This is a genomic window from Citrobacter youngae (genome assembly GCF_003818115.1).
GTDB classification, from domain to species: domain Bacteria; phylum Pseudomonadota; class Gammaproteobacteria; order Enterobacterales; family Enterobacteriaceae; genus Citrobacter; species Citrobacter youngae.
In genome coordinates this window covers 1-56,265 of record NZ_RPOI01000025.1, presented here as the reverse complement: position 1 = coordinate 56,265, position 56,265 = coordinate 1, and the positions used below count along the sequence as shown (strand labels likewise).

At 53.3% G+C, this 56,265-nt stretch carries 59 protein-coding genes and 1 pseudogene (1 of these 60 only partly in view); 34 read left to right on the top strand and 26 right to left on the bottom strand.

All coding sequences use genetic code 11. The annotated features are described in order from the left end of the window. Positions 1-148, bottom strand: the 5' portion of a protein-coding gene (rpmE, locus tag EHN13_RS20615) for a 50S ribosomal protein L31 (protein WP_003028810.1). The gene continues 65 nt to the left of window position 1, outside the view; 148 of the gene's 213 nt are visible here — the first part of the coding sequence; it begins with the start codon at positions 146-148; its stop codon lies beyond the left edge, outside the window. Between the two features lie 204 nt (positions 149-352). Between rpmE and priA the strand changes: the two genes are divergently transcribed. The 8 genes from priA to EHN13_RS20570 all read left to right on the top strand — a co-directional run bounded on the left by priA (position 353) and on the right by EHN13_RS20570 (position 9,272). Next, the gene (gene priA, locus EHN13_RS20610; protein ID WP_061066974.1) at positions 353-2,551 is read left to right on the top strand and encodes a primosomal protein N'; all 2,199 of its coding nucleotides are present in this window, start codon (positions 353-355) and stop codon (positions 2,549-2,551) included. A gap of 156 nt (positions 2,552-2,707) precedes the next feature. Next, a complete protein-coding gene (cytR, locus tag EHN13_RS20605; protein ID WP_003825179.1) occupies positions 2,708-3,733 on the top strand; it encodes a DNA-binding transcriptional regulator CytR in 1,026 nt (341 codons plus the stop codon). 93 nt (positions 3,734-3,826) lie between these two features. Next, positions 3,827-4,801, top strand: a complete 975-nt coding sequence (gene ftsN, locus EHN13_RS20595; protein ID WP_101741957.1) for a cell division protein FtsN — start codon at positions 3,827-3,829, stop codon at positions 4,799-4,801. A gap of 92 nt (positions 4,802-4,893) precedes the next feature. Beyond that, positions 4,894-5,424 carry an ATP-dependent protease subunit HslV gene (hslV, locus tag EHN13_RS20590; RefSeq protein ID WP_003028805.1) on the top strand — a complete coding sequence of 177 codons (531 nt, stop codon included), beginning with the start codon at positions 4,894-4,896 and terminating at the stop codon, positions 5,422-5,424. Positions 5,425-5,433: 9 nt separating this feature from the next. Continuing rightward, positions 5,434-6,765 carry an HslU--HslV peptidase ATPase subunit gene (gene hslU / locus EHN13_RS20585; RefSeq protein ID WP_003028803.1) on the top strand — a complete coding sequence of 444 codons (1,332 nt, stop codon included), beginning with the start codon at positions 5,434-5,436 and terminating at the stop codon, positions 6,763-6,765. A gap of 67 nt (positions 6,766-6,832) precedes the next feature. Next, the gene (menA, locus tag EHN13_RS20580) at positions 6,833-7,762 is read left to right on the top strand and encodes a 1,4-dihydroxy-2-naphthoate polyprenyltransferase (RefSeq protein WP_048213993.1); all 930 of its coding nucleotides are present in this window, start codon (positions 6,833-6,835) and stop codon (positions 7,760-7,762) included. 92 nt (positions 7,763-7,854) lie between these two features. Next, complete coding sequence (rraA, locus tag EHN13_RS20575) at positions 7,855-8,340, top strand: ribonuclease E activity regulator RraA (RefSeq protein WP_008787034.1); 486 nt, start codon at positions 7,855-7,857, stop codon at positions 8,338-8,340. Between the two features lie 188 nt (positions 8,341-8,528). Next, positions 8,529-9,272, top strand: a complete 744-nt coding sequence (locus EHN13_RS20570) for an SDR family NAD(P)-dependent oxidoreductase (protein WP_061066971.1) — start codon at positions 8,529-8,531, stop codon at positions 9,270-9,272. 202 nt (positions 9,273-9,474) lie between these two features. On the opposite strand, the gene zapB is transcribed toward EHN13_RS20570, so the two are convergent. Beyond that, positions 9,475-9,720: a septal ring assembly protein ZapB gene (gene zapB, locus EHN13_RS20565; RefSeq protein WP_019077914.1), complete on the bottom strand. Its 246-nt coding sequence runs from the start codon at positions 9,718-9,720 to the stop codon at positions 9,475-9,477. A 426-nt stretch (positions 9,721-10,146) separates the two neighbouring features. Between zapB and EHN13_RS20560 the strand changes: the two genes are divergently transcribed. From EHN13_RS20560 to fpr, 4 genes are all read left to right on the top strand, one after another. Further along, positions 10,147-10,992 carry an MIP/aquaporin family protein gene (locus tag EHN13_RS20560; RefSeq protein ID WP_048213998.1) on the top strand — a complete coding sequence of 282 codons (846 nt, stop codon included), beginning with the start codon at positions 10,147-10,149 and terminating at the stop codon, positions 10,990-10,992. A gap of 21 nt (positions 10,993-11,013) precedes the next feature. After that, entirely contained in the window at positions 11,014-12,522 is a 1,509-nt protein-coding gene (gene glpK, locus EHN13_RS20555; RefSeq protein WP_048213999.1) for a glycerol kinase GlpK, read from the top strand. Positions 12,523-12,657: 135 nt separating this feature from the next. Continuing rightward, the gene (gene glpX / locus EHN13_RS20550; protein WP_124021989.1) at positions 12,658-13,668 is read left to right on the top strand and encodes a class II fructose-bisphosphatase; all 1,011 of its coding nucleotides are present in this window, start codon (positions 12,658-12,660) and stop codon (positions 13,666-13,668) included. 95 nt (positions 13,669-13,763) lie between these two features. Next, positions 13,764-14,510: a ferredoxin--NADP(+) reductase gene (fpr, locus tag EHN13_RS20545; protein WP_101741961.1), complete on the top strand. Its 747-nt coding sequence runs from the start codon at positions 13,764-13,766 to the stop codon at positions 14,508-14,510. A gap of 51 nt (positions 14,511-14,561) precedes the next feature. Here fpr and EHN13_RS20540 read toward each other — a convergent pair whose 3' ends face one another. Further along, complete coding sequence (locus EHN13_RS20540; RefSeq protein WP_003840502.1) at positions 14,562-14,990, bottom strand: DUF805 domain-containing protein; 429 nt, start codon at positions 14,988-14,990, stop codon at positions 14,562-14,564. A gap of 100 nt (positions 14,991-15,090) precedes the next feature. Here EHN13_RS20540 and EHN13_RS20535 point away from each other — a divergent pair, with 100 nt between their 5' ends. Beyond that, entirely contained in the window at positions 15,091-15,687 is a 597-nt protein-coding gene (locus EHN13_RS20535) for a YiiQ family protein (protein ID WP_061066968.1), read from the top strand. Positions 15,688-15,798: 111 nt separating this feature from the next. Beyond that, positions 15,799-16,566, top strand: coding sequence for a triose-phosphate isomerase (tpiA, locus tag EHN13_RS20530; RefSeq protein ID WP_003028783.1), 768 nt, complete (start codon positions 15,799-15,801; stop codon positions 16,564-16,566). 41 nt (positions 16,567-16,607) lie between these two features. On the opposite strand, the gene EHN13_RS20525 is transcribed toward tpiA, so the two are convergent. The 6 genes from EHN13_RS20525 to fieF form a co-directional block, all read right to left on the bottom strand. Beyond that, a complete protein-coding gene (locus EHN13_RS20525; RefSeq protein WP_124021988.1) occupies positions 16,608-18,080 on the bottom strand; it encodes a DASS family sodium-coupled anion symporter in 1,473 nt (490 codons plus the stop codon). A gap of 113 nt (positions 18,081-18,193) precedes the next feature. Further along, positions 18,194-19,498, bottom strand: a complete 1,305-nt coding sequence (locus EHN13_RS20520) for an SLC13 family permease (RefSeq protein WP_124021987.1) — start codon at positions 19,496-19,498, stop codon at positions 18,194-18,196. Between the two features lie 73 nt (positions 19,499-19,571). Beyond that, entirely contained in the window at positions 19,572-20,321 is a 750-nt protein-coding gene (locus tag EHN13_RS20515; protein WP_115644154.1) for a CDP-diacylglycerol diphosphatase, read from the bottom strand. Positions 20,322-20,425: 104 nt separating this feature from the next. Next, positions 20,426-21,415, bottom strand: a complete 990-nt coding sequence (gene sbp, locus EHN13_RS20510) for a sulfate/thiosulfate ABC transporter substrate-binding protein Sbp (RefSeq protein ID WP_048214006.1) — start codon at positions 21,413-21,415, stop codon at positions 20,426-20,428. 203 nt (positions 21,416-21,618) lie between these two features. Next, on the bottom strand, positions 21,619-22,581 hold the full coding sequence (pfkA, locus tag EHN13_RS20505; RefSeq protein WP_003028778.1) for a 6-phosphofructokinase: 963 nt from the start codon (positions 22,579-22,581) through the stop codon (positions 21,619-21,621). A 184-nt stretch (positions 22,582-22,765) separates the two neighbouring features. Continuing rightward, on the bottom strand, positions 22,766-23,668 hold the full coding sequence (gene fieF, locus EHN13_RS20500; protein ID WP_048214007.1) for a CDF family cation-efflux transporter FieF: 903 nt from the start codon (positions 23,666-23,668) through the stop codon (positions 22,766-22,768). A 326-nt stretch (positions 23,669-23,994) separates the two neighbouring features. On the opposite strand from fieF, the pseudogene EHN13_RS24605 reads away from it, so the two are divergent. After that, positions 23,995-24,557 (top strand): annotated as a pseudogene (locus EHN13_RS24605) (type IV secretion protein Rhs). After that, a complete protein-coding gene (locus tag EHN13_RS20490) occupies positions 24,554-24,913 on the top strand; it encodes a putative T6SS immunity periplasmic lipoprotein (RefSeq protein ID WP_048214009.1) in 360 nt (119 codons plus the stop codon). Before EHN13_RS24605 ends, EHN13_RS20490 begins: the two are co-directional and overlap by 4 nt. A 192-nt stretch (positions 24,914-25,105) precedes the next feature. On the opposite strand, the gene cpxP is transcribed toward EHN13_RS20490, so the two are convergent. Continuing rightward, on the bottom strand, positions 25,106-25,606 hold the full coding sequence (gene cpxP / locus EHN13_RS20485; protein WP_005121753.1) for a cell-envelope stress modulator CpxP: 501 nt from the start codon (positions 25,604-25,606) through the stop codon (positions 25,106-25,108). A 150-nt stretch (positions 25,607-25,756) separates the two neighbouring features. Here cpxP and cpxR point away from each other — a divergent pair, with 150 nt between their 5' ends. Together cpxR and cpxA are read left to right on the top strand one after the other, a co-directional pair. Then, positions 25,757-26,455 carry an envelope stress response regulator transcription factor CpxR gene (gene cpxR, locus EHN13_RS20480; RefSeq protein WP_048214010.1) on the top strand — a complete coding sequence of 233 codons (699 nt, stop codon included), beginning with the start codon at positions 25,757-25,759 and terminating at the stop codon, positions 26,453-26,455. Further along, the gene (cpxA, locus tag EHN13_RS20475; protein WP_003840485.1) at positions 26,452-27,825 is read left to right on the top strand and encodes an envelope stress sensor histidine kinase CpxA; all 1,374 of its coding nucleotides are present in this window, start codon (positions 26,452-26,454) and stop codon (positions 27,823-27,825) included. The genes cpxR and cpxA overlap by 4 nt, the downstream gene beginning before the upstream one ends. A gap of 61 nt (positions 27,826-27,886) precedes the next feature. Here the strand turns inward: cpxA and yiiM are convergent, their stop codons facing one another. Continuing rightward, entirely contained in the window at positions 27,887-28,561 is a 675-nt protein-coding gene (yiiM, locus tag EHN13_RS20470; protein ID WP_048214011.1) for a 6-hydroxyaminopurine reductase, read from the bottom strand. Between the two features lie 152 nt (positions 28,562-28,713). On the opposite strand from yiiM, the gene EHN13_RS20465 reads away from it, so the two are divergent. Continuing rightward, a complete protein-coding gene (locus EHN13_RS20465; protein ID WP_048214012.1) occupies positions 28,714-29,610 on the top strand; it encodes a dihydrodipicolinate synthase family protein in 897 nt (298 codons plus the stop codon). Between the two features lie 42 nt (positions 29,611-29,652). On the opposite strand, the gene kdgT is transcribed toward EHN13_RS20465, so the two are convergent. Beyond that, positions 29,653-30,636 (bottom strand): 2-keto-3-deoxygluconate transporter, encoded by a 984-nt coding sequence (gene kdgT / locus EHN13_RS20460; RefSeq protein WP_048214013.1) that lies wholly within the window; start codon positions 30,634-30,636, stop codon positions 29,653-29,655. 236 nt (positions 30,637-30,872) lie between these two features. Beyond that, positions 30,873-31,493 carry a superoxide dismutase [Mn] gene (gene sodA / locus EHN13_RS20455; protein WP_005121766.1) on the bottom strand — a complete coding sequence of 207 codons (621 nt, stop codon included), beginning with the start codon at positions 31,491-31,493 and terminating at the stop codon, positions 30,873-30,875. A gap of 289 nt (positions 31,494-31,782) precedes the next feature. Here sodA and rhaT point away from each other — a divergent pair, with 289 nt between their 5' ends. After that, positions 31,783-32,817, top strand: coding sequence for an L-rhamnose/proton symporter RhaT (rhaT, locus tag EHN13_RS20450; RefSeq protein WP_101741963.1), 1,035 nt, complete (start codon positions 31,783-31,785; stop codon positions 32,815-32,817). Here the strand turns inward: rhaT and rhaR are convergent. Continuing rightward, positions 32,814-33,662 (bottom strand): HTH-type transcriptional activator RhaR, encoded by an 849-nt coding sequence (gene rhaR / locus EHN13_RS20445; protein ID WP_048214015.1) that lies wholly within the window; start codon positions 33,660-33,662, stop codon positions 32,814-32,816. The genes rhaT and rhaR overlap by 4 nt on opposite strands. 152 nt (positions 33,663-33,814) lie before the next feature. Further along, positions 33,815-34,663, bottom strand: a complete 849-nt coding sequence (rhaS, locus tag EHN13_RS20440; RefSeq protein WP_124021986.1) for an HTH-type transcriptional activator RhaS — start codon at positions 34,661-34,663, stop codon at positions 33,815-33,817. Between the two features lie 303 nt (positions 34,664-34,966). On the opposite strand from rhaS, the gene rhaB reads away from it, so the two are divergent. From rhaB to rhaM, 5 genes are all read left to right on the top strand, one after another. Then, positions 34,967-36,436 (top strand): rhamnulokinase, encoded by a 1,470-nt coding sequence (rhaB, locus tag EHN13_RS20435; protein WP_124021985.1) that lies wholly within the window; start codon positions 34,967-34,969, stop codon positions 36,434-36,436. Further along, positions 36,433-37,692, top strand: a complete 1,260-nt coding sequence (rhaA, locus tag EHN13_RS20430; RefSeq protein WP_061066962.1) for an L-rhamnose isomerase — start codon at positions 36,433-36,435, stop codon at positions 37,690-37,692. The genes rhaB and rhaA overlap by 4 nt, the downstream gene beginning before the upstream one ends. A 143-nt stretch (positions 37,693-37,835) precedes the next feature. Then, complete coding sequence (rhaD, locus tag EHN13_RS20425; protein ID WP_086523527.1) at positions 37,836-38,660, top strand: rhamnulose-1-phosphate aldolase; 825 nt, start codon at positions 37,836-37,838, stop codon at positions 38,658-38,660. An 11-nt stretch (positions 38,661-38,671) separates the two neighbouring features. After that, entirely contained in the window at positions 38,672-39,820 is a 1,149-nt protein-coding gene (gene fucO, locus EHN13_RS20420; RefSeq protein ID WP_057063170.1) for a lactaldehyde reductase, read from the top strand. Further along, a complete protein-coding gene (rhaM, locus tag EHN13_RS20415) occupies positions 39,817-40,131 on the top strand; it encodes an L-rhamnose mutarotase (RefSeq protein WP_061066959.1) in 315 nt (104 codons plus the stop codon). The genes fucO and rhaM overlap by 4 nt, the downstream gene beginning before the upstream one ends. An 84-nt stretch (positions 40,132-40,215) precedes the next feature. On the opposite strand, the gene EHN13_RS20410 is transcribed toward rhaM, so the two are convergent. Beyond that, positions 40,216-40,764, bottom strand: a complete 549-nt coding sequence (locus EHN13_RS20410) for a helix-turn-helix domain-containing protein (RefSeq protein WP_003028726.1) — start codon at positions 40,762-40,764, stop codon at positions 40,216-40,218. A gap of 101 nt (positions 40,765-40,865) precedes the next feature. On the opposite strand from EHN13_RS20410, the gene EHN13_RS20405 reads away from it, so the two are divergent. Both EHN13_RS20405 and EHN13_RS20400 read left to right on the top strand, forming a co-directional pair. Continuing rightward, on the top strand, positions 40,866-41,525 hold the full coding sequence (locus EHN13_RS20405; RefSeq protein WP_124021984.1) for an AzlC family ABC transporter permease: 660 nt from the start codon (positions 40,866-40,868) through the stop codon (positions 41,523-41,525). Then, on the top strand, positions 41,525-41,848 hold the full coding sequence (locus EHN13_RS20400) for an AzlD domain-containing protein (RefSeq protein ID WP_061066958.1): 324 nt from the start codon (positions 41,525-41,527) through the stop codon (positions 41,846-41,848). The genes EHN13_RS20405 and EHN13_RS20400 overlap by 1 nt, the downstream gene beginning before the upstream one ends. 42 nt (positions 41,849-41,890) lie before the next feature. On the opposite strand, the gene EHN13_RS20395 is transcribed toward EHN13_RS20400, so the two are convergent. Then, entirely contained in the window at positions 41,891-42,103 is a 213-nt protein-coding gene (locus EHN13_RS20395) for a YdgH/BhsA/McbA family protein (RefSeq protein WP_003825262.1), read from the bottom strand. A gap of 128 nt (positions 42,104-42,231) precedes the next feature. Further along, positions 42,232-43,032, bottom strand: a complete 801-nt coding sequence (gene fdhD, locus EHN13_RS20390) for a formate dehydrogenase accessory sulfurtransferase FdhD (protein WP_217438277.1) — start codon at positions 43,030-43,032, stop codon at positions 42,232-42,234. A gap of 230 nt (positions 43,033-43,262) precedes the next feature. On the opposite strand from fdhD, the gene fdnG reads away from it, so the two are divergent. From fdnG to fdhE, 4 genes are read left to right on the top strand one after another with little or no spacing between them, the layout of a single operon-like run. Continuing rightward, on the top strand, positions 43,263-46,313 hold the full coding sequence (fdnG, locus tag EHN13_RS20385) for a formate dehydrogenase-N subunit alpha (RefSeq protein WP_124021983.1): 3,051 nt from the start codon (positions 43,263-43,265) through the stop codon (positions 46,311-46,313). A gap of 12 nt (positions 46,314-46,325) precedes the next feature. Beyond that, positions 46,326-47,228 carry a formate dehydrogenase O subunit beta gene (gene fdoH / locus EHN13_RS20380; RefSeq protein WP_003028691.1) on the top strand — a complete coding sequence of 301 codons (903 nt, stop codon included), beginning with the start codon at positions 46,326-46,328 and terminating at the stop codon, positions 47,226-47,228. Continuing rightward, the gene (gene fdoI, locus EHN13_RS20375) at positions 47,225-47,860 is read left to right on the top strand and encodes a formate dehydrogenase cytochrome b556 subunit (RefSeq protein ID WP_005121818.1); all 636 of its coding nucleotides are present in this window, start codon (positions 47,225-47,227) and stop codon (positions 47,858-47,860) included. Before fdoH ends, fdoI begins: the two co-directional genes overlap by 4 nt. Continuing rightward, positions 47,857-48,786 carry a formate dehydrogenase accessory protein FdhE gene (fdhE, locus tag EHN13_RS20370; RefSeq protein WP_061066954.1) on the top strand — a complete coding sequence of 310 codons (930 nt, stop codon included), beginning with the start codon at positions 47,857-47,859 and terminating at the stop codon, positions 48,784-48,786. The genes fdoI and fdhE overlap by 4 nt, the downstream gene beginning before the upstream one ends. Before the next feature lie 36 nt (positions 48,787-48,822). Here the strand turns inward: fdhE and EHN13_RS20365 are convergent, their stop codons facing one another. Further along, positions 48,823-49,197 (bottom strand): type II toxin-antitoxin system VapC family toxin, encoded by a 375-nt coding sequence (locus EHN13_RS20365; protein ID WP_101741972.1) that lies wholly within the window; start codon positions 49,195-49,197, stop codon positions 48,823-48,825. Further along, positions 49,197-49,439 carry a ribbon-helix-helix domain-containing protein gene (locus tag EHN13_RS20360; protein WP_005121822.1) on the bottom strand — a complete coding sequence of 81 codons (243 nt, stop codon included), beginning with the start codon at positions 49,437-49,439 and terminating at the stop codon, positions 49,197-49,199. The genes EHN13_RS20365 and EHN13_RS20360 overlap by 1 nt, the downstream gene beginning before the upstream one ends. A 204-nt stretch (positions 49,440-49,643) precedes the next feature. Between EHN13_RS20360 and EHN13_RS20355 the strand changes: the two genes are divergently transcribed. From EHN13_RS20355 to EHN13_RS20345, 3 genes are all read left to right on the top strand, one after another. Further along, on the top strand, positions 49,644-50,573 hold the full coding sequence (locus tag EHN13_RS20355) for an alpha/beta hydrolase (protein WP_124021982.1): 930 nt from the start codon (positions 49,644-49,646) through the stop codon (positions 50,571-50,573). An 85-nt stretch (positions 50,574-50,658) separates the two neighbouring features. Next, entirely contained in the window at positions 50,659-50,970 is a 312-nt protein-coding gene (locus EHN13_RS20350) for a type II toxin-antitoxin system HigB family toxin (protein ID WP_048214029.1), read from the top strand. Next, positions 50,967-51,413, top strand: a complete 447-nt coding sequence (locus EHN13_RS20345) for a helix-turn-helix domain-containing protein (protein WP_124021981.1) — start codon at positions 50,967-50,969, stop codon at positions 51,411-51,413. The genes EHN13_RS20350 and EHN13_RS20345 overlap by 4 nt, the downstream gene beginning before the upstream one ends. An 11-nt stretch (positions 51,414-51,424) precedes the next feature. On the opposite strand, the gene fabY is transcribed toward EHN13_RS20345, so the two are convergent. From fabY to EHN13_RS20315, 6 genes are all read right to left on the bottom strand, one after another. Beyond that, on the bottom strand, positions 51,425-52,366 hold the full coding sequence (gene fabY, locus EHN13_RS20340) for a fatty acid biosynthesis protein FabY (protein ID WP_048214031.1): 942 nt from the start codon (positions 52,364-52,366) through the stop codon (positions 51,425-51,427). Between the two features lie 44 nt (positions 52,367-52,410). Beyond that, complete coding sequence (dtd, locus tag EHN13_RS20335; RefSeq protein ID WP_003028671.1) at positions 52,411-52,848, bottom strand: D-aminoacyl-tRNA deacylase; 438 nt, start codon at positions 52,846-52,848, stop codon at positions 52,411-52,413. Next, positions 52,845-53,717: a virulence factor BrkB family protein gene (locus EHN13_RS20330; RefSeq protein WP_124021980.1), complete on the bottom strand. Its 873-nt coding sequence runs from the start codon at positions 53,715-53,717 to the stop codon at positions 52,845-52,847. Before EHN13_RS20330 ends, dtd begins: the two co-directional genes overlap by 4 nt. Next, on the bottom strand, positions 53,711-54,310 hold the full coding sequence (yihX, locus tag EHN13_RS20325; RefSeq protein ID WP_101741977.1) for a glucose-1-phosphatase: 600 nt from the start codon (positions 54,308-54,310) through the stop codon (positions 53,711-53,713). The genes EHN13_RS20330 and yihX overlap by 7 nt, the downstream gene beginning before the upstream one ends. Before the next feature lie 105 nt (positions 54,311-54,415). After that, the gene (locus EHN13_RS20320) at positions 54,416-55,219 is read right to left on the bottom strand and encodes a DeoR/GlpR family DNA-binding transcription regulator (RefSeq protein ID WP_003847907.1); all 804 of its coding nucleotides are present in this window, start codon (positions 55,217-55,219) and stop codon (positions 54,416-54,418) included. A gap of 33 nt (positions 55,220-55,252) precedes the next feature. Then, positions 55,253-56,149 carry a sugar kinase gene (locus tag EHN13_RS20315; RefSeq protein WP_048214034.1) on the bottom strand — a complete coding sequence of 299 codons (897 nt, stop codon included), beginning with the start codon at positions 56,147-56,149 and terminating at the stop codon, positions 55,253-55,255. Positions 56,150-56,265 lie beyond the last annotated feature (116 nt).

Below are 56,265 nucleotides of genomic sequence, written 5' to 3'. Positions count from 1 at the left end.
CACGCTGCTTGCCAGTATAGAACGGGTGGCACTTGCTGCACACGTCGAGGTTCAGATCGTGACCGACAGTAGAGCGGATTTTAATGACGTTACCGCAAGAGCAGTTTGCAGTAATTTCTTCGTATTTCGGGTGAATATCTTTTTTCATGGGAAAACCTCGGTTTAAGGCCGCGTCGCTCTTCCAGCCCTAACGCCAGACACCACGCGATGTTAATAGTATAGGTCAGTGATACAAATTTGTATCAAAGGCGGCGAATCATACAGAAATTAACCTGCTCATGCAAACTGATCCGCATTCTACCCTCCACTAATGTGTATACTAACCCGCCAGATTTCAAGTCAGGATGATTCAATGCCCGTTGCGCACGTTGCCTTACCCGTTCCGCTACCTCGTACTTTTGACTACCTCCTGCCGGAAGGCATGAGCGCCAAAGCCGGGTGTCGTGTACGCGTGCCTTTTGGCAAGCAGCAAGAGCGCGTGGGTATCGTCCTTTCCGTCAGCGAGCACAGTGAACTACCGCGGAGCGAATTGAAAGCCGTTCTCGAAGTGCTGGACAGCGAACCGGTCTACTCGACCTCTGTCTGGCGTCTGCTGTTGTGGGCGGCGGATTATTATCATCATCCTATCGGTGACGTACTGTTTCACGCTCTGCCAATTTTACTGCGCCAGGGACGTCCGGCGACTAACGCGCCCATGTGGTACTGGTTTGCCACTGAAGAAGGCCAGGTTATTGATCTGAACAGCCTGAAGCGCTCTCCCAAACAGCAGCAGGCGCTGGCTGCGCTACGCCAGGGAAAAATATGGCGTGACCAGGTCGCTGAACTGGAATTTAATGACGCCGCATTACAGGCGTTGCGGAAAAAAGGTCTGTGCTCCCTGGCGAGTGAAACGCCAGGCTTTAGCGACTGGCGTACGCACTACGCCGTTTCCGGTGAGCGTCTGCGGCTGAATACCGAGCAAGCCACCGCTGTTGGCGCGATTCATAGCGCGTCGGACAGCTTTAGCGCCTGGCTATTAGCGGGCGTGACAGGGTCGGGCAAAACAGAGGTCTATCTAAGCGTACTGGAAAATGTCCTTGCCCAGGGCAAACAGGCGCTGGTAATGGTGCCGGAGATTGGCCTGACGCCGCAAACTATTGCCCGTTTTCGTGAACGCTTTAATGCGCCGGTCGAAGTCCTGCACTCCGGATTGAACGACAGCGAACGTCTTTCAGCCTGGCTGAAAGCAAAGAATGGCGAAGCGGCGATAGTTATCGGTACGCGCTCCTCGCTGTTTACGCCGTTTAAAAACCTCGGCGTGATTGTCATCGACGAAGAGCACGACAGCTCTTATAAACAGCAGGAAGGCTGGCGCTATCACGCGCGCGACCTCGCGGTTTATCGCGCCCATAGCGAACAAATTCCTATAATTCTCGGCTCAGCCACCCCGGCGCTGGAAACGCTGTGCAACGTGCGGCAGAAAAAATACCGCATGCTGCGCCTGACGCGACGCGCCGGGAATGCACGCCCAGCCACTCAGCACGTGCTGGATCTCAAAGGTCAGCAGGTACAGGCCGGGCTCGCCCCTGCGCTTATCGCCCGTATGCGTCAGCATCTGCAAGCAGATAACCAGGTAATTCTGTTTTTGAACCGCCGTGGTTTTGCGCCTGCGCTGCTGTGCCACGACTGCGGCTGGATTGCCGAATGTCCGCGCTGCGATCACTACTATACCCTGCATCAGGCACAGCACCATTTACGCTGCCACCACTGCGACAGCCAGCGCCCAATACCGCGTCAGTGTCCTTCCTGCGGCTCGACGCATATGGTTCCGGTTGGACTTGGCACCGAACAGCTTGAGCAGGCTCTGGCACCGTTTTTCCCCGGTGTGCCGATTTCACGCATCGATCGCGACACAACCAGCCGTAAAGGCTCGCTGGAGCAGCATCTGGCGGAAGTGCATCGCGGCGGCGCGCGAATCCTGATCGGCACACAAATGCTGGCCAAAGGCCACCACTTTCCGGATGTCACGCTGGTTGCACTGCTGGATGTTGACGGGGCGCTATTCTCTGCCGATTTCCGTTCGGCTGAACGTTTCGCCCAACTTTATACCCAGGTTTCCGGACGAGCTGGGCGCGCCGGGAAACAAGGCGAAGTGGTGCTGCAAACGCACCATCCTGAACATCCGTTGCTACAAACCTTGCTGTATAAAGGTTATGACGCATTTGCCGAACAGGCGCTGGCCGAGCGACAAACGCTCCAGCTTCCACCGTGGACCAGCCATGTGATCGTGCGGGCAGAAGATCATAATAACCAGCATGCGCCAATGTTCTTACAGCAGTTACGAAATCTGATTCAGGCCAGTCCGCTGTCTGATGACAAGCTGTGGGTGCTCGGCCCGGTTCCCGCCCTGGCGCCCAAACGCGGCGGTCGCTATCGCTGGCAAATTTTGTTGCAGCACCCGTCGAGAATTCGCCTGCAACATATCGTCAGCGGCACGCTGGCGCTGATCAATACGTTACCCGATGCACGTAAGGTTAAATGGGTGCTGGATGTCGATCCCATCGAGGGATAATGCCTCATGATGCGAGGCGGATCGTAAAATTAAACATCCATCACACTTTTTATGAAAATTCTGTAACCGCTTCCATTAACTATCTGATAAAAATGTTTCAGATGAAGGTTACCCAGGGACGAGTCTGTGCCAGCAGCCCTCTGGCGAGGAGAAAGAGTGAAACCGAATAAGCAGGTTGCCGCCGCTACGATGAAAGATGTTGCTCTGAAGGCGAAAGTCTCAACGGCAACCGTATCCCGCGCATTAATGAACCCGGACAAAGTCTCACAGTCAACCCGTAACAAGGTTGAGCAGGCCGCGCTGGAAGTGGGATATTTACCCCAATCAATGGGACGCAATGTTAAGCGTAATGAGTCACGTACCATTCTGGTGATTGTGCCGGATATCTGCGATCCCTTTTTTAGCGAAGTGATTCGCGGCATAGAAGTGACCGCCGCAGAACAGGGATATCTGGTGCTGATCGGCGATTGCGCGCACCAGAACCAGCAGGAAAAGACCTTCCTCAATCTCATAATCACCAAGCAGATCGATGGCATGGTCCTGCTCAGCTCGCGCCTGCCGTTTGATGCCAGCGTGGAAGAGCAACGCAACTTGCCGCCGATGGTCATGTCCAACGAGTTCGCGCCAGAGCTGGAACTGCCCACCGTGCACATTGATAACCTCACTGCCGCCTTTAACGCGATGAATTATCTGCTGGAACTGGGGCATAAGCGCATTGGTTGTATTGCCGGGCCAGAGGATATGCCGCTGTGCCACTACCGCCTGCAAGGCTATGTTCAGGCACTACGCCGCAGTGGAATTACCGTCGATCCACACTTCATCGCGCGTGGTGATTTCACCTATGAAGCGGGCGCCAACGCGTTAAAACAGCTGCTTGAGCTACCGCAACCTCCGACCGCGGTCTTTTGTCACAGCGATGTGATGGCGCTTGGCGCACTCTCTTACGCCAAACGTCAGGGCTTAAAAGTACCGGATGATTTATCTATCATTGGCTTCGATAATATTTCACTGACGGAATTTTGTGATCCACCCCTGACAACCGTCGCACAACCGCGTTTCGATATCGGACGTGAAGCTATGCTGTTACTGCTCGATCAATTACAAGGGCAGAGCGTCAGCAGTGGCTCACGTTTACTGGACTGCGAGCTAATTATTCGGGGTACTACCCGGGCACTGACGTAAAGTAAAGTGCTTTCGGACTCCCCTGTCTGGTCAAAGGCCCGTCGCTTAAGTAACATGGCGGGCTGACGAACGAATAAATACAGCGAAACGATAGTGGCACAACGAGATTATGTACGTCGCGGCCAACCGGCACCTTCGCGGCGCAAAAAGAGCACATCACGGAAAAAGCAACGCAGTACGCCAGCGGTATCCCCCGCGATGGTCGCTATTGCTGCAGCCGTACTCGTGACCTTTATCGGTGGTCTGTACTTCATTACGCATCACAAGAAAGAAGAGTCCGAGACGCTGCAAAGCCAGAAAGTCACCGGTAATGGCATCCCGCCTAAACCGGAAGAACGCTGGCGCTATATCAAAGAGCTGGAAAGCCGTCAGCCTGGCGTGCGTGCGCCTACCGAACCCTCTGCGGGTGGCGAAGTGCTTAACGCCGATCAGTTGACCAATGAGCAGCGCCAGTTGCTGGCGCAAATGCAGGCTGATATGCGTCAACAGCCTACACAGCTCAACGAAGTACCGTGGAACGAACAAACGCCTGAACAGCGCCAGCAAACGCTGCAGCGCCAACGCCAGGTGCAGCAACAGCAATGGGCCAACACGCAGCAGCAGGTTCAGCAGCCGCGCCCACGGGCGACGGAACAGCCTTACCAGCAGCCACAAACGCGTACGGCACAAGCCGCACCGGTACAACAGCCGAAAGCGCAGCCAAAACCAGTGGCCCAGCAGCCGTATCAGGATCTGTTGCAGACGCCTGCGCACACCACCGCCGCGCAGCCGAAAACGCAGCCGGCCGCGCCAATAACGAATGAAACGCAGCCGCCAAAACAGACGGCGGAGAAAAAAGACGAACGCCGCTGGATGGTGCAGTGCGGGTCATTTAAAGGCGCAGAGCAAGCAGAAACCGTGCGGGCGCAGCTGGCTTTTGAAGGCTTCAACTCCCGCATTACCACCAACAACGGCTGGAATCGCGTGGTGATTGGCCCGGTGAAAGGCAAGGAAAATGCCGACAATACCATCAGCCGCCTGAAAGTTGCCGGCCACACAAACTGCATTCGACTCGCCACTGGGGGTTGAAACCCCCAAAATCTCCCCCATCTATACTTGCATTACGCCCCGTACAACTGTGCGGGGCCTGTATTCTGCATTTGTAACCAAGGGGTCTGCTCGTGACAACAATAGTAAGCGTACGCCGTAACGGCCATGTGGTAATCGCCGGTGATGGTCAGGCCACACTGGGTAACACCGTAATGAAAGGCAACGTGAAAAAAGTCCGCCGTCTGTACAACGACAAAGTCATTGCGGGCTTTGCGGGCGGGACTGCGGATGCATTCACGCTGTTTGAACTGTTTGAACGTAAACTGGAAATGCACCAGGGTCACCTGGTTAAGGCCGCCGTTGAGCTGGCTAAAGACTGGCGTACCGACCGTATGCTGCGCAAACTCGAAGCGTTGCTGGCCGTTGCAGATGAAACAGCATCGCTCATCATCACCGGTAACGGTGACGTCATTCAGCCAGAAAACGATCTGATTGCCATCGGCTCCGGCGGTCCCTACGCCCAGGCTGCAGCACGCGCTCTGCTGGAAAACACCGAGCTTGGCGCACGCGAAATTGCTGAGAAAGCGTTGGATATTGCAGGGGATATCTGCATTTATACCAACCACTTCCATACCATCGAAGAATTGAACTCCAAAGCGTAAGGATCCCCCATGTCTGAAATGACCCCACGCGAAATTGTCAGCGAACTGAACAAACACATCATCGGCCAGGATAACGCTAAGCGTTCCGTGGCGATTGCCCTGCGTAACCGCTGGCGCCGCATGCAGCTCAACGAAGAACTGCGCCATGAAGTCACACCGAAAAACATTCTGATGATTGGCCCGACCGGCGTCGGTAAAACCGAAATCGCCCGTCGCCTGGCAAAACTGGCCAACGCGCCGTTCATCAAAGTTGAAGCAACGAAATTCACCGAAGTCGGCTATGTAGGTAAAGAAGTTGACTCGATCATCCGCGATCTGACCGATGCTGCCATTAAGATGGTTCGCGTTCAGGCAATCGAGAAAAACCGCTTCCGCGCAGAAGAAATGGCGGAAGAGCGCATTCTCGACGTGCTGATCCCACCGGCTAAAAATAACTGGGGACAGTCAGAGCAACCGCAGGAACCTTCTGCAGCGCGTCAGGCGTTCCGTAAAAAACTGCGTGAAGGCCAGCTGGATGATAAAGAGATCGAAATCGATCTCGCGGCCGCACCGATGGGCGTTGAAATTATGGCGCCTCCGGGAATGGAAGAGATGACCAGCCAGCTGCAGTCCATGTTCCAGAACCTGGGCGGTCAGAAGCAAAAACCGCGTAAGCTGAAAATCAAAGACGCAATGAAGCTGCTGATTGAAGAAGAAGCGGCCAAACTGGTCAATCCGGAAGAGCTGAAACAGGAAGCTATCGACGCCGTTGAACAGCACGGGATCGTGTTTATCGACGAAATCGACAAAATCTGTAAGCGCGGCGAATCCTCCGGTCCGGATGTTTCCCGTGAAGGCGTACAGCGCGACCTGCTGCCGCTGGTTGAAGGCTGCACCGTCTCTACCAAACACGGTATGGTGAAAACCGATCACATCCTGTTTATCGCCTCTGGCGCATTCCAGGTGGCGAAACCGTCCGACCTGATCCCGGAACTGCAGGGTCGTCTGCCGATTCGTGTTGAACTTCAGGCGCTGACCACCAGCGATTTTGAGCGTATCCTTACCGAACCGAATGCCTCCATCACCGTGCAGTACAAAGCGCTGATGGCGACTGAAGGTGTGGACATCAACTTCACCGAATCGGGTATTAAACGCATTGCCGAAGCGGCCTGGCAGGTTAACGAAACCACCGAAAACATCGGTGCGCGTCGCCTGCATACCGTTCTTGAACGTCTGATGGAAGATATTTCCTATGATGCGAGCGATTTGAACGGTCAAAGCATCACAATTGATGCCGAATATGTGAGCAAACATCTGGATGCGCTGGTCGCAGATGAAGATCTGAGCCGTTTTATCCTATAATCGCGTTCAATGCATTTTCATCACTGTTGATGGGGCTGATAAAGCCCCATTTTTATTGGCGCTAAATATGACTGAACAACAACAAATTAGCCGCTCACAAGCCTGGCTGGAAAGTTTACGACCTAAGACCTTACCGCTCGCCTTCGCGGCGATCATCGTCGGTACGGCATTAGCATGGTGGCAAGGGTTCTTTGATCCGCTGGTCGCTCTGCTGGCATTGATTACTGCAGGACTGCTGCAAATCCTGTCCAATCTCGCGAACGACTATGGCGATGCCGTCAAAGGCAGCGACAAGCCCGACCGCATCGGACCGCTGCGTGGCATGCAAAAAGGCGTTATTACCCAGCAGGAGATGAAGCGTGCGCTGATTGTCACCGTGGTCTTAATCTGCCTGTCCGGTCTGGCGCTGGTGGCGGTGGCCTGTCACACGCTGGCGGATTTTGTCGGCTTCCTGATTCTCGGCGGCCTGTCGATTATCGCCGCGATCACTTACACCGTAGGCAATCGCCCTTACGGCTACATCGGCCTCGGTGATATTTCCGTGCTGGTGTTCTTCGGCTGGCTGAGCGTGATGGGAAGCTGGTATCTGCAGGCGCATACGTTGATTCCGGCGCTCATTCTGCCTGCTACCGCCTGCGGCCTGCTGGCAACAGCCGTGCTCAACGTCAACAATCTGCGCGATATCAACAGCGACAGAGAGAACGGCAAGAATACGCTGGTGGTGCGTTTAGGCGCCGTCAATGCCCGCCGCTACCACGCCTGCCTGCTGATGGGGACACTAGTCTGCCTGGCGCTGTTTAACCTGTTTTCGCTGCAAAGCCTGTGGGGATGGCTGTTTATCCTCGCCGCTCCGCTGCTGATTAAACAGGCGCGGTACGTGATGCGTGAGATGGATCCTGCGGCAATGCGCCCGATGCTGGAACGCACCGTAAAAGCGGCATTGTTAACTAACCTGCTGTTTGTCGTTGGAATTTTCTTAAGTCAGTGGTCTCTTTAACTGACAAATATCAATTAACAATTGATGATTTTGCCAACAGTATACATAGCGCGATATACTAAAAATTCTCGCAGCAACTGAACGTTGAGCCTATGAAATACGATACATCCGAGCTTTGTGACATCTATCAGGAAGATGTCAACGTCGTGGAACCACTGTTCTCTAACTTTGGAGGACGGTCGTCGTTTGGCGGACAAATCATCACGGTAAAATGTTTCGAGGACAACGGGTTGCTGTACGATCTGCTCGAACAAAATGGCCGTGGTCGCATTCTGCTGGTCGATGGCGGCGGTTCTGTCCGTCGTGCGCTGGTCGATGCCGAACTGGCTCGACTGGCCGTACAGAATGAATGGGAAGGTCTGGTCATCTACGGCTCAGTCCGTCAGGTAGACGATCTGGAAGAACTGGATATCGGCATTCAGGCGATTGCCGCCATTCCGGTCGGTGCTTCAGGAGAAGGTATCGGGGAAAGCGATGTGCGCGTCAACTTTGGCGGCGTAACGTTCTTCTCTGGCGACCACCTGTACGCCGACAACACCGGGATAATCCTCTCCGAAGACCCGCTCGATATCGAGTAAAGAAAACACCGCAATTTGGTGTGATGCCAGTCGGTTAAACAACTGACTGGCTTTTTTTCGCTTCTGGAAATCTCCAGAGCCTCTTTTTGCCACTTTCCCCTTTCGATTCCCCTATCCTGCGCATTGACGAAGAAAAAACTCTCTCTATACCTAATGATGAATCTCATCACTCTCATCACGAGGTCATCATGCATATCGATCTGACAGGTAAAAAAGCGCTGGTCACCGGAGCCAGTCGTGGATTAGGGCGCGCCATTGCACTGTCGCTGGCGAAAGCCGGTGCTGATGTTGTTATAACCTATGAAAAATCTGCGGAGAAAGCCCAGGCCGTTGCCGATGAAATTACAGCGCTTGGCCGCCATGGTGAGGCCATTCAGGCAAACAGTGCAGACGCTCAGGCGATTCAGAACGCCGTACACCGCACGGTACAGTCACTCGGAGGACTGGATATTCTGGTCAACAACGCAGGGATCGCACGCGGCGGCCCGCTGGAGTCGCTGTCACTGGAGGACATCGACGCATTGATTAACGTGAATATCCGTGGCGTGGTAGTTGCCATACAGGCCGCGCTGCCGCATCTCCCTGAAGGTGGGCGAATCATCAATATTGGCAGTTGTCTTGCCAACCGCGTCGCCCAGCCGGGGATTGCCGTCTACGCGATGACTAAATCAGCGCTCAACTCGCTAACCCGTGGCCTGGCTCGCGATCTCGGCCCACGGGGTATTACCGTTAATCTTGTCCATCCCGGCCCAACGGACAGTGATATGAACCCGGCAGATGGCGAGCAGGCAGAATCCCAACGGCAGCTTATTGCTACAGGGCATTATGGAACACCGGAGGATGTTGCAGCGGCGGTGACGTTTCTGGCAAGCCCAGCGGCTGGGCAGATTTCCGGCACCGGTCTGGACGTAGATGGGGGTTTGAATGCCTGAAATTAACGTTGTGTTGCGGTAAAACGATTGTATTGCCGGATGACGGCTTACGCCTTATCCGGCCTACACAGGAACGATTACGCAATAGATTTCGTGTTGTAGCAAGGCGGCAAACGAAGGTATCCCCAGGAGCGTAGTAAACTACGTGACTGGGGTAACTGAGCGCAGCCAACGCAGCTACGGCACGAAAGATGAAGCGTAATTAGACTTCTTCCATACGACCTAAAAGGGCATGCAGACGATCCTGCCAGCCATTCTGCTGTTCTTTCAGGTTGTTGTTCTCACGCTCCAGCTCTTCACGCTGCTGCTGTGCAGACTGAACTTCCTGCGACAGTGAGTTGTTCTTTTCTTTCAGCTCTTCGATTTCCATCTGTAACAGCGTGATGGTATCAATCGCCTGCTGTACTTTTGCTTCCAGTTTCTCAAACACTTCTAATGACATCGTCATACCTCTCCTGAATTGCAAGGCGTTGATGGATAAAAATCCTCGTCCCGATAACCGGCGACGCCTTAATAAAAACGAGCGCACTCTACTTAACACCGATTGTATGAAGCCGCGTCATCGCTGTCCAGCGGCATCCCGCGCAGATTGCGGTTTGCAACACTTTTAATCTTTGTCCTGGTGACACAACTGTCATAACTCTTAAGTGTTAACAGGATGATCGGTGAAATGATTCAGCTCACACTATTTTTGTATAACAAATACCGCGCAATGGCGCGAAAACGCTCATTTTGTTGATGGAGCACACACATTTTAATTTCGATATTTCTCGTTTTTGAGCGTTAACGATAAATTAACAGTGTGCCTACCGGCTCCGGGGATGTCAGTGACCTTCTCGCATACAATAAACATTAAACTCTTCAGGATCCGATTATGAGTCAAACATCAACCTTGAAAGGCCAGTGCATTGCTGAATTCCTCGGTACCGGGTTGTTGATTTTCTTCGGTGTGGGTTGTGTCGCTGCACTCAAAGTGGCCGGGGCTACTTTTGGTCAGTGGGAAATCAGTATCATCTGGGGTCTGGGGGTAGCCATGGCTATCTATCTGACCGCAGGCGTTTCTGGCGCACACCTGAATCCAGCAGTCACAATCGCACTATGGCTGTTTGCGTGTTTTGACAAACGCAAAGTCGTTCCTTTTATTATTTCGCAAATTGCCGGCGCCTTTTGCGCAGCGGCACTGGTTTACGGGCTTTATTACAATCTTTTCATCGATTTCGAACAAACGAACCATATCGTGCGCGGTAGTGTAGAAAGCCTCAATCTGGCAGGTACTTTCTCCACCTATCCAAACCCGCATATCAATTTTGTGCAGGCCTTCGCGGTTGAAATGGTCATTACCGCTATTCTAATGGGGCTGATTCTGGCACTGACCGATGATGGTAATGGTGTACCGCGTGGTCCACTGGCACCGCTGCTGATCGGCTTACTGATTGCCGTTATTGGTGCATCCATGGGCCCACTGACCGGTTTTGCGATGAACCCGGCACGTGACTTCGGACCGAAACTCTTCGCCTGGATGGCCGGATGGGGTGAGATTGCCTTCACGGGTGGTCGTGATATCCCTTACTTCCTGGTTCCGGTGTTTGGCCCAATTACCGGCGCGATTTTGGGCGCATGGGCATATCGCAAACTGATTGGTCGCCATTTACCGTGCGATGTCTGCGCGATTGAAGAAAAAGACGCGGCGGCTAACACTCAACAAAAAGCTTCGCTGTAATGTGACTACGGGACAAAAATTATGACTGAAAAAAAATATATCGTTGCGCTCGACCAGGGCACCACCAGCTCCCGCGCGGTCGTAATGGACCACGATGCGAATATCGTTGCCGTTTCACAGCGCGAATTCGAGCAAATCTACCCGAAAGCAGGTTGGGTAGAACACGACCCAATGGAAATTTGGGCAACCCAAAGCTCTACGCTGGTTGAAGTTCTGGCGAAAGCCGATATCAGTTCCGATGAAATTGCAGCGATCGGTATTACCAACCAGCGTGAGACCACCATCGTCTGGGAGCGTGAGACCGGTAAACCAATCTATAACGCCATTGTGTGGCAGTGTCGTCGTACCGCAGATATCTGCGAAAAGCTCAAGCGCGATGGCATGGAAGAATACATCCGTAACAACACCGGCCTGGTGATTGACCCGTACTTCTCCGGTACCAAGGTGAAGTGGATCCTCGACCACGTAGAAGGCTCGCGTGAGCGCGCTCGTCGTGGCGAACTGCTGTTCGGTACCGTTGACACCTGGCTTATCTGGAAAATGACGCAGGGACGCGTACACGTCACGGATTACACCAACGCCTCGCGTACCATGCTGTTCAACATCCACTCCCTGGACTGGGATGACACGATGCTGGATGCGCTGGACATTCCGCGTGCCATGCTGCCAGAAGTGCGTCGTTCTTCTGAAGTCTATGGCCAGACCAACATCGGTGGTAAAGGCGGCACACGTATTCCTATCTCCGGTATCGCGGGTGACCAGCAGGCTGCACTATTCGGTCAGCTGTGCGTGAAAGAAGGGATGGCGAAGAACACCTACGGTACTGGCTGCTTCATGCTGATGAATACTGGCGAGAAAGCCGTTAAGTCAGAAAATGGACTTCTGACCACTATCGCCTGCGGACCGACCGGGGAAGTAAACTACGCGCTGGAAGGTGCCGTGTTCATGGCGGGTGCATCCATCCAGTGGCTGCGTGATGAAATGAAACTCATCAGCGATGCATTCGACTCTGAGTATTTCGCCACCAAAGTGAAAGATACCAACGGTGTGTACGTGGTTCCGGCCTTCACCGGTCTGGGTGCACCGTACTGGGACCCGTATGCACGTGGCGCCATCTTCGGCCTGACCCGTGGCGTAAACTCCAACCACATCATCCGTGCAACGCTTGAGTCTATCGCTTATCAGACGCGTGACGTGCTGGAAGCGATGCAGGCTGACTCCGGTATTCGTTTACACGCCCTGCGCGTCGATGGCGGTGCGGTCGCCAACAACTTCCTGATGCAGTTCCAGTCTGACATTCTGGGTACCCGCGTAGAGCGTCCGGAAGTCCGCGAAGTCACCGCATTAGGCGCAGCATATCTGGCCGGTCTGGCTGTCGGCTTCTGGCAGAATCTGGATGAGCTGCAGGAAAAAGCGGTCATTGAGCGTGAGTTCCGCCCAGGCATCGAAACCACCGAACGTAACTTCCGTTACAGCGGCTGGAAAAAAGCGGTCAAACGCGCTCTGGCGTGGGAAGATCACGACGAGTAATACGTCATTGCCGGATAGCAACTTTGGCTTATCCGGCAATCTCTTCGTGCGGGGGCAACCCCGCACACACATCAATAATCTCGTCCCCTCCCCTGTGCTACACTTCGCGCCATTCCTTTCAGCTACGAGTTTGCAATGAGACGAGAACTTGCCATTGAATTTTCACGCGTGACCGAAGCGGCCGCGCTGGCTGGCTATAAATGGCTGGGCCGCGGCGATAAAAATACCGCTGACGGCGCGGCGGTGAACGCCATGCGTATTATGCTCAACCAGGTCAACATCGACGGCACCATCGTGATTGGCGAGGGTGAGATTGATGAAGCGCCGATGCTGTTTATCGGTGAAAAAGTCGGGACCGGTCTTGGTGATGCGGTCGACATCGCCGTCGATCCTATCGAAGGCACACGCATGACGGCCATGGGTCAGGCCAACGCGCTGGCCGTACTGGCCGTTGGCGATAAAGGCTGCTTCCTGAACGCGCCGGATATGTACATGGAAAAGCTGATTGTCGGCCCAGGCGCAAAAGGGTCCATCGACCTGAACCTGTCGCTGGAAGCCAACCTGCATAACGTTGCCGCTGCACTCAATAAACCGCTCAGCGAACTGACCGTAACCATTCTGGCCAAACCACGCCATGATGAAACGATCGCCGAAATGCAAAAAATGGGCGTGCGCGTCTTCGCTATTCCAGACGGCGACGTGGCGGCCTCCATTCTGACCTGCATGCCAGACAGTGAAGTTGACGTGCTGTACGGCATTGGTGGCGCGCCGGAAGGTGTGGTTTCCGCAGCTGTGATCCGCGCGCTGGACGGCGACATGCAGGGTCGTTTGCTGGCGCGTCATGACGTCAAAGGCGACAGCGAAGAGAACCGTCGTATCGGCGAACAGGAGCTGGCTCGCTGCGCCGCGATGGGTATTGAGGCAGGTAAAGCGCTGCGTCTGGATGAAATGGCCCGCAGCGACAACGTTATTTTCTCCGCGACCGGGATAACCAAAGGCGATCTGCTGGAAGGGATTAGCCGCAAAGGTAATATTGCCACCACCGAAACACTGCTGATCCGTGGGAAATCACGTACGATCCGTCGTATTCAGTCCATCCACTACCTCGATCGCAAAGATCCGGATGTACAGACGCATATCCTGTAATTGATTTGATCAATAGAGCCTTCCAGCCCATCTGGGCTGGAAATCTTTCGTGCAACGAACGAAGATAAGGCAATCACAGCAGACAGGAGAAAACCATGGCAGATTGGGTAACAGGCAAAGTCACGAAGGTACAGAACTGGACCGATGCCTTATTTAGTTTGACCGTGCGAGCTCCGGTTCTTCCCTTCACCGCAGGTCAGTTTACCAAACTCGGCCTCGAAATCGACGGCGAGCGCGTCCAGCGTGCCTATTCCTACGTGAATGCGCCTGATAACCCCGATTTAGAGTTCTATCTGGTGACGGTTCCTGACGGAAAACTCAGCCCCCGTCTGGCCGCACTGAAACCTGGCGACGAAGTCCAGGTGGTGAGTGAAGCTGCCGGTTTCTTCGTGCTGGATGAAGTCCCCGATTGTGACACGCTATGGATGCTGGCAACCGGTACCGCTATCGGCCCATATTTATCGATTCTGCAGTTGGGCAAAGATCTGGACCGTTTTAAAAATCTGGTGCTGGTCCATGCCGCCCGCTATGCCGCCGATTTAAGCTATCTGCCGTTAATGCAGGACCTGGAAAAACGCTACGAAGGTAAATTACGTATCCAGACGGTTGTGAGCCGTGAAACCGCCGCAGGTTCATTAACCGGGCGAGTTCCGGCGTTGATTGAGAGCGGCGCGCTGGAAGCTGCTGTTGGGCTACCCATGGATACAGCAACCAGTCATGTGATGCTCTGTGGTAACCCGCAAATGGTACGCGACACGCAGCAGTTGCTGAAAGAGACCCGGCAAATGACCAAACACCTGCGCCGTCGACCGGGCCATATGACCGCAGAGCACTACTGGTAAGAACGTTTCAATGCCCGGTAAACACCCGGGCATTTTGCCGGATGGCGCGGCCTACGAGTCAGCTCTGTACTTTACGTCCTGCGTATCCTTACCATATTTATTTGCGTCCTGGGTGCCAATGAACGCCCCCAGATCGATAAGCATACCAACCAGAATCAACGTTGGAACAAAGCGGCCTACCGCCCATTGCCAGACGCCGGGTAATATCGCCCAATTTCCGGCCAGCAGCATCCACGCCAGGATCATCAACAGCGCCCACGCTCCGGAGCGCCCCCGGTCATGCAGACGTTTTACCGTCACTGCCGCCGTTGGCCATAGCAGACACACCAGACAAAAAGCCGCGGTCTGAATATCGAGTAATTGTTTGCTCGCCAGCGAAAACAGAACCAGCATGCTGACGATCCATAGGCCAATCCAAATCCAGAAATCACGGCGCCCGATGCGCCCTTTAAATGAGAATAACCACTGCTGTATGGTCATGTAAGTTCCTTTATTATTACCTTCCAGAACAGTTTACCCTTTTGACAAGCCCGACGGTTACCGTTTTAATCGTGAGCAGTGAGAATGAAAGGTACGATTGATGAAGCAAGGATTTACACTGTTTTTATTATTGTTTTCAGCCATGTCCGTGAATACAGCGGCGCTGGCGGAAGAGCCATCGACGGCAACCACGGCCCCCTATTTACTGGCGGGTGCGCCGACCTTTGACCTGTCGATTAGCCAGTTTCGCGAAAACTTTAATACGCAGAATCCGAAGCTTATTCTGAATGAGTTCCGTGCCATCGACAGCAGCCGCGATCGGGCAAATCTCACCCGCGCGGCCAGTAAAATTAATGAAAACCTGTATGCGTCCTCCGCCCTTGAGCGCGGCACCTTAAAAATCAAAAGTATGCAGATAACCTGGCTGCCGATTCAGGGGCCAGAACAAAAGGCGGCCAAAGCGAAAGCGCTGGAATACATGACCGCCGTCATTCGCACCGTCGCGCCGCTGTTGACGAAAGAACAGAGTCAGAAAAAGCTGCAAAAACTGCTCGCTGCCGGCAAAGGTAAGCACTATTACGCCGAAACGGAAGGCGCAATCCGCTATGTTGTTGCAGATAACGGCGAAAAGGGGCTGACCTTCGCTGTTGAACCGATTAAGCTGGCACTATCAGAAAGTCTTGAGAAGGCGAATTGATGACAAAAAGCAAAGCCTTTCACGGGATGAATCTCTATACTGTTTCACAGACCATGCTGCCCTGACGGGCGGCCATCTTCCTTAATTCGCTGACAAGCGTGGAGAAATGAAATGCGACATCCTTTAGTGATGGGTAACTGGAAACTGAACGGCAGCCGCCACATGGTAAACGAACTGGTTGCTAACCTGCGTAAAGAACTGGCTGGCGTTGCTGGCTGTGCAGTAGCAATCGCTCCGCCGGAAATGTATATCGACCTGGCGAAACACGCCGCTGCCGGTAGCCACATCATTCTGGGCGCGCAGAACGTTGACCTGAACCTGTCTGGCGCATTCACCGGTGAAACTTCTGCTGAAATGCTGAAAGATATCGGCGCGCAGTACATCATTATCGGTCACTCTGAGCGTCGTACTTACCACAAAGAATCTGACGAGCTGATCGCGAAGAAATTCGCTGTGCTGAAAGAACAGGGTCTGACCCCGGTTCTGTGCATCGGTGAAACCGAAGCGGAAAACGAAGCGGGCAAAACTGAAGAAGTTTGTGCACGTCAGATCGACGCAGTGCTGAAAACTCAGGGCGCAGCAGCATTCGAAGGCGTGGTTATCGCTTACGAACCTGTATGGGCTATCGGTACCGGTAAATCTGCAACGCCTGCTCAGGCTCAGGCAGTCCACAAATTCATCCGTGACCACATTGCTAAAGCTGATGCGAAAATCGCTGAGCAAGTTATCATCCAGTACGGCGGTTCTGTAAACGCAGCAAACGCCGCAGAACTGTTCGCTCAGCCGGACATCGACGGTGCGCTGGTTGGCGGTGCTTCTCTGAAAGCAGACGCCTTCGCAGTCATCGTTAAAGCAGCAGAAGCCGCTAAACAGGCCTAAGTTGTTAAAAGGGGAGCATCGCTCCCCTTCTTATACCCGCTTTACCAGTATCCCAGCCAGTGCCACCAGAAGGCCCCCGTGACACCCCAGATGGTCAGGTTGACCACACTCATCACCAGCCCCGTTTTCCACCACTCCGCCAGCGTGACATAGCCCGAACCAAAGATAATAGGCGCAGTACCCGTGCCATAGTGCGTGAGCGACATCATCAAGGAGGAGGAGAAGCCCAGCATCAGACCGAGCAGCGCCGGTGGAGCACCGAGGCCTAATCCGGCAGCAAAGAAAGCCGCGAACATGGCCGTGATATGTGCAGTGGTACTGGCGAAAAAGTAGTGTGAATAGACATAAAGCAGGATCAGCAGCAGCGTGGCGATACTCCAGTGCACGCCGAGATGGTCAATTGCGCTACCAACACTCGTCGCCAGCCACCCCACCAGACCCAGTTTGCTCAGGATATCCGCCATCATAACCAGTGCGGCAAACCAGACTATCGTATCCCATGCACCGCGGCATTTAAGGATATCGTCCCAACTCAATACCCCTGTCACTAACAGAACAGACAAGCCAATGAGCGCCGCGCTGGTGGGGTTAACGGCCCAGGTACTGCCCATCAGCATGGCAGGAACACCTGCCCACAGGCAGAGCAGCAAAGCGAAAACCGCGAGGGTGATTTTTTCAGCCAGCGACAACGGACCGAGTGCCCCCAGCTTTTCCCGGGCAAACTCTGGCGCATTCGGCGTGCGTGTAATAGCGGGCGGATAGAGCCACCAGATGACAATAGGCATCACGACCAGTGAGACAACGGCAGGAAGAAGCGCCGCAATCGCCCACATTCCCCAGGTCATATTCAGCACCCCATCCGTCCCTTTGGTCAAGAAACTCACAATAAGCGGGTTTGGGGCGGTAGCGGTAATAAACATTGCCGAACTGATCGGGTTAATGTTGTAGTTCACCAGAGCCAGATAACGACCTGTAGCACCGTTCTCTTTGTCACCGGGTTGAGAACCCAGACTTTCCGCAATCGCCCGCATCACTGGGTGAATAATACCGCCGCCGCGTGCGGTATTGCTTGGCGTAACGGGTGCGATCAGCGTTTCTGCCAGCGTTAGCGCCCACGCGATACCCAACGTTCTTTTGCCAAACAAAGCAATAAACCCATAGCCGATACGCGCGCCCAGCCCCGTTTTCAACAGGCTTTGCGACAACATAATCGAGATGCCGATCAGCCAGATAAGCTGGTTGGAGAAACCACTTAACGCATCGCTCAGCGCCGCGGTGGGTTTACCGGGATGCGTCACGCCGGTCATGGCTACCAGCATAATTGCCACAATCGCAATCGCGCCGATAGGCATCGCTTTACCAATAATTGCCGCGATAGTACCGATAAATAACGCCAGCAGATGCCATGCCTCGGGGGTGACATCTGCTGGACATGGGATAACAAACCAGATGGTCAGCGTAATAACAATCGAGATGATGGCAGGCCAACAGCGGATGGGGGTCAATCTGTCCATGAATCAATCCTTGAGTTTCCAGCACGCAATTATGCGCTCAGGTATTAACCAATATCGGTGCGCATAATACAATTCACCCACTCACAAAACAAAAAATTAACATTCTGATGCAACTATAATTTCCCCAACACGCTAAACCACAGATAATCCAGCGGCAGCAGTATCAGATACGTTGCCGCCGCCAGCGCGATACACAGCAGCATTCCAGCTCTTGCCGGTACTTTTCCTAACGCCATTGCCACCACAATCGGTGATGCCTGATACGGCAATAGCGGTGTGGAATAGCCCAGTACCTGAATCATAATCACCGAGAGTAGCGGGAAACCGGTCGCATCTGAAAAGCTTTGTGCCAGTGTGGTATACAGTGCTGGAACGCCGTTCGCCGTCATGATGAAATTGAGCGCGGTGGTAATGCCGGTCAATGCAAGGAAGCTGGTAAACGGTTTGTCCGCATCCAGCGGCATCACCTGTAACAGCGCCTCGCCTACCGCGCTACCGATACCGGTCTGTGTCACGGTGATGGCCAGCCCCAGAATACCCGCCACATAAATACAGGTACGAATGTTGACCCCACTGGAAAACTCGTCGCCATTGATAAAGCCAACCCGTGGGAGCAATGTGATAACTGCCGCCGCCAGCCCAGTCCACGCGGGGCCAATGCCGTGCCAACTTTCACTTACCCAAAGAAGCAACACCACCGCTAACATCCAGGCCAGACGTTTTTCATCTCCGCTCATCGGTTCCGACGGCGTGAGATCGCGCGGCGCATGGGGCTTGCCAGGGAACAGCCAGCAGATAAGCACGATGAGAACCGCGCCTTTAAGCCAACCCAGAACCGGCGTATGCAGCAGCAAATAGGGAAGATAATTCAAGTGGATGCCGTAAGAGCCTTCCGCAGCGCCACTCATCACCAGGTTTGGTACGTTAGCAGGTAAGATCGTGGCGGAAAGCTGGAACGTCCCAAACCCAACGGCCAGCGCCAGACCATACCAGGCGCGCGTGCCGTCGTTAATTCCAGCCCGTTTCGCCATCGCCGCCACAATCGGCATCAGCAGCGCAATACGTCCCATGTTGGACGGCATGACGAACGCCAGCGCGTAACTCAACAGCACCACGCTCGCCACCATTAACGGCCAGGAGTCGGTCAACCGTGATGACAGCGCCCTCGCAGCCCTGTCCGCCAGCCCCGTTTTACGAATTGCGATACCCAGCACAAAACCACTGAAAACCAGCCAGAACGCCGATGAGGCAAAGCCACCAAAGATGACATCCGGTGGCGCGATTTTGGCCACCATCGCCACGGAAAAGAAAAGCAGCGCCGTGATAAATTCCGGCAACAGCGACGTTGCCCAAAGTAAAATGGTGACGCCGACCACCAGAGAGGGGATAAACAGAGGGTGTGTAAGCCAGAGCGACATGCCTGTCTCCTGTTGTTTTTTTCAACAAGAATACGGGGACAGGCATGCGGAGTAAACGCCAGATTAGGTGGGGTTAACGCAGAATATCACATTGATGATCCTGAATTTCCTCAGCGGAGGCGAGATTGAGCGCCAGCAGATTGCTCTGGGTCGCCAGCAGAACAAAGGATTCGTCGCTTTGACGCACCATTGCCAGGGCGTAGCGGCCCATATGCTCGCGAGCATCCGGCACCTCCTCTGCCAGCATCATAAACGGGCTGCGTTGCGCCAGTTCATTTTCCGTGACGCGGCGCGCCAGATATTCATGCCCGCGTAATCCGCCGGGCAATGGCAACCAGCGAGTGCTGATTTCCGCTATATTATCATCCAGTTGCGTTCTGACGTCGGTTCGCAGACAGGAGATATGAATATGCAAATGATTTTGCGTACGTCCGCTACGCGAGTTAATGGTCAGCGAGACCGCTTTGTCAGGGATTTCGTGGCCGTATTTTTGGCTCATAAAGCTGCGCGCCTGCCAGGCCAACCAGAAAAAGTTCGGCGTGCCTGATTTCAACAGCAGTGGGCTTTCCGTACCATTGATACGGTAAGTGGGCATCAACAGATATTGCAGCGGACCGTTTCGGTCTTTGAATACCACATATCCGGCATCGGGTTTAACTTCAGTACACGGCGCGGGATCGTGCTGCTGCAATTGATGTGGCAGGCATTGTTCAAGGACTATCTGGCGTAACGCGTCCGGGTTACCGCTAAATTTCCAGTACCCAACGCCCGCAGCGGCGGCAACCACCATAACCGCCAGTAAAAGATAACCTGCTTTTTTCATTACGCGTTCCCTGTATCCCATTGAGGCGCAAGAGTAACGCAAAACGATGACAAATAAAAAACCCGGTCGCGTTAAGCCACCGGGTCGGTAAATCACAGACTTATTTAGCGTTTGCTGATCTGGTCGAACGTACCGCCGTTAGAAAAGTGCTCTTTCTGCGCTTTCGTCCAGCCGCCAAACTCTTCGTCGATGGTGAACAGCTTCAGCTTCGGAAATGCATTTTCGTATTTCTTCGCGACGTCTGCATCACGTGGACGATAGTAGTTTTTCGCTGCAATTTCCTGACCTTCCGGAGAGTAGAGATACTTCAGATAAGCCTCTGCCACCGCTTTGGTGTCTTTCTTTTCCACCACTTTATCGACGACGGAAACGGTCGGCTCCGCGAGAATAGATTCACTCGGCGTCACTATCTCGAATTTATCTTTACCCAGTTCGTTCGTTGCCAGCAGCGCTTCGTTTTCCCAGGCGATCAGCACATCACCGATACCGCGTTCTACGAAGGTATTGGTTGAACCACGCGCACCGGAATCCAGCACTTCAACGTTTTTAAACAGTGCTTTGACGAAGTCCTGCGCTTTGGCCTGATCGTTGTTGTTGTGGTGCAGGGCATAGCCCCATGCCGCCAGATAGTTCCAGCGTGCGCCGCCTGAGCTTTTCGGGTTTGGTGTAATCACTGACACGCCCGGTTTGATCAAATCGTTCCAGTCATGAATTTGTTTGGGGTTGCCTTTGCGGACCAGGAACACGATGGTGGAGGTGTAAGGCGCGGAGTTGTCCGGCAGGCGCGTAATCCAGTTTTTATCGATACGGCCACGTTCAGCAATGGCATCCACGTCGTATGCCAGTGCCAGCGTCACGACATCGGCTTCAATGCCGTTGATGACGGAAGTCGCCTGTTTACCCGAACCACCATGCGACTGGCGGATCACGACGTTGTCGCCCGTTTCCTGCTTCCAGTGCGCGCTGAAGGCTTTATTGTACTGCTCGTACAGTTCACGCGTTGGATCATACGATACGTTAAGTAACTGAATATCCTTTGCCAGTACGCTGGTCGATGCCAGCAATAATGTTAACCCTACGCCCCATTTGTTCATCGCCCAGCTCTCTTATGTGATGTTGTGATGAGCAAAGCGTGCCAGAAAGGCATCCAAACATTAAAGAATAAAAAAAGATTTGCTATAACTCTGGGGAATAAATGAGGAAGGTTGTACCGGATGACGGCTTACGCCTTATCCGGCCTACAAGAGTACACGTTGTAGGCCCGGTAAGCGAAGCGCCACCGGGCAACCAAAAACAATCAGTACAGTTTTTTCGCGCAGTCCAGCCAGTCACCTTTGAACGGACGCTTCATGTTTTCGATAGCGTCGATGATGTCGTGGTGAACCAGTTGCTCGTTCTGAATACCGACACAGCGACCGCCATGACCTGCCAGCAGCAGTTCAATAGCATATGCGCCCATACGGGACGCCAGAATACGATCGTAAGGAACCGGAGAACCACCACGCTGGATATGACCCAGTACGGTAGAACGCGTTTCACGGCCCGTTTCTTTCTCAATGTAATGTGCCAGTTCATCAACATCACACATGTGCTCAGTGATCGCGACGATTGCGTGTTTTTTGCCCTTCGCGATACCGGCTTTGATTTCAGCAACCAGATCATCACGGCTAAATTCAACTTCCGGAACCACGACAAATTCACAGCCACCGGCAATTGCTGCAGCCAGGGTCAGGTCGCCGCAGTAACGCCCCATCACTTCAACGATGGAGATACGCTGGTGAGAAGAAGAAGTATCACGCAGACGGTCAATCGCTTCGACGACGGTACCCAATGCGGTGAAGTAACCGATGGTGTAATCAGTACCTTTAATATCGTTGTCGATAGTGCCCGGCAAGCCGATGCACGGGAAGCCCATTTCAGTCAGGCGTTTTGCACCCATGTAAGAACCGTCACCACCAATAACAACTAATGCATCGATGCCACGTTTCTTCAGATTTTCGATAGCCACTGCACGCACATTTTCGTCGCGGAATTCCGGGAAGCGAGCAGAACCGAGGAAAGTACCACCACGGTTGATCATGTCGGACACGCTGTAGCGGTCAAGCTGGACCATACGGTCTTCATACAAACCCAGGTAGCCATCATGGATCCCCATGACTTCCAGTCCTTCCGTTAACGCTGCACGTACAACACCACGGATTGCTGCGTTCATGCCCGGCGCATCACCGCCGCTTGTCAACACACCGATTTTCTTAATCATGACTACCTCTGAACTTTGGAATGCAAAATGAAATCTGCTGCCGGAAGTCGATTCCGCATATCGAAACGATCCAACGAATATGCAGATAGTATAACAATCACTTCCTGCTGAATTGATTCAGGTCAGGCCAAATGGTGGTAATTTATACACAAAATGCTGGCCCGGCTCACTTTTTTACAACGAATTATGAAAGCTCAAACATCTTGCCTTCCTTGGGTACGACTGAACAGGGATCCTGGTGAATAATCACATCCGATCCCGGGAAACGCCGTAAAATTGCCTGCTCCACCTGCTCAGCCACTAAATGCGCCTGAACGAGCGGCAGATTATCTTCCATTTCCAAATGAATCTGAATAAAGCGGGTCGGCCCTGACTGCCGCGTGCGAAGATCGTGAGCGCCGCTGACACCGGGCCATGACGTCACTATATCAATAATTTCCTGACGTTCCTCATCGGGTAAGGCGCGATCCAACAAGGATTGCACTGCCTCATACCCCATGCGTAATGCACTATATAAAATATAGATGCCAATCCCGAGCGCAAACAAGGCATCCGCACGATGCCAACCGTACCAGGCCAGTCCAAGCGCCACGAGAATCGCACCGTTCATCATAACATCAGACTGATAATGAAGCATATCTGCCCGTACAGCCTGACTTTGCGTACGTTTCACCACCCAGCGCTGAAACGTGACCAGAATGATTGTACACACTAACGCAATGATGGTGACCACCACCCCAACGCCAGGATCTTTCATCGGCGTCGGTTGGATGAGATGCTGAATCCCGGTCAGGAATAAAAACAGCGCCGAACCGGAAATAAACATGCTTTGCGCCAGCGCCGCCAGTGATTCCGCTTTTCCGTGTCCGAACGTATGTTCATCATCGGCCGGTTGCAGCGAATAGCGCACCACCAACAGGTTGGTTAACGACGCCGCGATGTCCACCAGAGAATCCACCAGTGCAGCCAGAATACTGACCGATCCGGTGTACCACCACGCAAAAATTTTGATCAAAAGTAACAGCGATGCCATCACGGTAGCCGCGATTGCCGCCCGGCTAACCAGCCGCCCATAGGTTTGATTCATAAACACTCCTGCCAGGATATGCCGCTAGTATAACGGATGAAGTAAAACAGTCAGGCAATTACCGAGTGACAAATTTGGGGCCCCCACACATCATGTGAAGGAAGACAGGGATGGAATGTTGTAGCAATACATAACACACTTAAATTAAAAATTTATTCTAATAAAAAATCTACATTACGGCCTATCTTACAGCCGGATCAGCATGACCCATACGTCACCTGAATACGTTTTATTCTGAATTTTTAAGACCTCTCTATAACTCTTCCAATGCTGATTTACTTTAGGTGTACGATAAACACTCAATCAACATATCTTGAGGGATTAAGATGGCGTATTACCCTAATTCTATTGACTGGAAACCGATCCAGGAAGGAGGTCTGCGTAGGCTAAGGCTTGGCGAGATAAATCTTGCAAACTCGCTCTTTGGCTTCAGCGTTCTTTACCATCAAGTTTGAGTTCATCTGGAAAGTTATCTTCCTTTTGATAGTCAAAACCCCGGCCAGGCGATGACGCCTAACGGCGAAATGTGGTTTAGAAAAATAAAATATGAAGATGATTTCTCAATGCCAACAAAACAGCCAACTCCAAATGCCCAGCATCTTTTTTTACATGAAATGATGCATGTTTGGCAGCACCAATATGGAATGTGGGTGCGAACACGCGGAGCGTTCTCATGGGCAGCTGATTATACATACAGCCTAAATGAGAAAACTTACTTGATTACGGACTGGAGCAGCAAGCATCCTTAGTCAGCGATTACTGGTTGTTAAAGCATTATGGGTTTGATGGGCATAGCGATCTGTATGTTTACCGTGATTATGACCCAGAGGAACCGGTGCTGGAGTTAATTCAGAAATATGAAAAGGTACTAGGGGACTTTCCGATATGAAGAAATCGATCATTTTTCTCCCTTTGCTTTTATTTCTTGCCGGGTGCCCTGGGAAAGATAGAGAGGGTGCAGAGTCCGGCGAAAGACGGGCGATCTACGTAGACGGGAATCGTGTTTGCTTTACCACTGATAAAAACGATGTGTTAAACCGCTATATTCTGTCAACTAATGGTAGAGAAAATAAAAAATTATTAGTCGGCGATTTTAAGCATCTCACCTACCCAAGAACCTGCTTTACGGTAAATTTAGAAAAAGGGTTAGTGTATGGTGCAAGCTACACCTTAAATGGAAAAAATCACTACTACACCTTTATCATTACCAATGATGGTACTGTGTTGGATTTAGGAAAAAGCTGAGCATTATTATCAGATTACACGGCTCTACATAAATGCAGTCAGTCACACATAACAAAAACGTTTATAAGCTCCAAATATCTTCTGTAAGTGGCTGCTTATCTTTGGTAATTCGCTGTAATTTTGGGCAAAAAAAACCCCCACATCATGTGGGGGAAGACAGGGATGGTGTCTATGGCAAGGAAAACAGGGTTACTACTGGGAACGTGAGTTGCTACTACTCAATAAATTTAACGATGAGCTTTGTTTCCAGTGCGCTACGTCGCGCAGTTGCTCCATTCGTTGTTCATGTTTCTCATTTAAAACCGCTTGCTGCTCGGGCGTTAACAGGCGATACATCTGGTTGCGGACCCTGGCTATTTCAACCTGGCGGGCAACCTGTTCTTGTGCCATTTTTTCTGCCTGAGCGCGCACAGCGCTTTCATCAAATTTCTCTGCGGTGACAAGACGATGCATTGTCTCCATTTCGCTAACATTAACAGGAGGCTGTTCGTGTCTTGCCTGCTGCATTAAATCTCGCATCTGTTGACGTTGATGTTCGGTTAAACTGATACCGTCAAACATGTGGCTCTGTACGCTGCGCTGCGAGGAGCCTTCACCCAGGTGCCAGTGATCGCCTGTGACGACTTCAGCTGCATGGCTCAAAGTACTGAGTGCCAGCGTTGAGGCCATGACGGCAGCGGTAACTTTGCCCATCACTTGCTCCCAAAATCTTTTCTGTCGCGATTCAACGAGAGACAGTTTACGATTCGGGCTGCAAACATGCGTCAGGGGGTGTAAAACAACGTAAAGTCATAGATTAGCGACGCCTGATGACGTAATTTCTGCCTCGGAGGTACGTAAACAATGAATAAAATCCTGTTAGTTGATGATGACCGAGAGCTGACTTCCCTGTTAAAGGAGTTGCTCGAAATGGAAGGTTTCGATGTGCTGGTTGCCCATGATGGGGAGCAGGCACTTGAGCTTCTGGATGACAGCATCGATTTACTTTTGCTCGACGTCATGATGCCGAAGAAAAACGGCATCGATACACTGAAAGCGCTTCGCCAGACACACCAGACGCCCGTAATCATGCTGACCGCTCGCGGCAGCGAATTGGATCGCGTACTCGGCCTTGAGCTGGGCGCGGACGACTATTTACCCAAACCGTTTAATGACCGCGAACTGGTCGCGCGTATCCGCGCTATTCTGCGCCGCTCTCACTGGAGCGAACAACAGCAGACCAGCGATAATGGCTCGCCGACGCTGGAAGTGGATGCGTTAAGTCTGAATCCGGGTCGCCAGGAAGCCAGTTTTGATGGGCAAACCCTGGAGTTAACCGGCACCGAATTCACCCTGCTTTATTTACTGGCACAGCATCTCGGCCAGGTAGTTTCTCGTGAACACCTGAGTCAGGAAGTGCTGGGCAAACGCCTGACGCCGTTTGACCGCGCGATCGACATGCACATCTCGAACCTGCGCCGTAAGCTGCCAGAGCGGAAAGACGGGCACCCCTGGTTTAAAACCCTGCGTGGTCGCGGCTACCTGATGGTCTCCGCTTCATGATAGGAAGCTTAACCGCACGCATCTTTGCCATCTTCTGGTTAACGCTGGCGCTGGTGTTGATGTTGGTACTGATGCTGCCCAAGCTCGACTCACGCCAGATGACCGAGCTACTGGACAGCGAGCAGCGCCAGGGGTTGATGATCGAGCAACACGTTGAAGCTGAGCTGGCGAACGACCCACCCAACGATCTGATGTGGTGGCGTCGCCTGTTCCGTGCTATCGACAAGTGGGCGCCGCCAGGACAGCGGTTATTGCTTGTCACTACAGAAGGACGTGTGATCGGCGCAGAACGCAACGAAATGCAGATCATTCGTAACTTTATTGGTCAGGCTGATAACGCTGACCATCCGCAGAAGAAAAAATACGGTCGCGTTGAGATGGTCGGGCCTTTCTCCGTCAGAGACGGGGAAGATAACTACCAGCTGTATCTCATTCGACCAGCCAGCAGTTCACAGTCTGATTTCATCAACCTGTTGTTTGACCGGCCACTGTTGCTGCTGATCGTCACCATGCTCGTCAGCTCACCGCTGCTGCTTTGGCTGGCATGGAGCCTGGCGAAACCGGCGCGTAAGTTGAAAAACGCGGCGGATGAGGTGGCACAGGGTAACCTGCGTCAGCATCCGGAACTGGAAGCCGGCCCGCAGGAATTTCTGGCGGCAGGTGCCAGTTTTAACCAGATGGTGACCGCGCTGGAACGCATGATGACCACGCAGCAACGCCTGCTGTCGGACATCTCTCACGAGTTGAGAACGCCACTAACACGTTTGCAATTGGGGACTGCGCTGCTGCGCCGTCGTAGCGGTGAGAGCAAAGAGCTGGAGCGCATTGAAACAGAAGCGCACCGGCTGGACAGCATGATCAACGACCTGCTGGTGATGTCACGTAATCAGCAGAAAAACGCGCTGGTCAGTGAAACCGTAAAGGCTAATCAGCTATGGGGCGAAGTGCTGGATAACGCCGCCTTTGAAGCCGAGCAGATGGGTAAATCACTCACGGTGAATTTCCCGCCGGGTCCGTGGCCGCTGTACGGTAACCCAAATGCACTGGAAAGTGCGCTGGAAAACATTGTGCGCAATGCCCTGCGCTATTCACACACGAAGATCGAAGTGGGCTTCGCGGTGGATATCGACGGGATTACCATCACCGTGGACGACGACGGCCCAGGCGTAAGCCCTGAAGACAGAGAACAGATTTTCCGTCCGTTCTATCGTACCGATGAGGCGCGCGATCGCGAGTCTGGCGGAACAGGTCTGGGTCTGGCGATTGTTGAAACCGCAATCCAGCAGCATCGTGGCTGGGTGAAGGCCGAAGACAGCCCGCTGGGTGGTTTACGGCTGGTAATTTGGTTACCGTTGTATAAGCGTTCCTGAGTCTCTCTGTGTTGCCGGATGGCGGCGTAATGCCTCATCCGGCCTCCACGGACAGGGGGAATTATTTCCCCCACAAACGGCGGGAATTGTCCTCGATCTTGCCGCTTAAACGGCGTTTTTGCATCGTTCTGGTCCAGCTTTTCGATAGCCCTGCAGCCGACAGTAAACGGTGATATTGCGAATCATCAAACGGCATATGCCAGGCAATAGCAATCGCCTCCCGCAGACTGACATCGCTCACGCGCGATGCCAGTACCAGCGGCGCATCCGCCGACACCATGCCCGGCGCGATAACACTGTACAGCCAGCCTATCTTCCCCGAGGCCTGCATCTGACTTGCCATATCGCTAATGCCAAAATGGAAATTCAGCTTAAAACACGGTGAACGTGGCTGCGTGACCTGAATCAACGCCTCGCCCCACTGGAAAATATCGCCGATATAGACATTCTCTTCTGTCAGCCCAAGCGTTGAGAGGTTCTCCCCAAAGGCGGGGGCGACAAATAACTCCGCCTGTTCAGGGAATTCTTGTATCCAGTGCTGATAGTGTTCACGCGGATAGTGGCACAACGCGCGATCCGGCCCGCCGTGAATTTTAGTCTCCGCCTGTTCATCGCCCGTGAGCCCCAGATCGGTCAGCATCAACTCGCCATCAACCTGAACTTTAGCAATCGCGCTGGGACGGCTTCCCGTGTAGTCCCGAATCTTGCCTGTAAAAACATCGACCGGATATCGCATCTGTTCCCTCTCCCGATAAATTTCTCCCATTACACCACATTTATTTTACCCCAGTCGCTCAAAATGAGAGCACGGTTCACATGAAAGTTAGGGACACATGCTATCAATGTAAGCTGGTTTTGAAACATCATTTCAAATAAGGAGTAGACAACGTGACTGGTCAATCGCAATTTGCTGGCGTCTGGTGTCCTTCCATTACGCCAATGGACAATGACGGCAAGATCGATCTTAACGGTCTGAGCCAGCATCTTAAACGCCTTACCGAGGCCAACATCGACGTGATTTTGTTGATGGGCAGCATCGGGGAATTTGCCTCCTTTACGCTCGAGGAAAGGCTGTTGCTGATCCGTGAAGCCCGTGCCATGAGCTCGCTGAAGATGGTCGCCAACGTCTCATCCACTTGCCAGAACGATGTGCTGTTGATGGCACAGGAAGCGTATCGCGCCGGTTACGATGCCGTGATGATCCTACCACCTTACTATTACGGGCAAACGGCGAAACAGCTCCTGAGCTACTTCCGTCAATTGGGGCAGAAACTCAGCGGCAAATGGTTTGCCTATAACTTCCCGGCGCGAACCGGTTGCGACTTAACGCCTGAACTGGTTGCCACCCTTGCCTCTGAGTTCCCCAACTTCGCAGGCATCAAAGATACCGTCGACTGCCAGTCCCACACCCGCAGCATGATCCAGACCACCCGCGCCGTACGCGAAGATTTTGCCGTGCTATCCGGCTATGACGAATACTATATTCCTAACCTGCTGGCAGGCGGCGCAGGGATTATTTCAGGATTAAACAACGTCATGCCGGAGCTGTTTGTCAGCGCACGAGAAGCCTTCAAGCAGGGGGATCTGGCTGCACTTCGCGATATTCAGGACCAGATTGGCACCTACATGTCCATCTACGCCATCGGTGAGGATTTCGTCACCACCATCAAAACCGTGGTATCGCGTAAGTTTGGCTATTGCACCGGGGTTTCACGTAATGCAGGCGGGGAGCTGAATGAAAGTGAGTGTCGAACAATTGATGAGGTGTTTGTAATCAAGGGTTAAAACGGTTAAGCCGGATGGTGCAAACCATCCGGCTTAATCACGTTACTTCACCGCGTTGCGTATATCGATTGCCGCCGCTCTGGCTTTGGCTCTTTTCGACCAGATGGAGGTGATAATCGGCACGAGGATGGAGGTTACAATCACTGACGTCGCCACCAGAGAGGTTGCCGCCGGCGCCATGGGTTTGAACGCCGGAACCATTTCCGCAATCAGCACCGGCGTGGCAACGGCCGCGCCAGCAGAACTGGACGCCGCAATTCCCGCCGTACCATCGCCGCCGCCAATCAGTTTATCGGCAATAATCAGCGGGATACCGGTGATTATAATCACCGCCACGCCCAGCAGAATACCCAGTACGCCGGTCTGTGCAATCACGCTCAAATCAATGGTGTTACCTAATGCGAAGGCGAAGAAAGGGATCAGCGTCTGCACGGCCTTACTGAAGAATTCCCGCAGCTCAGGATCCAGATTACCCAGCGCAAAACCAATCAGGAACGGCAATACCGCCCCTACAAATACATGCGGTTCAAACGAAGCAATCCCGGCGGTTCCCAGAATCACCATGGTCATCAACGGGCCAGACTCCAGCGACATCAGGACAAACGCCCCAGCCTCTTCTTTGGTGCCGTACTGCTGCATAATCGAGGCATACAGCCCGCCGTTAGTCATATCCATTGCGGCCACCAGCGCCAGCGTGGACAACCCGGCAAAGAACCCCACTTCCACGCCATGTTCAGGAAGAATGCGCGATGCAATCGCCGCTACCACCCATGCGACCAGGATCTTGGTTATCACTAACGTGCCGGATTTACGCAGTACGGTTCCGGTAGCGCTCAGCTTAATCGATGCCCCCATGCAAAAGAACCAGACTGCCAGAATCGGCACCGTACCGGTGATCATACCGTTGGTAAATGAGCCGAAGTATTTCCCGGCGCCGGGGGAAAAGGTATGACACAACGCGCCCAGAAACAGCGGCACCAACATCATACCGCCTGGGATTTTCTCTATCGTACGTTTGATCTGCATTTCCATCACCTGTAGACATAAAAATGGGGCAATTTTTATGGGCGACTGCATCTTGCTTTTGAGATGCGCCCGTCTTGATGAAAAGAAGATAGACATTCGCAGAAACTATAAAAGTGATCCCACTCGCATAATAAAACCTTGTTTCAATTTAAATGGATCATTGTTTTTATATTGATTTTGATCACAAAAAAGCCCCCGCAGGCATCGCTTGCAGGGGCTTAATTAACGCGTCGAACTTATTTTTTCGCGGCGAAACGTGCAGCAGCTTCGTCCCAGTTCACCACGTCCCAGAACGCTTTGATGTAGTCCGGGCGACGGTTCTGGAATTTCAGGTAGTAAGCGTGTTCCCAAACGTCCAGGCCCACGATCGGGAAGCCGGAAGCGCCAGAGATAGCTTCACCCATCAGCGGGGAATCCTGGTTAGCGGTGGAAACAACAGCCAGTTTGTCACCTTTCAGAACCAGCCACGCCCAGCCGGAACCGAAACGAGTGGCTGCTGCTTTTTCAAATTCAGCTTTGAAGTTGTCAACAGAACCGAAGTCACGTTCGATAGCCGCTTTCAGGTCGCCCTGCAGCGTGGTACCGGTTTTCAGGCCTTTCCAGAACAGGCTGTGGTTAGCGTGACCGCCAGCGTTGTTACGCAGAACGGTTTTCTTATCCGCAGGCAGCTGATCCAGTTTGGTGATCAACTCTTCAGCAGACAGGCTCGCGAATTCAGGCAGGCTTTCCAGCGCAGCATTAGCGTTGTTTACGTAAGCCTGGTGGTGTTTGGTATGGTGGATTTCCATCGTCTGCTTATCGAAGTGCGGTTCAAGGGCATCATAAGCGTACGGCAGGGATGGCAGTGTATAACTCATAATCATCTCCAGTATTGTCGGGCGGCCAGTGTTAACGCCGCGTAAGCAGTTGGGTCATTATAGTTAATTAAATGATATTGAAAATGATTATCAATGCCGTACTTTTTACAGGGTCTTAATTATTCATCACCATTACTGAAGATGTGAGCCAAATCACCCAGTTAACGTGATGATTGCCAACAAGAGGACAAAGGCGGCAATCGTCAAAAGGTTAATCATCTGCGTAATTTTTAAACTCGTTGTGTCGGAGGGGTTATGACCGACGATAAAAAATAACGAGGATTCAGTCATGAGTAACGCGATTACGATGGGTATTCTTTGGCATTTGATAGGTGCAGCCAGCGCAGCCTGTTTCTATGCCCCGTTCAAACAAGTTAAACATTGGTCATGGGAAACAATGTGGTCGGTTGGCGGGATCGTCTCCTGGCTTATCCTGCCATGGACCATCAGCGCCATGTTGCTTCCCAACTTCTGGGCCTACTTCAGTTCTTTCAGCCTCTCCACGCTGGCACCCGTATTTCTGTTTGGCGCGATGTGGGGGATCGGTAATATCAACTATGGCCTGACCATGCGCTATCTCGGCATGTCGATGGGGATTGGTATTGCGATTGGTATTACCCTGATTGTCGGCACGCTGATGACCCCTATCATCAACGGTAACTTTGATGTGCTGATCAGCACCGATGGCGGGCGCATGACGCTACTGGGCGTATTGGTCGCGCTGATTGGCGTGGGCATTGTGACCCGCGCAGGACAGTTGAAAGAACGTAAAATGGGCATCAAAGCAGAAGAGTTCAACCTGAAGAAGGGGCTGGTGCTGGCGGTAATGTGCGGCATTTTCTCTGCCGGGATGTCCTTTGCGATGAACGCGGCGAAACCCATGCACGATGCAGCTGCCGCGCTGGGCGTTGATCCGCTGTATGTCGCGCTACCAAGCTATGTCGTCATCATGGGCGGCGGTGCTTTAGTCAACCTGGGCTTCTGTTTTATTCGTTTGGCAAAAGTGAAAGATCTTTCGATAAAAGCCGACTTCTCGTTAGCCAAACCGCTGATCATCACCAACGTGCTACTGTCCGCGCTCGGTGGCCTGATGTGGTATCTGCAATTCTTCTTCTACGCCTGGGGCCACGCTCGCATTCCGGCGCAGTATGATTATGTCAGTTGGATGCTGCACATGAGCTTCTATGTCCTGTGCGGCGGTATTGTTGGTCTGGTGCTGAAAGAGTGGAAAAACGCGGGCCGCCGTCCGGTCAGCGTACTGAGCCTCGGCTGCGTGGTCATTATTCTCGCGGCAAATATTGTCGGTCTGGGGATGGCCAGTTAATCATTCGGGCTGCTGAGATGACGCCACTGGCTCGGCGTCATCCCGGTTTCCCGCGTAAATACCACCGAAAAGTAGTTACTGTCTTCAAAGCCGCAGCGCATAGAAATTTCACTGATCATCAGTCTACTGTGCTTAAGCAGATACTGAGCATGGCAAACCCGTACCTGGCGGAGATACTGATTGATGGTCATCCCTGTCTGGCTGCGAAACTGCTGACGCAAAACTCGCTCACTGCACTGTTCCTGCTCACAGAATTTATCCAGCGCAAAGGCATGTTCATGACTCCCGGCCAACGCGGTAATCAGCTTATCCAACAACGTTTCACTTGATGTCGCTGGCAGCGTATCCGTGGCGTAGCGGTGCCGCTTGAAATGAGTCACCAGTTGCCCAAACAGCAACTCGGCCATTTCAAAAGCCAGCGGGTCACGCTGATTACTCTCATGTTCAAGCTGACTAATTATCTGCCGGGCCTGGGACATACCCGCGCTGCCAAGCCGCCAGTGGGGCTGTCGCGGCGAGCCGTTAAATCCTGGGATCGCGCTTTCCCAGCCGACATTCAGCGTCAGTCGTTCCGGGCAGTAAATGATATTTTGCAGGACGAGATCGTTAACTGAGGTGTAGGAGTGTTTGTCTTCGGCACGGATATAAAACAGATCGCCGCGGGTTATCCGGTACGGGCGATCGTTGAGAACATGCAGGCCATTGCCGCGCCATACCATCACCAGCTCGCAAAACTCATGAGTATGTTCGGCAAACACATCCTGTGGGTAACGATCGGCCACCGCGACGGCCTGGTGGTCATTCGCAAAAAAGTCTGATTTCAGAAGGACCAGATGATTCACCATCACATCACCTCAACCTGAACGCTTGCCGGATGCGCTACGTTTATCCGGTCTACAAGGCATCCACGTAGGCCGGATAAGGCACAGCCGCCATCCGGCATAAAAGGGTATGATTATCAGCAAACGGACGGCAAAAAACGTTGATAGCTTTCGCGTTACTGGAGGCTGCTTCCAGTAATGACATCGCGTCCCTGTCGGATATCGCGCGGCGACCAGTTAAACTCCCGGCGAAACAGCGTCGAAAAATGGTTACTGTCACCGAACCCACAACGATAAGCGATGTCCGTCACGCTGTCATCACTGTGACGTAGCAAATGGCGGGCTTTGATAAGCCGTAGGCGGTTGAGATAGCGCTGTGGCGTCAGCCCGGTCTGTTGTTTAAGCTGGCGGTGCAAAGTCCGCAAAGAGAGGGAAAACTTCTCGGCCAGCGCCTCCCAACACACCTCGTCGGCAAAGTTATCTTCCAGCCACGCCATCAGGAGGTTAAGCCGCGCGTCGTTATCGGTCGCAGCTTCCATCAGGCTGCTTTTACGCAGCAGCACCAGCAGCTGCATAAACAGGATCTCGCGATTTGCCGCCGTTGGTGTATCCATCCCCTCACCGAGCGCTTCCATCTGCCCCACCAGTTGTCGAACCTGCTGCAACACACCCTGATTCACCCGCCAGTGCGAAGGATACTGCCCATTCTGTTCCTGAGGTAAAAGCTGATTCAGCCCAGCCAGAAATTGAAACGCATCCGGGGAGCGATACAACACATTGGTCAGGCACAGATTGTCAGTATGTTCATATAAATGCCGGTCATGATCGCGAACGAAACACACCGTTCCCCCGCTAATGGTATAAGGCTGTCCATTGAACACATGAATTCCCGTACCATGTTCAACCACTACAATTTCATGAAAATCATGATGATGTTCTGGAAAAGCAGGCTGAGGAAGCCGGGGCTCAATCGCCACGGGCGCTTTACCTGTCGGAAAAAAATCCACGCAATGCAATACGGTCATGATGACATCCCCCCCGATCAAATGAACATGACTGAATAGTAATTAAGGGTTATCACCCTCACCTTAAATTTTTGACGCCAAAGTGCGTAAACACGGTCAATTCTTCAAGAAATAGCGGGAAAGATCGGGAATTGCGGAAGGGGTCACATCAGGTGAAACCGTCCCCATTAGTAGAAACTGTGAACGCTATCACGTTCACCTTTGCCATGCTGCCAGCCGCGTATTGTCGCTGTCACTAACAAGAAGGTACGCCATTTCACGGGTTCTTAGACTGAGTGCAATGAAACTCAGAAGGACCTCGCTATGACTCTTCGCCATTGTGTCGCTGTTGATCTCGGTGCATCCAGTGGACGCGTAATGCTGGCGCGTTACGACAGTAAACACCGTACCCTGACACTGCGTGAAATCCACCGCTTTGTTAACTGTCTGCAAAAAACAGACGGTTTTGACACCTGGGACATCGACAGCCTGGAAAACGACATTCGTCTGGGGTTGAAGAAAGTCTGCGATCAAGGCATTCGGATCGACAGCATCGGCATTGATACCTGGGGCGTGGATTATGTCCTGATCGATAAAAACGGTCAGCGCGTTGGGTTGCCAGTCTCTTATCGCGATAGCCGCACGAACGGCATTATGTCGCGGGCCATGACGCAGCCAGGTAAAAGTGACATCTATCACCGTAGCGGCATTCAGTTTCTGCCCTTTAATACCCTGTATCAGCTCCGCGCGCTGGTCGAGCAGCAACCGGAACTAATCCCCCAGGTGGCGCATGCCCTGCTGATCCCCGATTACTTCAGCTATCGCCTGACCGGCGAACTGAACTGGGAATACACCAACGCCACCACCACCCAGTTAGTCAATATCAACACCGACGACTGGGACGAAACCCTGCTGGCCTGGAGCGGTGCCGACACAACGTGGTTTGGCCGCCCCACGCATCCGGGGAACGTAATTGGTTACTGGATTTGTCCACAGAAAAATCAAATCCCGGTGGTTGCCGTCGCCAGCCACGACACCGCCAGCGCGGTGATCGCATCACCGCTGGCCGATAAAAATAGTGCCTATCTCTCTTCCGGTACCTGGTCGCTGATGGGCTTCGAGAGCAGAACACCGTATACCAACGATGCGGCACTGGCGGCGAACATCACCAACGAAGGGGGCGCGGAAGGGCGCTACCGCGTGCTGAAAAACATCATGGGGCTGTGGCTACTTCAGCGCGTGTTAAAAGAGCGGCAGATAACCGACCTGCCTGCCCTTATCGCTCAAACCCAGGCGCTGCCGGCCTGCCAGTTTCTGATTAACCCCAACGACGAGCGCTTTATCAATCCTGACGATATGAGTGCGGAAATTCAGGCGGCCTGTCGTGAATCAGGCCAGCCCGTTCCTCAGCAAAACGCCGAACTGGCGCGCTGTATTTTCGACAGTCTGGCGTTGCTGTACGCCGATATCCTGCAGGAACTGGCTGAGCTTCGCGGCGAAGCATTTCACCAACTGCACATCGTCGGCGGTGGGTGCCAGAACGCATTACTCAACCAGCTTTGCGCGGACGCCTGCGGTATTCGCGTCATATCCGGGCCTATTGAGGCCTCCACGCTCGGCAATATTGGCGTCCAGTTGATGACGCTGGACGAGCTTAACAACGTCGATGATTTCCGTCAGGTGGTGCGCGCCAACTACGACCTGACCAGCTTCATCCCCAATCCTGAAAGTGAAATTGCCCGCCACAAAGCGCAGTTTCAACCATTACGACAGACAAAGGAGCTTTGCGCATGACCACTCAACTTGAACAAGCCTGGGAACTGGCAAAACTGCGTTTCGCAGCGGTAGGTATTGATGTCGAGGAAGCATTACGCCAGCTCGATCGTCTGCCGGTCTCCATGCACTGCTGGCAGGGCGACGACGTAGCCGGATTCGAAAACCCGGAAGGTTCGCTCACGGGTGGAATTCAGGCAACCGGTAACTATCCGGGCAAAGCGCGTAACGCCAGCGAACTGCGTGCCGATCTGGAGCAGGCGCTGAGCCTGATCCCGGGTCCAAAACGTCTGAATTTGCATGCGATCTATCTGGAGTCTGATACGCCAGTTGCCCGCGACCAAATCAAACCTGAACACTTCAAAAACTGGGTTGAGTGGGCGAAAGCGAACCAGCTAGGGCTGGATTTCAACCCGTCCTGCTTCTCACATCCGCTGAGTGCCGACGGTTTCACGCTGGCCCACGCCGATGACACCATTCGCCAGTTCTGGATTGACCACTGCAAAGCCAGCCGTCGCGTCTCGGCGTATTTTGGCGAGCAGTTGGGTACGCCATCAGTGATGAACATCTGGATCCCGGATGGCATGAAAGACATCACCGTTGATCGTTTAGCGCCGCGCCAGCGTCTGCTGGACGCGCTGGACGAAGTGATCAGCGAGAAACTCGACCCGGCGCACCATATCGATGCCGTCGAAAGCAAGCTGTTTGGCATTGGTGCGGAAAGCTACACCGTCGGCTCTAACGAGTTCTACATGGGTTACGCCACCAGTCGCCAGACGGCGCTGTGCCTGGATGCGGGTCACTTCCACCCGACCGAAGTGATTTCCGACAAGATCTCCGCCGCCATGCTGTACGTGCCGCGCCTGCTGCTGCATGTCAGCCGTCCGGTGCGTTGGGACAGCGATCACGTGGTGCTGCTGGATGATGAAACCCAGGCGATTGCCAGCGAGATCGTGCGCCACAACCTGTTTGACCGCGTACACATCGGCCTCGACTTCTTCGACGCCTCCATTAACCGCATCGCCGCGTGGGTGATCGGCACCCGCAATATGAAAAAAGCCCTGCTGCGCGCGCTGTTAGAACCGACCGGGCAACTGCGCCAGCTCGAAGCCAGCGGCGACTACACCGCACGCCTGGCTCTGCTGGAAGAGCAAAAATCGCTGCCGTGGCAGGCCGTCTGGGAGATGTATTGCCAGCGTCACGACACGCCAGCGGGCAGCCAGTGGCTGGAAAGTGTGCGCGCTTATGAAAAAGAGATTTTGAGCAAACGTGGCTAACTGTGACGCCAGGCTTGTAGGCCGGATAAGACGCCCCGCGTCGCCATCCGGCAATAAATGAAACACGATTGCCGGATGGCGCTTCGCTTATCCGGCCTACGTAAGACCCGATAACGTTCGGGCAATAAATGGGAACACCGAACATGCAAAACATTACCACTTCCTGGTTCGTCCAGGGGATGATTAAAGCCACTTCCGATGCCTGGCTGAAAGGTTGGGACGAACGCAACGGCGGCAACCTGACACTGCGCCTGGATGAGGCAGATATTGCGCCATTTAGCGCCGATTTCCACGAAAAACCACGCTATATCGCGCTGAGCCAGCCGATGCCGCTGCTGGCGAATACGCCGTTTATCGTCACCGGTTCGGGAAAATTTTTCCGCAACGTCCAGCTCGACCCGGCCGCAAATCTGGGCGTGGTGAAAATCGACAGCGATGGCGCGGGTTACCACATTCTGTGGGGTCTGACCCACGAAGCCGTACCGACTTCCGAACTGCCCGCCCACTTCCTATCCCACTGCGAGCGCATTAAAGCCACCAATGGCAAAGACCGCGTGATCATGCACTGCCATGCCACCAACCTGATCGCCCTGACCTACGTACTGGAAAACAATACCGCGCTGATGACCCGCAAACTGTGGGAAGGCAGCACCGAGTGTCTGGTGGTGTTCCCGGATGGCGTCGGTATTCTGCCGTGGATGGTGCCAGGTACCGATGAAATCGGTCAGGCCACCGCCGAAGAAATGCAGAAACACTCGCTGGTACTGTGGCCGTTCCACGGCGTGTTCGGCAGCGGACCTACCCTCGACGAAGCGTTCGGTTTGATCGATACCGCAGAGAAGTCCGCTGAGGTTCTGGTCAAGATTTACTCGATGGGCGGTATGAAGCAGACCATTACGCGTGAAGAGCTGATCGCACTTGGCAAACGCTTCGGCGTGACGCCGCTGGCCAGCGCACTGGCATTGTAAGGAGAATAATGATGAGCTTTATGTTGGCACTGCCAAAAATTAGCCTGCATGGCGCCGGCGCGATTGCCGATATGGTGAACCTCGTGGCGAATAAGCAATGGGGTAAAGCGCTGATCGTCACCGATGGTCAACTGGTAAAACTGGGCCTGCTGGATAGCCTGTTTGCCGCGCTGGATGAACATCAGATGTCTTACCACCTGTTTGATGAAGTGTTTCCAAACCCGACGGAAGAGCTGGTGCAGAAAGGTTTCGCGGCGTATCAGGACGCAGAATGTCACTACATTATTGCCTTCGGTGGCGGTAGCCCGATCGATACCGCTAAAGCGGTGAAGATCCTGACCGCCAACCCCGGCCCTTCTACCGCTTACTCCGGCGTAGGCAAAGTGAAAAATGCGGGTGTACCGCTGGTCGCCATCAATACCACCGCCGGTACGGCAGCAGAGATGACCAGCAACGCGGTCATTATCGACTCTGCCCGTAAGGTCAAAGAGGTGATCATCGACCCGAATATCATCCCGGATATCGCCGTGGATGACGCCAGCGTCATGCTGGACATTCCGGCATCCGTCACCGCCGCAACCGGCATGGACGCCCTGACCCATGCGGTAGAAGCCTATGTTTCCGTTGGCGCGCATCCGCTCACCGACGCTAACGCGCTGGAAGCGATTCGCCTGATCAACCTGTGGCTACCGAAAGCGGTCGACGACGGTCATAACCTCGAAGCTCGTGAGCAAATGGCGTTTGGTCAGTATCTGGCGGGTATGGCATTTAATAGCGCTGGCCTGGGTCTGGTACATGCGTTGGCACATCAGCCGGGCGCAACCCATAATCTGCCGCACGGCGTCTGCAACGCCATCCTGCTGCCGGTAATCGAAAACTTTAACCGCCCGAACGCCGTGGCGCGCTTTGCCCGCGTGGCGCAAGCGATGGGCGTCGATACCCGTGACATGAGCGATGAAGCGGCAAGTATGGAGGCCATCAACGCGATTCGTGCACTCAGCAAGCGTGTCGGTATTCCTGCGGGCTTTAGTTCACTTGGCGTGACGAAAGAGGATATTGAAGGCTGGCTGGATAAAGCGTTGGCCGATCCGTGTGCGCCGTGCAACCCGCGCACCGCCAGCCGCGACGAGGTCCGCGAGCTGTATCTGGAGGCGTTATGATCCGCAAAGCCTTTGTGATGCAGGTGAATGCCGATGCGCACGTTGAGTACCAGCGTCGTCATAACCCCATCTGGCCAGAACTGGAAGCAGTGCTGAAAGAACACGGTGCCCATCACTACGCGATTTATCTCGACGAGGAGCGCAATCTGCTGTTCGCCACCGTTGAGATTGAGTCCGAAGAACGCTGGAATGCCGTTGCCAGCACCGACGTTTGCCAGCGTTGGTGGAAACATATGCGTGACGTAATGCCGGCCAACCCAGACAACAGTCCGGTCAGCGCAGAGCTAAAAGAAGTGTTTTATTTGCCGTAAGTCGTGTGCCCGGTGGCGCAAGCTTACCGGGCCTACGGTTCTATTTTTTCCTGGTCGGATAAGCGATAGCGCCCTCCGGCAATTTCAATTCTGCTCAGAAACCAGAATCGCCTGGGTGTCAGGCTCCAGTGCTTTAAAGATATGCGCCTGGTCAGCGGGGTAGCAAATATAGTCGCCCTCGCCTAACTCCTCCGGCGCTTCCGTCAACCCCACCATCGCCTTACCCTGCGTCACGATAATATGTTCAACCGATCCCGGTGGATGCGGTTGTGAAATACGATCTGCGCCCGGTTGCGTCAGCAGCAGATAGATATCCCGCCGCGCGCCCGGTGGGCAGGCTGCCAGTAAAATAGCCTGATAGTGGGCCTGCTCAGCCACGACTTTTGTCCCTTCGCCACGGCGAATCACCTGCGTTTTTTGCTCCTGCGGTTCCAGTAATCGGGCAAAGGGGATATCCAGCGCCACACACAGCGACCACAGCGTTTCCAGGCTAGGATTACCATTTCCCGCTTCCAGCTGCGAGAGTGTCGATTTTGCAATTCCCGCGCGACGGGCAATTTCTGCCAGCGATAAACCGGTGCGCTGACGTTCACGCACCAGACTTTTCGCGATCATACTGATGGGTTGGGTCATTCTCGACTCCATGTTCTTTATATCGAACGAATCGTTCGACTTGTAAATCAAACTGATTGTGTTCATTATAATGGAAACTCGTTCGATATGGCTAAAACGGTATGAAACATTATTTTTCCAGCCTCAAAGGCGACACGATTAAAGCGATATTTTTAGTCTGTCTGGCCGTCGGCGTAGTCGGCATGTCATACGGCTCGCTGGCAATGGCCTACGGCTTCCCGATTTGGGTGCCCTTTGTACTCTCGATTACAGTACTGGCCGGAGCTTCTGAATTTATGTTTATCGGTATTATCGCCAGCGGCGGAAATCCGTTGGCGGCAGCGGCGGCTGGGTTACTGGTGAATGCCCGACATGTACCGTTTGGCGTGACGGTACGCGATCTGGTCGGCACTCGCGCCGCCAGCTTTCTAGGCTGTCATATCATGAACGATGAAAGCGTGGTGTTCGGCCTGTCGCAGAAAACACCGGAACAACGTAAAGCCGCCTACTGGTTATGCGGTCTGGGCGTCGCCATTTTCTGGCCGATTGGCACACTGATCGGCGCCGGTGTCGGCAAGCTGCTCCCGGCACCTGAAACCATCGGTCTGGATGCCGTTTTCCCTGCCATTTTGTTGGCCTTAGTGGTTCCGGCCTTTAAAAACCGCACCACTCTCATCCGTGCCTGTAGCGGGGCCGTATTGTCACTCGCTTCCGTACCTTTCGCACCGGTAGGCTTGCCGGTACTGCTTTCACTGTTTGGCTTACTGACGAGGAAAAAATAATGGGCAACATGACGCTGTTTATCGTCGGTATCGCCGTGTTATCTCTGGGAACCTATTTAATGCGTTTAGGGGGAGCAAAACTGGGAGGCCGTTTAGCCTTTTCTGAACGTTCACAGGCGTTGCTTTCTGATGCTGCAACGGTGTTACTGTTCTCCGTTGCGCTGGCAACCACCTTTTACGAAGGCGAACACTTTGCCGGCATGGCGCGCGTGCTGGGCGTGGCTTTTGCGGTGTTTCTCGCCTGGCGTAAGACGCCATTGATTGTAGTGATTATCGCTGCAGCAGTGGTAACCGCACTGCTGAGAATGGCGGGTATAAACTAAAAAAGCGCCCCAAGGGCGCTCTTTCGACAATACTAAGGTCTCTTATTTCAGCAGTTCAGCAGTCATGTGCACGCGGTTACCGGTGTATGCCTGAGTGATTTTGTAATCGCTGGCACCTGCGCGTTCAGCCTGAGCGGCAATTTTTGCTTCAGCGCTTTCCAGCGTAGAACCGGTTGCGGTAACTGTCTGAGCAGCGAAAGAACCGAAAGACGTAGCCAGAGCGATAACTGCGACAAAAGTTTTGATGCTTTTCATGATATAAACCCTTTCACTTAGTTGTTTGAGTAAGGCACCGTGCCTTGATGTGATAAATAGTAGCCTTCATATCACGCAACTAAAAGCGGAAGGATTTGCCTATCTTATTCAAATTAACTGAACACTTATTACTCAGCGATCAACCGCTGCGGATGGGTGTAGATCGTCGCCCTGCCCGGTTTGCAAAAACCCACCAGCGTCAGGTTACAACGTTCGGCAACTTCTACGGCAAGCGTTGTCGCGGCTGAGACAGCAAACAGGATCTCCACGCCACACATCGCCGACTTTTGCACCATCTCGTAGCTGGCGCGGCTGGAGACTAATACTGCGCCCGCCCGCCAGGCTTCTCCTTCGATAGCACGTCGTCCCAGCAGTTTATCCAGCGCCACATGACGCCCGACATCTTCATGTCCACCCGCCAGATGGCCTGACGGCTGTACCCAGGCAGCCGCGTGCGTGCAGCCTGTCAGTTGCCCCACGGGCTGGAAATCAGGGAGATGCCTTAAGGCGTTATCGAGATGTGCCAGATCGAATGTCTGGGTAAACGGCAGAGGCTGGACCGGCTTGCCAATGTCATTGAGTTGTTCAACGCCGCAAACGCCACAACCGGTACGACCGGCCAGTGCACGACGTCGCTCCTTCAGCCCCATAAATCGACGACTGGACAGCTCAACCTGCACTTCTAATCCGTTACAGGAAGGAACCACTTCCATGGCGTAGATATCCTGCGGGCGCTCAATAATGCCTTCAGAAAGTGAAAAGCCCAGCGCAAAGTGCTCAAGATCTTTCGGTGACGCCATCATCACCACGTGCGAAATCCCGTTGTAAACCAGCGCAACCGGCACTTCTTCAGCGACCTCATCTGGCTGAGGATGTTGCAAATCCTCGCGTTTCCAGAGAGTCAACTGACGCGATCCTGCACAATTCATCACATTTTTGACTTCTTCTTGATGGATTTTATTCACTTTCTTTTAACCATATTGGAACACACATACCAACATTGTGGTATTCTTTACAAACCCCTCCTGGACGGAGGGAAATTCACCCAATTCTGGACCTTTGCGGTCCCGTCCGCAAAGAAAAATAACAACCACTTCCCTCGCGCTCGAGTAACGGAAAAGTGAAGGGAACGTGACAATGTCGAAACAAGGAGCGAACCATGCAGGTCAGCAGAAGGCAGTTCTTTAAGATCTGCGCTGGCGGTATGGCAGGCACCACGGCAGCGGCACTGGGTTTTGCACCCGGCGTAGCGCTCGCGGAAACACGGCAATATAAACTGCTGCGCACCCGCGAAACCCGTAACACCTGCACTTACTGTTCCGTTGGCTGTGGACTGTTAATGTACAGTCTCGGTGACGGAGCAAAAAACGCCAAAGCATCCATCTTCCATATCGAAGGGGACCCGGATCACCCGGTGAACCGTGGCGCGCTGTGCCCGAAAGGGGCAGGACTTGTGGACTTCATCCACTCCGAAAGCCGCCTGAAATTCCCGGAATACCGCGCACCAGGCTCTGATAAGTGGCAACAGATTAGCTGGGATGAGGCATTTGACCGCATCGCTAAGCTGATGAAAGAAGACCGCGACGCAAACTACGTTGCACAAAACGCCGAAGGCGTAACCGTTAACCGCTGGCTTTCCACCGGGATGCTGTGTGCTTCCGCTTCCAGTAACGAAACCGGCTATTTAACGCAAAAATTCTCCCGCGCGCTCGGTATGCTCGCGGTCGACAACCAGGCACGCGTCTGACACGGACCAACGGTAGCAAGTCTTGCTCCAACATTTGGTCGCGGTGCGATGACCAACCACTGGGTCGACATTAAAAACGCCAACCTCGTTGTGGTGATGGGCGGTAACGCCGCTGAAGCTCACCCGGTCGGGTTCCGCTGGGCGATGGAAGCCAAAATTCACAACGGCGCGAAGCTGATTGTTATCGATCCACGCTTTACGCGAACCGCTGCGGTGGCTGATTTCTATGCGCCGATTCGTTCCGGTACTGACATTGCTTTCCTGTCAGGCGTCTTGCTGTACCTGCTGAACAACGAAAAATTCAACCGCGAATACACTGAGGCCTATACCAACGCCAGCCTGATCGTGCGTGAGGATTACGGTTTCGAAGATGGCCTGTTCACTGGCTACGACGCGGACAAACGCAAGTATGACAAAACCAGTTGGAACTACGAGCTGGATGAAAAAGGCTTCGCCAAACGCGATGTCACCCTGCAACACCCGCGCTGCGTGTGGAACCTGCTGAAACAGCACGTTTCCCGCTACACGCCGGATGTCGTAGAAAACATCTGCGGTACGCCAAAGGCTGATTTCCTGAAAGTGTGCGAATACATCGCAGAAACCAGCGTCAAAGACAAAACCGCGTCGTTCCTGTATGCACTCGGCTGGACGCAGCACTCAGTTGGTGCGCAAAACATCCGTACCATGGCGATGATCCAGTTGCTGCTTGGCAACATGGGGATGGCCGGCGGCGGTGTTAACGCCCTGCGCGGTCACTCCAACATTCAGGGTCTGACCGACTTAGGCCTGCTGTCACAAAGCCTGCCGGGCTATATGACGCTGCCCAGCGAGAAACAAACTGACCTGCAAACCTACCTTGCCGCCAACACGCCAAAACCGTTGCTGGAAGGTCAGGTGAACTACTGGGGCAACTACCCGAAATTCTTCGTTTCGATGATGAAAGCCTTCTTTGGCGATAAAGCGACAGCGGAAAACAGCTGGGGCTTCGACTTGCTGCCGAAGTGGGATAAAGGGTACGACGTTCTGCAATACTTCGAGATGATGAACCAGGGCAAAGTGAATGGCTATATCTGCCAGGGCTTTAACCCGGTCGCGTCATTCCCGAATAAAAACAAGGTCGTGGCTTCACTGTCCAAACTGAAATTCCTGGTCACCATCGACCCGCTCAACACCGAAACGTCTACCTTCTGGCAGAACCATGGTGAGTCGAACGATGTGGACCCGTCGAAAATCCAGACCGAAGTATTCCGTCTGCCGTCCACCTGCTTCGCCGAAGAGAACGGTTCTATCGTTAACTCCGGTCGTTGGTTGCAGTGGCACTGGAAAGGCGCAGACGCCCCGGGGATTGCCGTTACCGATGGTGAAATCCTCGCCGGTATCTTCCTGCGCATGCGCAAGATGTATGCCGAGCAGGGTGGCGCGAACCCGGAACAGGTGCTGAGCATGACCTGGAACTACTCCACACCACACGAACCGGCTTCGGAAGAAGTGGCGATGGAGAGCAACGGTAAAGCGCTGGCCGATATTACCGACCCGGCAACGGGGGCAGTCATCGTCAAGAAAGGCCAACAGCTTAGCTCGTTCGCCCAACTGCGTGACGACGGCACCACGTCCAGCGGCTGCTGGATTTTTGCCGGGAGCTGGACGCCGGAAGGCAACCAGATGGCACGTCGCGATAACGCCGACCCATCAGGCCTTGGCAACACGCTGGGCTGGGCATGGGCGTGGCCGCTCAACCGACGCATTCTGTATAACCGCGCTTCCGCTGATCCGCAGGGGAATCCGTGGGATCCAAAACGTCAGATCCTGAAATGGGATGGAGCGAAATGGAGCGGGATGGATATTCCGGACTACAGCGCCGCCGCACCTGGCAGCAACGTTGGGCCTTTCATCATGCAGCCTGAAGGGATGGGACGCCTGTTTGCTATCGATAAGATGGCGGAAGGTCCGTTCCCGGAACACTACGAGCCGTTTGAAACGCCGCTGGGGACTAACCCGCTGCACCCGAACGTTATCTCAAACCCTGCCGCGCGTATCTTCAAAGATGACGCGGAAGCGCTGGGTAAAGCGGATAAATTCCCGTACGTCGGTACGACCTACCGTCTGACCGAGCACTTCCACTACTGGACCAAGCATGCGCTGCTCAATGCCATCGCACAGCCAGAACAGTTTGTGGAAATCGGCGAGAAGCTGGCGAATAAGCTCGGTATCTCCCACGGCGATACCGTCAAAGTCTCCTCTAACCGCGGCTACATTAAAGCCAAAGCAGTGGTGACCAAACGTATTCGCACGCTGAAGGCCAACGGTCAGGATATCGATACCATCGGTATTCCGATTCACTGGGGCTACGAAGGTGTGGCGAAAAAAGGCTTTATCGCTAACACGTTAACGCCATTCGTCGGTGATGCGAACACGCAGACGCCGGAATTTAAGTCCTTCCTCGTGAACGTGGAAAAGGTGTAACGGAGACGACCTATGGCTTATCAATCGCAAGACATCATTCGTCGTTCCGCCACTAACGGTTTCACCCCCGCGCCTCAGGCGCGGGACCATCAGGAAGAGGTGGCGAAGCTTATCGACGTCACCACCTGTATCGGCTGTAAAGCGTGTCAGGTGGCGTGTTCTGAATGGAACGACATCCGTGATGAAGTGGGCAACAACGTTGGGGTGTACGACAACCCAGCTGATTTGACCGCTAAATCCTGGACGGTAATGCGCTTCTCGGAAGTGGAACAGAACGACAAACTGGAGTGGCTTATCCGCAAGGATGGCTGTATGCACTGTGCCGATCCGGGCTGCCTGAAGGCGTGTCCGGCTGAAGGTGCAATCATTCAGTACGCCAACGGTATCGTCGACTTCCAGTCCGAGCAGTGTATCGGCTGTGGCTACTGTATCGCAGGCTGTCCGTTCGACGTGCCGCGCCTCAACCCGGAAGACAACCGCGTCTACAAATGTACGCTGTGCGTTGACCGTGTTGTGGTCGGGCAAGAACCGGCCTGCGTGAAGACCTGCCCAACCGGCGCCATTCATTTCGGCACCAAAGAGTCGATGAAAACGCTGGCAGGCGAGCGTGTGGCGGAGCTGAAAACCCGTGGTTACGAAAACGCGGGTCTGTACGATCCAGCAGGCGTTGGCGGTACTCACGTCATGTACGTATTGCACCATGCTGACAAGCCGAATCTGTACCACGGCCTGCCGGAGAACCCGGAAATCAGCGCCACCGTGAAATTCTGGAAAGGCATCTGGAAACCTCTCGCAGCCGTCGGCTTTGCAGCGACATTTGCGGCCAGTATCTTCCATTACGTCGGTGTAGGCCCGAACCGCGCGGAAGAGGAAGAAGACAACCTGCATGAAGAAAAAGACGAGGTGCGCAAATGAAACGACGTGACACCATCGTGCGCTACACGGCGCCGGAACGCATCAACCACTGGGTAACCGCCTTCTGCTTCATTCTGGCGGCAGTGAGCGGGATGGGCTTTCTCTTCCCGTCTTTTAACTGGCTGATGCACATCATGGGCACACCGCAACTGGCGCGAATTGTGCACCCGTTTGTCGGCGTTGTCATGTTTGCCTCGTTTATCATCATGTTTTTCCGTTACTGGCACCACAATCTAATCAATCGGGATGATATCTTTTGGGCGAAGAATATTCGTAAGATTGTCGTCAACGAGGAAGTAGGTGACACGGGACGTTATAACTTCGGCCAGAAATGCGTATTCTGGGCGGCGATTATCTTCCTGGTCCTGTTGCTGGTGAGCGGAGTGGTCATCTGGCGTCCGTATTTTGCACCTGCTTTCTCAATCCCGGTGATCCGATTCGCGTTAATGCTGCATTCATTTGCCGCAGTAGCGTTAATTGTGGTTATCATGGTGCACATTTACGCCGCCCTTTGGGTGAAAGGCACCATTACCGCGATGGTGGAAGGATGGGTTACCAGTTCATGGGCGAAGAAACATCACCCGCGCTGGTACCGTGAAGTCCGAAAGACAACGGAAAAGAAAACTGAATGAGTATTCGCATAATCCCGCAAGATGAGCTGGAGAAGAGCGAGAAACGCACGGCGGATATGATTCCGCCGTTATTATTCCCCAGACTCAAAAATTTGTATAACCGCCGCGCTGAGCGCCTGCGCGAGCTGGCCGAGAACAACCCGCTGGGCGACTACCTGCGCTTTGCCGCGCTGATCGCCCACGCGCAGGAAGTGGTGCTGTACGACCATCCGCTGCAGATGGATCTGACCGCGCGCATCAAAGAAGCGAACGATCAGGGCAAACCGCCGCTGGATATCCACGTCCTGCCACGCGACAAGCACTGGCAAAAGCTGCTGCAGTCGTTGATTGCTGAGCTGAAGCCAGAGATGAGCGGTCCGGCGCTCGCCGTGATCGAGAATCTGGAAAAAGCCTCAGAGCAGGAGCTGGAGCTGATGGCCAGCGCGCTGTTTGCCTCTGATTTTTCCTCCGTCAGCAGCGATAAAGCACCGTTCATTTGGGCTGCCCTGTCGCTCTACTGGGCGCAGATGGCGAGCCTGATCCCCGGCAAAGCCCGTGCGGAATACGGTGAACAGCGTCAGTACTGCCCGGTGTGTGGTTCAATGCCGGTCTCCAGCATGGTGCAAATCGGTACCACCCAGGGTCTGCGTTATCTGCACTGCAACCTGTGCGAAACCGAGTGGCACGTGGTGCGCGTGAAGTGCAGCAACTGCGAGCAGAGCCGTGATTTGAACTACTGGTCACTGGATAACGAACAGGCGGCAATCAAAGCTGAAAGCTGCGGCGACTGCGGGACTTACCTGAAGATTCTCTATCAGGAAAAAGACCCGAAAGTCGAAGCCGTGGCCGACGATCTCGCTTCACTGATGCTGGACGCGCACATGGAGCAGGAGGGCTTTGCCCGCAGTTCCATCAACCCGTTCCTGTTCCCGGGTGAAGGGGAGTAAGGTCTTCACACTACCGGGCGGCGTAGGTCGCCCGGGTTATAATGTATACGGTGTGACCACACCGGATAGGCCTGCAAAATCCTTAGTATTTCGCGTAACCAGCGTAAGACGATGAATCTGTGCTGTTGCCAGAATAATGGCATCCGGCAATTTCATCCCATATTCCTGCCTGATACTCACGCTTCGTTCAGCAATATCCTGTGAAACGCCGATCACGTTAAAAGCGCTCAACGCAACGCGTGTGCGGGATTCCTGATGGTATTTCTTTGCCCCAACCATCACTTCCATCCAGGTGATAAGGCTGATCGCATTCTGCGGCGGCCATGTTTCTATCGCTTGCTTTGCTTCACTCCGTCCACTAAACAGGTCGATGAGGATGTTGGTATCAAAAAGCGCGGATCCTTTGACCATTACCATTCCTCACGAAGTTTGCGCTGGTACTCAACGCCATCTTCTTCACAACCTTTCCAGAGTCCGAGAGCGCTGGAAATAGTCGTTTCAGCCTGTTCCTGCCTCTCAAGATACTGTTCAACGGCCTCCCGTAAAAGTTCTGCTCGCGGCAGGTTGCGCTGCACCTTGAGATCATCAAGACGTTTAATCACTTCATCTGATAAATCGAGTAAAATTCTGCCCATATCCATCCCAGCCATCATACTCATATATACCTCCAGTATATCATCAGCGATTAATTTCCACACAACATACACCTGAAAAAAGCGAGAAAATAGCTTTCACGTGAACGATTTTTACTTTTGCGAGCCGCTTTCCAGAATCATAACGCCCCTTTTTTTCCCATTTTCATTTGTGAGTATCCAGGTTATAAACCTGTATATCCATACAGATAAGAGTATTTAAAAATGGCACTGGAAAGCGGGATTGCGCAGTTAGTTGAGGCATTTATCGCGGCGGGACGCCCTTCTTCCCGCGAACAGAATATTGATGACCGGAGAGCGGGCTATATTGCCAGTACGGCGCTGGCCGGAGAAACTGAAACCCGCGTACAGGTTGAAGATATTGAACTCGATACCATGACGCTTCGCGTTGTTTCGCCTCTTAACTCTGTGGAAACGCTGCCCTGCGTCATTTACTATCATGGCGGATGTTTTGTCAGCGGTGGGTTTGCTACGCATGATAACCAACTAAGGCAGCTCGCCTGGTTCAGCGGCTGTAGGGTCATTGCAGTACAGTACCGCCTTGCGCCAGAGCATACTTTCCCGGCAGCACATAACGATGCTGAAACCGGGGCCAATATCATCTGGAAATATGCCCAGAAACTGGGAGTCGATCGCGAGCGCATAACCCTTGCTGGCGACAGCGCGGGCGGGCACCTGGCGCTGGTCACAGCACTACGCCTGAAAGCGGCCAGGCAATGGCAACCTGCACAGCTTATGCTGATCTACCCGATGCTGGACGCAACCGCCAGGTTTGCGAGCTATGACCATAATGGACAGGATTACATTATCACCCGCGACACGCTGCTTTCGGGCTACGAAATGTATATGCCGAAAACCGATCCATTGCATCCCGAAGTCAGCCCACTCTGGCGTGAAGACTTCAACGGCTTGCCGCCCACGCACATCATTACCGCTGAATTTGACCCACTGTGCGATGAAGGAGAGGCCCTGTTTCACCAGCTCCAGAAGCAAGGTGTGGACTGCACCTGTCAGCGCTATCCCGGCGTTATCCACGGATTTTTTCAGTTAGGAGGCGTAAGCCAGACAGCGCGAAACGCAATGCGCGACGTGGCCTGGCGTGTTAGAAGCCCATCAGCGGAGATAATTTCTTAATATTCAATGTTGTTTTCAACTTGAAAACATGATGGCATTGCGTTAGATTGTTTTCAGGTTGAAAACTATGTAATGGAACTACATCGTGCATGTTATCAGCCGAAAACCATTCAATGAGGGTATGCTCATGTATCCAAACCATGGGCTTGCTCTCTCTGAGTTGCTGAATGTTTTGGAGAAAAAAACATTCAATCACCCTGAAGAGATGAAACAGTATATTCCTTCTCTTGATAATTTTAAGTACAGGAATAAATGGTGGGTAATTGATGTTTCTGGTAACAACCTGAGACTCATTGCCTACATAGATTTCAGGTTACATAAAGTATTTGTGAAGCATATCGTTCTCCACGCCGAATATGACAAACTGACAGAATATTATCGGGGCCATAAAGAATGAGATCTCATCGTCATATGGACGCAGCCAGCGCAAAAAAGATCGTTGATACCTTCAGTTGTGCTGTAAAAACCATCCCGCTTTTGGGGGAAGAACGTAATGAAACGGAGTATCGAAGGGCACTAGCGCTAGTAGAGTTTCTGGTTGACCACGACGATCTTGAAAACCCGCTATTTGAATTACTCAGTGCCCGAATCAGTGAATACGAAAAATATGCACCAGAATTCAGAGCGCTCAATCAACACCTGAAACAAATCCCCTCTGGCGTTTCCGTATTGCGTACGCTCATGGATCAGTACGGATTAAAAGCCACCGACCTCGCCAACGAACTTGGTTCTAAATCGAACGTCAGCAACATCCTAAATGGCCGTAGAGCACTGACTGTAAGCCATATTAAAGCGCTTGCAGAACGCTTTAAACTTCCGGCAGATGCATTTATCGAGTAGAGGGTATCCCCCTACTCTTCCTCGTTACCGCCCTCTTCATATGCGCCAAACGGTTTTGCGGGTAGCACAATGTAAGTACCTTCAAACACGACGCCCGCCGTGTCATCGCCAAATACCCCGACCTGCATCTGCACGCGCGCCTTGCGGCCTCTTGCCAGACGATCAAGATCACCGCTCAGCGAGCCCAGATCGGCAATAGCAGTTGGTTTCCCGGTGATTGGCCTGCTGTAGCGGATATGCGCATCGGCGAGGATAATCGTTCCCCCCAGATGACGCTCACGCAGCATCAGCCAGATAAGTCCCCAGCCCGTTAGCGTCGCCAGTGAAAACAGGCTTCCGGCAAACAGCGTGTGGTGCGGATTCTGATTGCCCGTTTCGGGCATCGTGGTAATAAATTTCTGCCCGGTGTACTGCTGAATACGCACGCCCATTTTCTCACTCAATGGAATATGTTCGTACCAGGCTTGTTGTAGCTGTCCGCACCAGTCCCCGCGATGGAGAATATCGTCCAGCGTCGCAATGGGCTTAATCATCAAAAAGTGGCGCACCGGCGTGGTTTGCGGCGTGGTGATTTCCCCCTGGCTCACAAAACCGAGCTTGGCGAAAAATTCGACCGCATCTTCACGGGCGCTACAGGTGACGCGCTTGACCCCTTCCTGACGCGCCACAGACTCCAGAGTCATCGCCATCAGCGTGCCCAACCCTTTCTCTTGCACGGAAGGGTCTACTGCCATAAAGCGTATGGAAGCTTCGTTATCCGCATTGATATACAGACGCCCTACCGCAACCAGATTCCCCTCTTCGTCCACCACCATCTGGTGATGCGCCATCGCGTCCCAGGCATCCCGTTCGGAGCCTTTTGGCTGGTGCAATGGTTTACGCAGCATCTCCCAGCGAAACTGGTAGTAGCGCTCCAATTCTTCTTCTGTTTGCGGTACTCGAAGGTGATACATAGTTGTATTCTCTCTTGTTACCCGCGACCACGCCGGAAGCTGGTTCATACTTGTAACCAGAACGTCACGGGGCCATCATTAACCAGCGAAACCTGCATATCAGCAGCGAATCGCCCGGTTTGCGTATTCATTTCCTGTTGGCGGCAACGCTCAACAAAGTACTCATACAGCGCTTCTGCCCGCTCGGGTGCTGCGCCTTTCGAAAACCCCGGGCGCATGCCGCGTTCGGTATCTGCCGCCAGCGTAAACTGTGAAACCACCAGCACGCTGCCGCCTGACTGCTGCACGTTGAGGTTCATTTTGCCTTCGGCATCGCTAAAGATTCGATAGCCGAGTACGCGCTCGCACAGGCGATTCGCTTTCTGTTCGTCATCATCCCTTTCGACACCTAACAGGACCAAAAGTCCTGGGCCAATTTCACCCGTCACCTCGCCCTCCACGGTGACGCTGGCACGGGTTACGCGCTGAATTAATGCAATCATGGTTGCTCTGCTTCTTCTTGTTCTGCGGCTTGTTTAAGTTTGCGGTATTCCCCGAGAGTGACAGTTATTTCCGCGCCTAGCAAGACGATACACCACGTCCAGTAAACCCAGACGAATAAAATGGGGATCACCGCCAGGACGCCGTAAATGAGCTGATAAGACGGGAACATCGTGATGTAGAGCGCAAATCCTTTCTTTCCGGCTTCGAACAACACAGCAGCCACAAAGGCACCAATAACCGCATCACGGTTGGGTACACGCGTAGTCGGTACGATGCTGTAAAGCAGCCAGAACGAGAGCCAGGAAAGTACCAGCGGGAAAATACGCAGGACGTTATCAATCACCGTGTTGAGATCGCTGGCCCAGCGCAATGACAACAGATAAGAGCTGATCGCCAGACTGGCTCCCGCCAGCAGCGGCCCCAGCGTTAAAATCATCCAGTAGACGGCGAAAGAGTAAACTTTGGGACGCGTGCGCCTGCTGCGCCAGATAGTATTCAGAGCGTTATCAATGGCATACATCAGCAATAATGCTGTGACAATCAGCCCGCATGCCCCGACTGCCGTCATTTTGTTCGAATTGGCGACAAACTGTTCGATATAACGTTGAATGACGTCTCCCGTCGCCGGGATAAAGTTTGCGAAAATAAAATGACGTAGCTGGACACTGACGTCGGAAAACATCGGAAATGCGGCGAAAAGCGCAAATACGACGGCAATAAGCGGCACTAATGAGAGCAATGAAACGTAGGCAAGATTCCCTGCCAGCGTCGTCATGTTGTCCTCATCAATCCGTAGCCATAATAGCTTCAGCCAGTCTCGTACAGGACGCGTATGATGCCTGGCTTGCTGCTGAACATTTTTTAGCATAACAACGTCGCGAAATAGTCAGGAATGGTCTTTTTATCGACGACCTGGATACTGGTGATCCCTAACCGGTTAGCCCCTTCAATATTATCGGCGTTATCGTCAAAAAAGACCGTATCCTGCGCAGAAAAACCTTCAGACTGCAGGACGTGCTGGTAAATTCGCGCTTCCGGTTTACGCATGCCCAGGTCCTGGGAAAGATAAATATGGTCAGCAGCCTGACGGATCTCGGGGTATTCATCCGGCCAAAACGTGGTGTGCAGGCGGTTAGTATTTGATAACACAACGACACGATGCCCCTGCTCACGCAGCTTATGCATGATGTCGATAACCTCAGGGCGCAAGGCGACAAACACGGCCTGCCAGCCGTGAGAGAACTGCTCGTAACTTAGCGGCAGCGCCATCTCATGACATAGCGCCTCGGCAAAGGCTTCATCCGTTATTTCGCCTCGCTCGTGCTGGTGAAAAGCCTCTCCCATGGTGAAACTTTGCTTTAGCGAAGCCAACGGTACACGACTTAGATCGCTCCATGTGCCCAACACGCGGTTGAAGTCGATATCGACAATCACATTACCCAAATCAAAGATATAGAGCATGCCCTTCTCCTTATTCGCCGTGGATGAATAACTGTAGCGGGAAAGGAGAAGTTTGACTATGCGAGAGTGATGGCTGCGAAGTTATCGGGCCATCATTGGGAAGAATTACACGGCCAGAGCATCATCCTGTGAAGGACTCACCTGCACAATTTCTACCTGCTGTGACTGGAGTAAATTGTGCAATGCCGGACCTGGGTATTCATCAGTAAACAGCGCAGTTACCTGCGACACATTACCAATTTCTACCGCGGCAGAAGCCGTATATTTCGTATGATCCGCTGCCAGCAGAATGTGTCTTGAATGGGACATCATCGTTTTCACTACGCTGGCCTCGTTAACATCAAACTCCAGCAGCGCGCCGTCACTTTCAATCGCGCCAACACTGGTAACCAGGTAGTCGGCCCGAAAATCAGCGACAAATGCCGAGGCAGAAGGACCAATGATGCCGCTGTTGTGCGGGCGTAACGTTCCCCCCGGCACCATGACTTCAAAACGCGGATTGTTATACAGAATATGCGCCACGCGCAGGCTGTTGGTGATGATGCGCAAATGGTTATGGTTTAACAGCGCGCGGGCCACCTGCTCCACGGTGGTGCCTATGGTAATAAACACCGTCGAACCGTCAGGAATATAGTCAGCCACCGCCTCTGCGATGGCTTTCTTCTCTTCCGTCCACGAGACTTCACGCTGCTCAAAAGCCGTATTCACCACGCTGGAGGCTCTGCCCGCGCCACCATGATGACGCGTAATTAATCCCTGCTCGCTGAGTTTACGAATATCACGACGCACGGTCTGCGTGGACACGTCCAGCAGGCTGGCCAGCTCGTCGATATTCATATAACCGCGCTCGCTAATCAGCATCAACAGCTGATCGTGCCGCGGGTTACCGGTCAGTTCGGTAAGACTCATGAAATTTCCTCGAAAAACCATTGCCCTGGCATTTTATACAAAAAGTGACAGAAAAGATCGGGTTTGATCACAGTCAGGGATTCCAGCCCTTCCTCCCGGACGCGTGCATTTTAGCGCAGCAACCCCACTGGCGAACCTGACCGCGTCTTCCGGGGCATCACCACCCGCCAGGCTGAATGCAAGCGCACCGTGGAAAACGTCTCCGGCCCCCGTAGTATCCACAACGTCGACTTTAAATCCAGATTGATGCTGCAACGTATTATTTTTTATCCAGTCACAGCCCTCACTGCCACGCGTCACATAAACATGACCATTTGTGAGCGTTTGCGATTTTTTTAGTCCAACGACAGGATCGGTTATCCCGGTTAAACGCGCCAGACCCGGTTCAGAGAACGCCGCATGATCGCTCAACGCCACCAGCTCACTGATATCTTGTGGCGTGACGTCACCATCCAGTACCGTCATCACTCCCGCCCGACGCGCCAGCGTGAACGCCTGCCTGGCGCCTTCGTGCCAGCGAACATCCGCCAGAACCACATCCCACTGAGAAAAATCGATCTCGTTGAGCCAGTCAGCGTCATGCAGTAAGTCCGGGCTGGGGTAGTTAACGATAATACGCTCCCCTTGCGCATCCACCATAATCGCCGATTGTGAAGACTTTGCCCCCGCATAGCGCCGGGTGTAGCGGGTGTTTACCCCCAGGGATTCCAGCTCCGCCAGCAGGCTGTTTCCGGTGTCGTCATCGCCCACACGGCCAATAAAGTCCACCTGCGCGCCCAGCTTCGCTGCAGCCACTGCGGCCGTTGCAGCAGGCCCGCCGCCCACTTCGGTATAGCGCTTCGCCACATATTTACCTCCTTCAGTCGGTAAACCTTCTACGTAATAGATGCGATCCATCACGGTAATACCCACACAAGCAACACGAATCATGGTCATTCCTTAGGCGTTTCAAGATGGGATCATTTTAATTTCACAAAATGTTTAAAAAGTGACGGCTGTCAATTTTTTGACCATAAATTACAAATACGATCAAAAACAGACAAAAA

What these genes read in the sequence shown, in the direction of transcription:
- EHN13_RS20400 (WP_061066958.1), top strand. Translation starts at nt 41,525, where the DNA reads ATGGGCAACATGACGCTGTTTATCGTCGGTATCGCCGTGTTATCTCTG.
- EHN13_RS20345 (WP_124021981.1), top strand. Translation starts at nt 50,967, where the DNA reads ATGAGATCTCATCGTCATATGGACGCAGCCAGCGCAAAAAAGATCGTT.
- EHN13_RS20315 (WP_048214034.1), bottom strand. Translation starts at nt 56,149, where the DNA reads ATGATTCGTGTTGCTTGTGTGGGTATTACCGTGATGGATCGCATCTAT.
- EHN13_RS20410 (WP_003028726.1), bottom strand. Translation starts at nt 40,764, where the DNA reads ATGACCCAACCCATCAGTATGATCGCGAAAAGTCTGGTGCGTGAACGT.
- EHN13_RS20525 (WP_124021988.1), bottom strand. Translation starts at nt 18,080, where the DNA reads ATGGACAGATTGACCCCCATCCGCTGTTGGCCTGCCATCATCTCGATT.
- pfkA (WP_003028778.1), bottom strand. Translation starts at nt 22,581, where the DNA reads ATGATTAAGAAAATCGGTGTGTTGACAAGCGGCGGTGATGCGCCGGGC.
- menA (WP_048213993.1), top strand. Translation starts at nt 6,833, where the DNA reads ATGACTGAACAACAACAAATTAGCCGCTCACAAGCCTGGCTGGAAAGT.
- rhaS (WP_124021986.1), bottom strand. Translation starts at nt 34,663, where the DNA reads ATGACCGTATTGCATTGCGTGGATTTTTTTCCGACAGGTAAAGCGCCC.
- fdhE (WP_061066954.1), top strand. Translation starts at nt 47,857, where the DNA reads ATGAGTATTCGCATAATCCCGCAAGATGAGCTGGAGAAGAGCGAGAAA.
- rhaD (WP_086523527.1), top strand. Translation starts at nt 37,836, where the DNA reads ATGCAAAACATTACCACTTCCTGGTTCGTCCAGGGGATGATTAAAGCC.
- EHN13_RS20355 (WP_124021982.1), top strand. Translation starts at nt 49,644, where the DNA reads ATGGCACTGGAAAGCGGGATTGCGCAGTTAGTTGAGGCATTTATCGCG.
- fdoI (WP_005121818.1), top strand. Translation starts at nt 47,225, where the DNA reads ATGAAACGACGTGACACCATCGTGCGCTACACGGCGCCGGAACGCATC.
- dtd (WP_003028671.1), bottom strand. Translation starts at nt 52,848, where the DNA reads ATGATTGCATTAATTCAGCGCGTAACCCGTGCCAGCGTCACCGTGGAG.
- rhaR (WP_048214015.1), bottom strand. Translation starts at nt 33,662, where the DNA reads ATGGTGAATCATCTGGTCCTTCTGAAATCAGACTTTTTTGCGAATGAC.
- fdoH (WP_003028691.1), top strand. Translation starts at nt 46,326, where the DNA reads ATGGCTTATCAATCGCAAGACATCATTCGTCGTTCCGCCACTAACGGT.
- rhaT (WP_101741963.1), top strand. Translation starts at nt 31,783, where the DNA reads ATGAGTAACGCGATTACGATGGGTATTCTTTGGCATTTGATAGGTGCA.
- EHN13_RS20520 (WP_124021987.1), bottom strand. Translation starts at nt 19,498, where the DNA reads ATGTCGCTCTGGCTTACACACCCTCTGTTTATCCCCTCTCTGGTGGTC.
- EHN13_RS20560 (WP_048213998.1), top strand. Translation starts at nt 10,147, where the DNA reads ATGAGTCAAACATCAACCTTGAAAGGCCAGTGCATTGCTGAATTCCTC.
- EHN13_RS20515 (WP_115644154.1), bottom strand. Translation starts at nt 20,321, where the DNA reads ATGAAAAAAGCAGGTTATCTTTTACTGGCGGTTATGGTGGTTGCCGCC.
- cpxP (WP_005121753.1), bottom strand. Translation starts at nt 25,606, where the DNA reads ATGGGCAAAGTTACCGCTGCCGTCATGGCCTCAACGCTGGCACTCAGT.
- EHN13_RS20360 (WP_005121822.1), bottom strand. Translation starts at nt 49,439, where the DNA reads ATGATGGCTGGGATGGATATGGGCAGAATTTTACTCGATTTATCAGAT.
- cpxR (WP_048214010.1), top strand. Translation starts at nt 25,757, where the DNA reads ATGAATAAAATCCTGTTAGTTGATGATGACCGAGAGCTGACTTCCCTG.
- EHN13_RS20365 (WP_101741972.1), bottom strand. Translation starts at nt 49,197, where the DNA reads ATGGTCAAAGGATCCGCGCTTTTTGATACCAACATCCTCATCGACCTG.
- rhaB (WP_124021985.1), top strand. Translation starts at nt 34,967, where the DNA reads ATGACTCTTCGCCATTGTGTCGCTGTTGATCTCGGTGCATCCAGTGGA.
- fabY (WP_048214031.1), bottom strand. Translation starts at nt 52,366, where the DNA reads ATGTATCACCTTCGAGTACCGCAAACAGAAGAAGAATTGGAGCGCTAC.
- priA (WP_061066974.1), top strand. Translation starts at nt 353, where the DNA reads ATGCCCGTTGCGCACGTTGCCTTACCCGTTCCGCTACCTCGTACTTTT.
- yihX (WP_101741977.1), bottom strand. Translation starts at nt 54,310, where the DNA reads ATGCTCTATATCTTTGATTTGGGTAATGTGATTGTCGATATCGACTTC.
- rhaM (WP_061066959.1), top strand. Translation starts at nt 39,817, where the DNA reads ATGATCCGCAAAGCCTTTGTGATGCAGGTGAATGCCGATGCGCACGTT.
- kdgT (WP_048214013.1), bottom strand. Translation starts at nt 30,636, where the DNA reads ATGCAGATCAAACGTACGATAGAGAAAATCCCAGGCGGTATGATGTTG.
- hslU (WP_003028803.1), top strand. Translation starts at nt 5,434, where the DNA reads ATGTCTGAAATGACCCCACGCGAAATTGTCAGCGAACTGAACAAACAC.
- sodA (WP_005121766.1), bottom strand. Translation starts at nt 31,493, where the DNA reads ATGAGTTATACACTGCCATCCCTGCCGTACGCTTATGATGCCCTTGAA.
- EHN13_RS20320 (WP_003847907.1), bottom strand. Translation starts at nt 55,219, where the DNA reads ATGAGTCTTACCGAACTGACCGGTAACCCGCGGCACGATCAGCTGTTG.
- EHN13_RS20540 (WP_003840502.1), bottom strand. Translation starts at nt 14,990, where the DNA reads ATGACCATACAGCAGTGGTTATTCTCATTTAAAGGGCGCATCGGGCGC.
- rhaA (WP_061066962.1), top strand. Translation starts at nt 36,433, where the DNA reads ATGACCACTCAACTTGAACAAGCCTGGGAACTGGCAAAACTGCGTTTC.
- EHN13_RS20405 (WP_124021984.1), top strand. Translation starts at nt 40,866, where the DNA reads ATGAAACATTATTTTTCCAGCCTCAAAGGCGACACGATTAAAGCGATA.
- EHN13_RS20570 (WP_061066971.1), top strand. Translation starts at nt 8,529, where the DNA reads ATGCATATCGATCTGACAGGTAAAAAAGCGCTGGTCACCGGAGCCAGT.
- EHN13_RS20490 (WP_048214009.1), top strand. Translation starts at nt 24,554, where the DNA reads ATGAAGAAATCGATCATTTTTCTCCCTTTGCTTTTATTTCTTGCCGGG.
- fieF (WP_048214007.1), bottom strand. Translation starts at nt 23,668, where the DNA reads ATGAATCAAACCTATGGGCGGCTGGTTAGCCGGGCGGCAATCGCGGCT.
- zapB (WP_019077914.1), bottom strand. Translation starts at nt 9,720, where the DNA reads ATGACGATGTCATTAGAAGTGTTTGAGAAACTGGAAGCAAAAGTACAG.
- EHN13_RS20330 (WP_124021980.1), bottom strand. Translation starts at nt 53,717, where the DNA reads ATGCTAAAAAATGTTCAGCAGCAAGCCAGGCATCATACGCGTCCTGTA.
- glpX (WP_124021989.1), top strand. Translation starts at nt 12,658, where the DNA reads ATGAGACGAGAACTTGCCATTGAATTTTCACGCGTGACCGAAGCGGCC.
- fdhD (WP_217438277.1), bottom strand. Translation starts at nt 43,032, where the DNA reads ATGAATTGTGCAGGATCGCGTCAGTTGACTCTCTGGAAACGCGAGGAT.
- EHN13_RS20395 (WP_003825262.1), bottom strand. Translation starts at nt 42,103, where the DNA reads ATGAAAAGCATCAAAACTTTTGTCGCAGTTATCGCTCTGGCTACGTCT.
- glpK (WP_048213999.1), top strand. Translation starts at nt 11,014, where the DNA reads ATGACTGAAAAAAAATATATCGTTGCGCTCGACCAGGGCACCACCAGC.
- fpr (WP_101741961.1), top strand. Translation starts at nt 13,764, where the DNA reads ATGGCAGATTGGGTAACAGGCAAAGTCACGAAGGTACAGAACTGGACC.
- tpiA (WP_003028783.1), top strand. Translation starts at nt 15,799, where the DNA reads ATGCGACATCCTTTAGTGATGGGTAACTGGAAACTGAACGGCAGCCGC.
- EHN13_RS20535 (WP_061066968.1), top strand. Translation starts at nt 15,091, where the DNA reads ATGAAGCAAGGATTTACACTGTTTTTATTATTGTTTTCAGCCATGTCC.
- sbp (WP_048214006.1), bottom strand. Translation starts at nt 21,415, where the DNA reads ATGAACAAATGGGGCGTAGGGTTAACATTATTGCTGGCATCGACCAGC.
- rraA (WP_008787034.1), top strand. Translation starts at nt 7,855, where the DNA reads ATGAAATACGATACATCCGAGCTTTGTGACATCTATCAGGAAGATGTC.
- fucO (WP_057063170.1), top strand. Translation starts at nt 38,672, where the DNA reads ATGAGCTTTATGTTGGCACTGCCAAAAATTAGCCTGCATGGCGCCGGC.
- cpxA (WP_003840485.1), top strand. Translation starts at nt 26,452, where the DNA reads ATGATAGGAAGCTTAACCGCACGCATCTTTGCCATCTTCTGGTTAACG.
- yiiM (WP_048214011.1), bottom strand. Translation starts at nt 28,561, where the DNA reads ATGCGATATCCGGTCGATGTTTTTACAGGCAAGATTCGGGACTACACG.